64 protein-coding genes and 1 tRNA gene (1 of these 65 running past the window's edge) are annotated in these 53,168 nt (G+C 67.5%); 30 read left to right on the top strand and 35 right to left on the bottom strand.

Annotated elements, in window-relative coordinates:
- From galU to IEZ08_RS33865, 8 genes are all read left to right on the top strand, one after another.
- Positions 1-841: the 3' portion of a UTP--glucose-1-phosphate uridylyltransferase GalU gene (gene galU, locus IEZ08_RS33900; RefSeq protein ID WP_068927392.1), read on the top strand. The gene continues 59 nt to the left of window position 1, outside the view; 841 of the gene's 900 nt are visible here — the last part of the coding sequence; its start codon lies off the left edge, out of view; it ends in the stop codon at positions 839-841.
- A gap of 50 nt (positions 842-891) precedes the next feature.
- On the top strand, positions 892-2,079 hold the full coding sequence (gene glp, locus IEZ08_RS33895) for a molybdotransferase-like divisome protein Glp (RefSeq protein ID WP_189243818.1): 1,188 nt from the start codon (positions 892-894) through the stop codon (positions 2,077-2,079).
- 169 nt (positions 2,080-2,248) lie between these two features.
- On the top strand, positions 2,249-2,719 hold the full coding sequence (gene moaC / locus IEZ08_RS33890; RefSeq protein WP_068929208.1) for a cyclic pyranopterin monophosphate synthase MoaC: 471 nt from the start codon (positions 2,249-2,251) through the stop codon (positions 2,717-2,719).
- 69 nt (positions 2,720-2,788) lie between these two features.
- Positions 2,789-3,262, top strand: coding sequence for a MogA/MoaB family molybdenum cofactor biosynthesis protein (locus tag IEZ08_RS33885; protein ID WP_141704258.1), 474 nt, complete (start codon positions 2,789-2,791; stop codon positions 3,260-3,262).
- Between the two features lie 45 nt (positions 3,263-3,307).
- Positions 3,308-3,952 (top strand): GNAT family N-acetyltransferase, encoded by a 645-nt coding sequence (locus tag IEZ08_RS33880; RefSeq protein WP_229803816.1) that lies wholly within the window; start codon positions 3,308-3,310, stop codon positions 3,950-3,952.
- Between the two features lie 124 nt (positions 3,953-4,076).
- Positions 4,077-4,718 carry a divisome protein SepX/GlpR gene (gene sepX, locus IEZ08_RS33875; protein ID WP_141704257.1) on the top strand — a complete coding sequence of 214 codons (642 nt, stop codon included), beginning with the start codon at positions 4,077-4,079 and terminating at the stop codon, positions 4,716-4,718.
- A gap of 75 nt (positions 4,719-4,793) precedes the next feature.
- Positions 4,794-4,867, top strand: a tRNA-Ala gene (locus tag IEZ08_RS33870).
- 221 nt (positions 4,868-5,088) lie between these two features.
- Entirely contained in the window at positions 5,089-5,916 is an 828-nt protein-coding gene (locus IEZ08_RS33865) for a hypothetical protein (RefSeq protein WP_189243811.1), read from the top strand.
- 60 nt (positions 5,917-5,976) lie between these two features.
- On the opposite strand, the gene IEZ08_RS33860 is transcribed toward IEZ08_RS33865, so the two are convergent.
- The 9 genes from IEZ08_RS33860 to IEZ08_RS33825 all read right to left on the bottom strand — a co-directional run bounded on the left by IEZ08_RS33860 (position 5,977) and on the right by IEZ08_RS33825 (position 12,115).
- On the bottom strand, positions 5,977-7,110 hold the full coding sequence (locus IEZ08_RS33860; protein ID WP_189243810.1) for a site-specific integrase: 1,134 nt from the start codon (positions 7,108-7,110) through the stop codon (positions 5,977-5,979).
- Positions 7,110-7,313 (bottom strand): helix-turn-helix domain-containing protein, encoded by a 204-nt coding sequence (locus IEZ08_RS33855; protein WP_189243809.1) that lies wholly within the window; start codon positions 7,311-7,313, stop codon positions 7,110-7,112. The genes IEZ08_RS33860 and IEZ08_RS33855 overlap by 1 nt, the downstream gene beginning before the upstream one ends.
- Complete coding sequence (locus tag IEZ08_RS33850) at positions 7,303-8,682, bottom strand: replication initiator (protein WP_189243808.1); 1,380 nt, start codon at positions 8,680-8,682, stop codon at positions 7,303-7,305. The genes IEZ08_RS33855 and IEZ08_RS33850 overlap by 11 nt, the downstream gene beginning before the upstream one ends.
- A 199-nt stretch (positions 8,683-8,881) precedes the next feature.
- Positions 8,882-9,007 carry a hypothetical protein gene (locus IEZ08_RS40415; RefSeq protein WP_268249393.1) on the bottom strand — a complete coding sequence of 42 codons (126 nt, stop codon included), beginning with the start codon at positions 9,005-9,007 and terminating at the stop codon, positions 8,882-8,884.
- Positions 9,004-9,153 (bottom strand): hypothetical protein, encoded by a 150-nt coding sequence (locus IEZ08_RS33845; protein ID WP_189243807.1) that lies wholly within the window; start codon positions 9,151-9,153, stop codon positions 9,004-9,006. The genes IEZ08_RS40415 and IEZ08_RS33845 overlap by 4 nt, the downstream gene beginning before the upstream one ends.
- On the bottom strand, positions 9,150-9,560 hold the full coding sequence (locus IEZ08_RS33840) for a hypothetical protein (RefSeq protein ID WP_189243806.1): 411 nt from the start codon (positions 9,558-9,560) through the stop codon (positions 9,150-9,152). The genes IEZ08_RS33845 and IEZ08_RS33840 overlap by 4 nt, the downstream gene beginning before the upstream one ends.
- A 19-nt stretch (positions 9,561-9,579) precedes the next feature.
- On the bottom strand, positions 9,580-10,266 hold the full coding sequence (locus IEZ08_RS33835; RefSeq protein ID WP_189243805.1) for a DUF2637 domain-containing protein: 687 nt from the start codon (positions 10,264-10,266) through the stop codon (positions 9,580-9,582).
- Positions 10,267-10,353: 87 nt separating this feature from the next.
- Positions 10,354-11,691: an FtsK/SpoIIIE domain-containing protein gene (locus IEZ08_RS33830; protein WP_189243804.1), complete on the bottom strand. Its 1,338-nt coding sequence runs from the start codon at positions 11,689-11,691 to the stop codon at positions 10,354-10,356.
- 94 nt (positions 11,692-11,785) lie between these two features.
- Entirely contained in the window at positions 11,786-12,115 is a 330-nt protein-coding gene (locus tag IEZ08_RS33825; RefSeq protein WP_189243803.1) for an SCO3933 family regulatory protein, read from the bottom strand.
- A 137-nt stretch (positions 12,116-12,252) separates the two neighbouring features.
- On the opposite strand from IEZ08_RS33825, the gene IEZ08_RS33820 reads away from it, so the two are divergent.
- From IEZ08_RS33820 to IEZ08_RS33795, 6 genes are all read left to right on the top strand, one after another.
- On the top strand, positions 12,253-13,095 hold the full coding sequence (locus IEZ08_RS33820) for a GntR family transcriptional regulator (RefSeq protein WP_189243802.1): 843 nt from the start codon (positions 12,253-12,255) through the stop codon (positions 13,093-13,095).
- Positions 13,092-13,778, top strand: coding sequence for an HAD family hydrolase (locus tag IEZ08_RS33815; RefSeq protein WP_189243801.1), 687 nt, complete (start codon positions 13,092-13,094; stop codon positions 13,776-13,778). The genes IEZ08_RS33820 and IEZ08_RS33815 overlap by 4 nt, the downstream gene beginning before the upstream one ends.
- A gap of 659 nt (positions 13,779-14,437) precedes the next feature.
- Entirely contained in the window at positions 14,438-15,475 is a 1,038-nt protein-coding gene (locus tag IEZ08_RS33810; protein ID WP_189243800.1) for a ParA family protein, read from the top strand.
- 8 nt (positions 15,476-15,483) lie between these two features.
- Positions 15,484-16,080, top strand: a complete 597-nt coding sequence (locus IEZ08_RS33805; RefSeq protein WP_268249392.1) for a HEPN domain-containing protein — start codon at positions 15,484-15,486, stop codon at positions 16,078-16,080.
- A 370-nt stretch (positions 16,081-16,450) separates the two neighbouring features.
- Positions 16,451-16,741 carry a GntR family transcriptional regulator gene (locus IEZ08_RS33800; RefSeq protein ID WP_229803814.1) on the top strand — a complete coding sequence of 97 codons (291 nt, stop codon included), beginning with the start codon at positions 16,451-16,453 and terminating at the stop codon, positions 16,739-16,741.
- 4 nt (positions 16,742-16,745) lie between these two features.
- Positions 16,746-17,171: a DUF6228 family protein gene (locus tag IEZ08_RS33795; RefSeq protein WP_189243798.1), complete on the top strand. Its 426-nt coding sequence runs from the start codon at positions 16,746-16,748 to the stop codon at positions 17,169-17,171.
- A gap of 416 nt (positions 17,172-17,587) precedes the next feature.
- On the opposite strand, the gene IEZ08_RS33790 is transcribed toward IEZ08_RS33795, so the two are convergent.
- The 9 genes from IEZ08_RS33790 to IEZ08_RS33750 all read right to left on the bottom strand — a co-directional run bounded on the left by IEZ08_RS33790 (position 17,588) and on the right by IEZ08_RS33750 (position 23,097).
- Positions 17,588-18,784: a site-specific integrase gene (locus IEZ08_RS33790; protein WP_189243797.1), complete on the bottom strand. Its 1,197-nt coding sequence runs from the start codon at positions 18,782-18,784 to the stop codon at positions 17,588-17,590.
- Positions 18,785-18,788: 4 nt separating this feature from the next.
- Entirely contained in the window at positions 18,789-18,941 is a 153-nt protein-coding gene (locus IEZ08_RS33785) for a CopG family ribbon-helix-helix protein (RefSeq protein WP_189243796.1), read from the bottom strand.
- 100 nt (positions 18,942-19,041) lie between these two features.
- On the bottom strand, positions 19,042-19,218 hold the full coding sequence (locus IEZ08_RS33780) for a helix-turn-helix domain-containing protein (protein WP_189243795.1): 177 nt from the start codon (positions 19,216-19,218) through the stop codon (positions 19,042-19,044).
- Between the two features lie 167 nt (positions 19,219-19,385).
- On the bottom strand, positions 19,386-21,161 hold the full coding sequence (locus tag IEZ08_RS33775) for a cell division protein FtsK (RefSeq protein WP_229803813.1): 1,776 nt from the start codon (positions 21,159-21,161) through the stop codon (positions 19,386-19,388).
- Positions 21,162-21,208: 47 nt separating this feature from the next.
- A complete protein-coding gene (locus tag IEZ08_RS33770; RefSeq protein ID WP_189243793.1) occupies positions 21,209-21,553 on the bottom strand; it encodes a hypothetical protein in 345 nt (114 codons plus the stop codon).
- A gap of 32 nt (positions 21,554-21,585) precedes the next feature.
- Complete coding sequence (locus IEZ08_RS33765; RefSeq protein WP_189243792.1) at positions 21,586-21,774, bottom strand: hypothetical protein; 189 nt, start codon at positions 21,772-21,774, stop codon at positions 21,586-21,588.
- Positions 21,775-21,968: 194 nt separating this feature from the next.
- A complete protein-coding gene (locus IEZ08_RS33760) occupies positions 21,969-22,160 on the bottom strand; it encodes a hypothetical protein (RefSeq protein ID WP_189243791.1) in 192 nt (63 codons plus the stop codon).
- A 3-nt stretch (positions 22,161-22,163) separates the two neighbouring features.
- The gene (locus tag IEZ08_RS33755) at positions 22,164-22,523 is read right to left on the bottom strand and encodes a hypothetical protein (RefSeq protein WP_189243790.1); all 360 of its coding nucleotides are present in this window, start codon (positions 22,521-22,523) and stop codon (positions 22,164-22,166) included.
- A 349-nt stretch (positions 22,524-22,872) separates the two neighbouring features.
- Complete coding sequence (locus IEZ08_RS33750) at positions 22,873-23,097, bottom strand: hypothetical protein (RefSeq protein ID WP_189243789.1); 225 nt, start codon at positions 23,095-23,097, stop codon at positions 22,873-22,875.
- Between the two features lie 557 nt (positions 23,098-23,654).
- Between IEZ08_RS33750 and IEZ08_RS33745 the strand changes: the two genes are divergently transcribed.
- Positions 23,655-25,091, top strand: a complete 1,437-nt coding sequence (locus IEZ08_RS33745; protein ID WP_189243788.1) for an NsdA family TPR-like regulatory protein — start codon at positions 23,655-23,657, stop codon at positions 25,089-25,091.
- On the opposite strand, the gene cutA is transcribed toward IEZ08_RS33745, so the two are convergent.
- The 5 genes from cutA to IEZ08_RS33720 form a co-directional block, all read right to left on the bottom strand.
- Complete coding sequence (gene cutA, locus IEZ08_RS33740) at positions 25,054-25,386, bottom strand: divalent-cation tolerance protein CutA (protein WP_189243787.1); 333 nt, start codon at positions 25,384-25,386, stop codon at positions 25,054-25,056. The two genes, IEZ08_RS33745 and cutA, sit on opposite strands and share 38 nt — an antisense overlap.
- 1,524 nt (positions 25,387-26,910) lie before the next feature.
- A complete protein-coding gene (locus IEZ08_RS33735) occupies positions 26,911-27,996 on the bottom strand; it encodes a DUF6461 domain-containing protein (RefSeq protein WP_189243786.1) in 1,086 nt (361 codons plus the stop codon).
- Positions 27,997-28,007: 11 nt separating this feature from the next.
- Complete coding sequence (locus IEZ08_RS33730; RefSeq protein WP_189243785.1) at positions 28,008-28,973, bottom strand: ankyrin repeat domain-containing protein; 966 nt, start codon at positions 28,971-28,973, stop codon at positions 28,008-28,010.
- Between the two features lie 186 nt (positions 28,974-29,159).
- Positions 29,160-30,182: a hypothetical protein gene (locus tag IEZ08_RS33725; RefSeq protein ID WP_189243784.1), complete on the bottom strand. Its 1,023-nt coding sequence runs from the start codon at positions 30,180-30,182 to the stop codon at positions 29,160-29,162.
- Between the two features lie 95 nt (positions 30,183-30,277).
- Positions 30,278-30,907, bottom strand: a complete 630-nt coding sequence (locus tag IEZ08_RS33720) for a hypothetical protein (protein ID WP_189243783.1) — start codon at positions 30,905-30,907, stop codon at positions 30,278-30,280.
- A gap of 369 nt (positions 30,908-31,276) precedes the next feature.
- Here IEZ08_RS33720 and IEZ08_RS33715 point away from each other — a divergent pair, with 369 nt between their 5' ends.
- Positions 31,277-31,669, top strand: coding sequence for a hypothetical protein (locus IEZ08_RS33715; RefSeq protein WP_189243782.1), 393 nt, complete (start codon positions 31,277-31,279; stop codon positions 31,667-31,669).
- Here IEZ08_RS33715 and IEZ08_RS33710 read toward each other — a convergent pair.
- Both IEZ08_RS33710 and IEZ08_RS33705 read right to left on the bottom strand, forming a co-directional pair.
- Positions 31,596-32,498, bottom strand: coding sequence for a pentapeptide repeat-containing protein (locus tag IEZ08_RS33710; RefSeq protein ID WP_141704256.1), 903 nt, complete (start codon positions 32,496-32,498; stop codon positions 31,596-31,598). The two genes, IEZ08_RS33715 and IEZ08_RS33710, sit on opposite strands and share 74 nt — an antisense overlap.
- Entirely contained in the window at positions 32,495-32,977 is a 483-nt protein-coding gene (locus tag IEZ08_RS33705; RefSeq protein WP_068927382.1) for a hypothetical protein, read from the bottom strand. The genes IEZ08_RS33710 and IEZ08_RS33705 overlap by 4 nt, the downstream gene beginning before the upstream one ends.
- A 440-nt stretch (positions 32,978-33,417) precedes the next feature.
- Between IEZ08_RS33705 and IEZ08_RS33700 the strand changes: the two genes are divergently transcribed.
- Positions 33,418-33,708 (top strand): hypothetical protein, encoded by a 291-nt coding sequence (locus tag IEZ08_RS33700; RefSeq protein ID WP_189243781.1) that lies wholly within the window; start codon positions 33,418-33,420, stop codon positions 33,706-33,708.
- 69 nt (positions 33,709-33,777) lie between these two features.
- On the opposite strand, the gene IEZ08_RS33695 is transcribed toward IEZ08_RS33700, so the two are convergent.
- Positions 33,778-34,404, bottom strand: a complete 627-nt coding sequence (locus IEZ08_RS33695; RefSeq protein WP_068927378.1) for a DsbA family oxidoreductase — start codon at positions 34,402-34,404, stop codon at positions 33,778-33,780.
- A 118-nt stretch (positions 34,405-34,522) separates the two neighbouring features.
- Entirely contained in the window at positions 34,523-34,885 is a 363-nt protein-coding gene (locus IEZ08_RS33690; RefSeq protein ID WP_189243780.1) for an antibiotic biosynthesis monooxygenase, read from the bottom strand.
- A 149-nt stretch (positions 34,886-35,034) separates the two neighbouring features.
- Here IEZ08_RS33690 and IEZ08_RS40800 point away from each other — a divergent pair, with 149 nt between their 5' ends.
- The 3 genes from IEZ08_RS40800 (at position 35,035) to IEZ08_RS33680 (ending at position 37,137) form a co-directional block, all read left to right on the top strand.
- Positions 35,035-35,406, top strand: a complete 372-nt coding sequence (locus IEZ08_RS40800) for a DUF7710 domain-containing protein (protein ID WP_444544060.1) — start codon at positions 35,035-35,037, stop codon at positions 35,404-35,406.
- Positions 35,361-35,771 carry a VOC family protein gene (locus IEZ08_RS33685; protein ID WP_068927376.1) on the top strand — a complete coding sequence of 137 codons (411 nt, stop codon included), beginning with the start codon at positions 35,361-35,363 and terminating at the stop codon, positions 35,769-35,771. The genes IEZ08_RS40800 and IEZ08_RS33685 overlap by 46 nt, the downstream gene beginning before the upstream one ends.
- 403 nt (positions 35,772-36,174) lie before the next feature.
- A complete protein-coding gene (locus IEZ08_RS33680) occupies positions 36,175-37,137 on the top strand; it encodes a zinc-binding dehydrogenase (RefSeq protein WP_307815610.1) in 963 nt (320 codons plus the stop codon).
- A 102-nt stretch (positions 37,138-37,239) separates the two neighbouring features.
- On the opposite strand, the gene IEZ08_RS33675 is transcribed toward IEZ08_RS33680, so the two are convergent.
- A complete protein-coding gene (locus tag IEZ08_RS33675) occupies positions 37,240-38,064 on the bottom strand; it encodes a hypothetical protein (protein ID WP_189243778.1) in 825 nt (274 codons plus the stop codon).
- A gap of 96 nt (positions 38,065-38,160) precedes the next feature.
- Between IEZ08_RS33675 and IEZ08_RS33670 the strand changes: the two genes are divergently transcribed.
- On the top strand, positions 38,161-39,189 hold the full coding sequence (locus tag IEZ08_RS33670) for a Rossmann-fold NAD(P)-binding domain-containing protein (RefSeq protein ID WP_189243777.1): 1,029 nt from the start codon (positions 38,161-38,163) through the stop codon (positions 39,187-39,189).
- A 178-nt stretch (positions 39,190-39,367) separates the two neighbouring features.
- Here the strand turns inward: IEZ08_RS33670 and IEZ08_RS33665 are convergent, their stop codons facing one another.
- Positions 39,368-39,997, bottom strand: a complete 630-nt coding sequence (locus tag IEZ08_RS33665) for a TetR/AcrR family transcriptional regulator (RefSeq protein WP_189243776.1) — start codon at positions 39,995-39,997, stop codon at positions 39,368-39,370.
- A gap of 119 nt (positions 39,998-40,116) precedes the next feature.
- Between IEZ08_RS33665 and IEZ08_RS33660 the strand changes: the two genes are divergently transcribed.
- Positions 40,117-40,500, top strand: a complete 384-nt coding sequence (locus IEZ08_RS33660; protein WP_068927366.1) for an ester cyclase — start codon at positions 40,117-40,119, stop codon at positions 40,498-40,500.
- A gap of 63 nt (positions 40,501-40,563) precedes the next feature.
- Here the strand turns inward: IEZ08_RS33660 and IEZ08_RS33655 are convergent, their stop codons facing one another.
- Positions 40,564-41,736, bottom strand: a complete 1,173-nt coding sequence (locus tag IEZ08_RS33655; RefSeq protein ID WP_189243775.1) for a DUF418 domain-containing protein — start codon at positions 41,734-41,736, stop codon at positions 40,564-40,566.
- Between the two features lie 82 nt (positions 41,737-41,818).
- Here IEZ08_RS33655 and IEZ08_RS33650 point away from each other — a divergent pair, with 82 nt between their 5' ends.
- A complete protein-coding gene (locus IEZ08_RS33650) occupies positions 41,819-42,412 on the top strand; it encodes a TetR-like C-terminal domain-containing protein (RefSeq protein WP_068927362.1) in 594 nt (197 codons plus the stop codon).
- Between the two features lie 230 nt (positions 42,413-42,642).
- Positions 42,643-43,164, top strand: a complete 522-nt coding sequence (locus IEZ08_RS33645) for a DoxX family protein (RefSeq protein WP_229803811.1) — start codon at positions 42,643-42,645, stop codon at positions 43,162-43,164.
- On the opposite strand, the gene IEZ08_RS33640 is transcribed toward IEZ08_RS33645, so the two are convergent.
- Entirely contained in the window at positions 43,131-44,117 is a 987-nt protein-coding gene (locus tag IEZ08_RS33640) for a helix-turn-helix transcriptional regulator (RefSeq protein ID WP_068927359.1), read from the bottom strand. The two genes, IEZ08_RS33645 and IEZ08_RS33640, sit on opposite strands and share 34 nt — an antisense overlap.
- Before the next feature lie 62 nt (positions 44,118-44,179).
- On the opposite strand from IEZ08_RS33640, the gene IEZ08_RS33635 reads away from it, so the two are divergent.
- The 3 genes from IEZ08_RS33635 (at position 44,180) to IEZ08_RS33625 (ending at position 47,382) form a co-directional block, all read left to right on the top strand.
- Positions 44,180-46,474, top strand: coding sequence for an ATP-binding cassette domain-containing protein (locus IEZ08_RS33635; RefSeq protein ID WP_189243774.1), 2,295 nt, complete (start codon positions 44,180-44,182; stop codon positions 46,472-46,474).
- A gap of 99 nt (positions 46,475-46,573) precedes the next feature.
- Positions 46,574-47,005 carry an SgcJ/EcaC family oxidoreductase gene (locus IEZ08_RS33630; RefSeq protein ID WP_068929206.1) on the top strand — a complete coding sequence of 144 codons (432 nt, stop codon included), beginning with the start codon at positions 46,574-46,576 and terminating at the stop codon, positions 47,003-47,005.
- A 38-nt stretch (positions 47,006-47,043) separates the two neighbouring features.
- A complete protein-coding gene (locus tag IEZ08_RS33625) occupies positions 47,044-47,382 on the top strand; it encodes a cupin domain-containing protein (RefSeq protein WP_068927355.1) in 339 nt (112 codons plus the stop codon).
- A 101-nt stretch (positions 47,383-47,483) separates the two neighbouring features.
- Here the strand turns inward: IEZ08_RS33625 and IEZ08_RS33620 are convergent, their stop codons facing one another.
- Positions 47,484-48,653, bottom strand: a complete 1,170-nt coding sequence (locus tag IEZ08_RS33620) for a cellulose binding domain-containing protein (RefSeq protein WP_229803809.1) — start codon at positions 48,651-48,653, stop codon at positions 47,484-47,486.
- Between the two features lie 249 nt (positions 48,654-48,902).
- Between IEZ08_RS33620 and IEZ08_RS33615 the strand changes: the two genes are divergently transcribed.
- On the top strand, positions 48,903-50,132 hold the full coding sequence (locus IEZ08_RS33615; RefSeq protein ID WP_229803807.1) for an alpha/beta hydrolase: 1,230 nt from the start codon (positions 48,903-48,905) through the stop codon (positions 50,130-50,132).
- A 45-nt stretch (positions 50,133-50,177) separates the two neighbouring features.
- Here the strand turns inward: IEZ08_RS33615 and IEZ08_RS33610 are convergent, their stop codons facing one another.
- The gene (locus IEZ08_RS33610; RefSeq protein ID WP_141704255.1) at positions 50,178-50,459 is read right to left on the bottom strand and encodes a hypothetical protein; all 282 of its coding nucleotides are present in this window, start codon (positions 50,457-50,459) and stop codon (positions 50,178-50,180) included.
- Between the two features lie 71 nt (positions 50,460-50,530).
- Between IEZ08_RS33610 and IEZ08_RS33605 the strand changes: the two genes are divergently transcribed.
- A complete protein-coding gene (locus IEZ08_RS33605; protein WP_068927353.1) occupies positions 50,531-50,743 on the top strand; it encodes a helix-turn-helix domain-containing protein in 213 nt (70 codons plus the stop codon).
- Positions 50,744-50,775: 32 nt separating this feature from the next.
- On the opposite strand, the gene IEZ08_RS33600 is transcribed toward IEZ08_RS33605, so the two are convergent.
- The gene (locus IEZ08_RS33600; RefSeq protein WP_068927351.1) at positions 50,776-51,114 is read right to left on the bottom strand and encodes an aromatic-ring hydroxylase C-terminal domain-containing protein; all 339 of its coding nucleotides are present in this window, start codon (positions 51,112-51,114) and stop codon (positions 50,776-50,778) included.
- An 84-nt stretch (positions 51,115-51,198) separates the two neighbouring features.
- Complete coding sequence (locus IEZ08_RS33595) at positions 51,199-52,056, bottom strand: SDR family oxidoreductase (protein ID WP_068927349.1); 858 nt, start codon at positions 52,054-52,056, stop codon at positions 51,199-51,201.
- A 165-nt stretch (positions 52,057-52,221) separates the two neighbouring features.
- On the opposite strand from IEZ08_RS33595, the gene IEZ08_RS33590 reads away from it, so the two are divergent.
- Entirely contained in the window at positions 52,222-53,112 is an 891-nt protein-coding gene (locus IEZ08_RS33590; protein ID WP_189243773.1) for a LysR family transcriptional regulator, read from the top strand.
- The last annotated feature ends 56 nt before the right edge of the window (positions 53,113-53,168 follow it).

Genomic DNA, 53,168 nt, shown 5'->3' with positions numbered 1-53,168 from the left:
CTTCCTGCCGGCGACCAAGGCGACGCCCAAGGAGATGCTCCCGATCGTCGACAAACCCGCGATCCAGTATGTCGTCGAGGAGGCCGTCTCCGCCGGACTGCTCGACGTGCTCATGGTGACCGGGAAGAACAAGCGTTCCATCGAGGACCACTTCGACCGGGCGATCGAGCTCGAGGACGTACTGGAGGCCAAGGGCGACGACGAGCGCCTGTCCCAGGTGCGCGAGCCCGCCGACCTGGCGACCCTCCACTACGTACGGCAGGGCGAGCCGCGCGGTCTCGGCCACGCGGTCCTGTGCGCCAAACAGCACGTGGGCGGCCACCCGTTCGCCTGCCTGCTCGGTGACGACCTGATCGATCCCCGGGACGAGCTGCTCAAGCGGATGATCGAGGTCCGCTCGACGCACGGCGGCAGCGTCATCGCGCTCATGGAGGTGCCGAGGGAGCAGGCCTCCCTGTACGGCTGCGCCGCCATCGAGCCCACCGCCGAGGACGACGTGGTCCGGGTGACCGACCTGGTGGAGAAGCCTCCGGCCGACGAAGCGCCGTCCAACTGGGCGATCATCGGCCGCTACGTGATCGATCCGGCCGTCTTCGAGGTCCTGGAGAACACCCCGCCGGGACGGGGCGGCGAGATCCAGCTCACCGATGCCCTGCGCACCCTGGCCGCCCGCGACGTCTCCGGCGGCGGGCCGGTCCACGGCGTGCTGTTCCGCGGCCGCCGCTACGACACCGGCAACAAGCTCGACTACCTGCGCACGGTCGTGCAGTTCGCCGCCGACCGTCCCGACCTCGCGCCGGAGTTCCTGCCCTGGCTGAAGGAGTTCCTGGCCTCGCGATGAACCAGGTGAACCAGGCGAATCAGGCGAATCAGGTGAACCAGGTGGTCCCGATGAGGCCGGTCGAGGACCACCTCGCCGACATCCTGCGCACCGTCCGGGTGCTCGCCCCGCTCGAACTGGACCTGGACCAGGCGCTGGGCACCACCCTGGCCGAGGACGTGACCTCCCCGGTCCCCCTGCCGCCGTTCGACAACTCGGCCATGGACGGCTACGCCGTACGGGCCGAGGACGTCGGCACCGCCCCGGTGACGCTCCCGGTGATCGACGACGTCGCGGCCGGTGACGGCCGTCTGCACGCGCTCGGCCCGGGCATGGCCGTACGGATCATGACCGGGGCGCCGATGCCCGCGGGAGCCGACGCGGTGGTCCCGGTCGAGTGGACCGACGGCGGCACCGCCCGGGTCACCATCGGGCGGCCCGTGACCAAGGGGAACGCGATCCGCTCGGCGGGCGAGGACGTGCACTCGGGTGACGTGGTCCTCCCGGCGGGCACCGCGATCGGTCCCGCGCAGCTCGGCATCCTGGCGGGGGTCGGGCGCAGGAGGGTCCTGGTACGGCCCCGCCCGCGGGTCGTGGTGATCTCCACCGGCGCCGAGCTGGCCGAGCCGGGCAGCCGGCTGGCCCCCGGCCAGATCTGGGAGTCCAACAGCTACACCCTGATCGGCGCGGTCCGTGAGGCGGGTGGGGAGGGATACCGGGCCGGGATCGTCGCCGACGACGCCAGGAGCTTCATCGACCAGCTCGACGCCCAGCTGGTGAGGGCCGACGCGATCATCACCAGTGGCGGGGTGTCCATGGGCGCGTACGAACCGGTGAAGGAGGCCCTCGCCCCGCTCGGAACGGTCCGCTTCGAACGGGTGGCCATGCAGCCGGGCATGCCGCAGGGCTTCGGCGTCGTGGGCGAGGACCAGGTTCCGATCTTCACACTCCCGGGCAACCCGGTGTCGTCCTTCGTGTCGTTCATGCTGTTCGTCCGGCCGGCGCTGCGGAAGATGCAGGGCCGGCCGGCGGAGCCGACGCCCACCGTGCCCGCCGTGACCGGCGCCCCGCTCCGCTCGCCTGCGGGAAAGCGGTCATACCTGCGCGGCGTCCTCGGTCCCGGCGGCGTGGTGACCCCCGTGCTCCGGCAGGGATCCCACCAGCTCGCCGCCCTGGCCGCGGCCAACGCCCTGATCGTGGTCCCCGAGGACGTCACCGAACTGCCCGAGGGCGCGGCCGTGGAGGTCATCCCCCTGTGAACCCTGTGAGCCCTATGAGCCCTATGAGCCCTATGACTCCTGTGACCGGGCGGATCACCGAGTGCGGCGGCCTCGCGCGCCCGGAAAGCTCGGCTGGTCCGGTGAGTTCGGCTGGTGCGGTGAGTTCGGCTGGTGCGGTGCGTTCGGTTCGTTCGGCGAAGGAGACGTCGTGAGCAACTTCACACACATCGACGAGACCGGTGCGGCGCGCATGGTGGACGTCTCGGCCAAGGACGTCTCGGTCCGTACGGCCACCGCCACGGGCAAGGTACTGCTCTCGGCCGAGGCCGTGGCCCTGCTCCGCTCGGGTGACGTGCCCAAGGGGGACGCGATCGGGACCGCGCGGATCGCCGGGATCATGGGCGCCAAGCGCACTCCCGACCTGATCCCGCTGTGCCACCCGATCGCGCTGCACGGAGTGAAGGTCGAACTGACCGTGGCCGACGACGGCGTGGAGATCACGGCCAGGGTGAAGACCGCGGACCGGACCGGTGTGGAGATGGAGGCCCTGACCTCGGTCACGGTCGCCGCGCTCGCGCTGATCGACATGGTGAAGGCGGTGGATCCCGCGGCTGTGATCACGGATGTCCGGGTCGAGGAGAAGACCGGCGGCAAGACCGGCGTGTGGACCCGGTCGTAGAGGGCAGGGCCGTGGCGGTGCGGGAGCCGTACGGCCGTGACATCCGTGGAAGTCGCGGAGGGAGAGCGTGTGAGAGCTCTGGTGATCACGGCGTCGAACCGGGCGTCCGCCGGAATATATGAAGACAAGTCAGGAAAGCTCCTGGCGGAGCTGCTCGCGGAGGCCGGATGCGACGTCGACGGCCCGCGCGTGGTCCCCGACGGCGAACCCGTCGAGGAGGAACTCAGGTCCGGTGTGGCCGAGGGGTACGACGTGATCGTCACCACCGGCGGCACCGGGCTCACCCCGGCCGACCTGACCCCGGAGATGACCCGCAGGGTGCTCGACCGGGAGATTCCCGGCATCGCCGAGGCCATCCGCCAGGCCAACCGCGACGCGGTGCCGACCTCAATCCTCTCCCGGGGACTGGCCGGCCAGGCGGGAAACACGTTGGTCGTCAATCTGCCCGGTTCCTCCGGAGGAGTCCGTGACGGCATGGCCGTACTGGCCCCCGTCCTCAGCCATGCCGTGGACCAGATCCGGGGCGGGGACCATCGGCGTTGACGGTCCCGTGGCACGTCGGTCCGGCTTCGGGGGATGATTGAGGACGTGGATCGACTTCGTGGCTGGCCGGTGACCTTGGCGGAAGGCCCGGTGGGACTCCGGCCGCTGCGCCTGCGGGACGTGCGAGTCTGGCGGGAGACGCGGCTGCGCAACGCCGCATGGCTCCGTCCCTGGGAGCCGAGCAACCCCGAGACGCCCCTGTCCCGCAGCGGCCTGGGTCCCTACATCTCGATGGTGGGCTCCCTGCGCCGGGAGGCCAGGCAGGGGCTCGCCCTGCCCTGGGTCGTGACCTACGGCGGCGCCTTCGCGGGCCAGCTCACCGTGGGGGCCATCGTGTGGGGCTCGGCCCGGTCCGCGCAGATCGGCTACTGGGTGGACGGGGCGCTGGCGGGCCGGGGGATCATCCCGACCGCCGTGGCGCTGGCGGTCGACCACTGCTTCTTCGTCACCGGTCTGCACCGGGTCGAAGCCAACATCCGGCCGGAGAACCACGCCAGCCGCCGGGTGGTCGAGAAACTCGGATTCCGTGAGGAGGGCGTCCGGCGAAGGCACCTGCACATCGACGGCGCGTGGCGCGACCACATCTGCTACGCGCTCACCATCGAAGACGCGCCGCGAGGACTGCTCCCCCGATGGCGCCTCGACCGCGAGGCCGCCGCTTCCGGCGGCACCTCCCGCGAAGAGGTTTGAAGATCTCACGACACACCGCATCGAATGCTCGTCAAATAGTGACACGCGGTCTTACGGTGCGTGACGTGAGCACATCGAGGGCGCCGGAGGACCACGCGCGCCTTCGTGCTGCCCGGAGGTGGCCGTGAGCAGCAGCGTTTTCCTGTATCTGGCCATCGTCATCATGTGGTTGTGCGTCCTCGTTCCCATGTGGCTGAGACGGGACCGTGCCACTTTCCCGGAGCCTCACGACCTCGCCGAGCCGTACGCCCAGCCGGACCAGTCGGACCAGCCCGTCGAGGGTGACACCCTCACCGGGGAGTTCGACGTCACCGCCGAGTCCTCCGTGCCCGAGGCGGGGCCGGAGACCGGCCCCCAGTTCACGGCCGCGGCCAGGCGTGCGGAACGCCGCCGCGCCGAGCTGCGCCGCCGCGCGAGGATCGTGGCCAAGCGGAGGCGGCTGACGTTCTGGTGCACACTGCTGGTCCTGGCCTCGACCGTGACCGCCGCCGTCCAGGTGATCCCCTGGTGGGGCGTGGTCCCGTCGGTGGTCCTCCTGGGCGCCTACCTGGCCGTGCTGCGCGTCTCCGTACGGATCGACGCCGAACGCCGCAGAGCCGCCGCCAAGGCCCGTGCGGAACGTGCCAGGCGGGCCCGCCTGGCAGCGCGGCGCAGGGCCGAGCTGGAGGCCCAGCGCCCGGCGGCCGAGATCATCGATCTGACCGCGGCCCGCGACGAGATCTTCGACCAGTACGCCGACCCTCCGGTCCGCGCGGTCGGCGACTGATCAACCGCCGGACCAGGGAGACGACCCCGGATGGCGCGAGTGCCCCGAGAAGTTTGCTAACCTAGTTCACGCCTTGGGGATGTAGCGCAGTCCGGTAGCGCACTTCGTTCGCATCGAAGGGGTCAGGGGTTCGAATCCCCTCATCTCCACCCAGGTCAGAGGCCGCTTCCGAGAGATCGGGAGCGGCCTTCTGCGTTGCTGAGTGACCAACTGAGTGACTACCCCTCAAGCGGAGGGCGCCTCGTGACAGGCCGGGTGGCTCAAGCTGTTCGAACTGGCCAGTGTGGAGGATGCCTGCGAGCTGACCGTGAACTGTCTCACACAACCGGTATCGTCTTGCTAGATCACGTGCGAGCTGGAGGGGCGACGCATGCGGGACAGCGCCGGACGGGCAGGGCAGGCAAACAAGTCTTACGACGAGCTTCTCGGCGCACCGAACCTGAGCGATGAGGAACGGAAGTACCTCCGGGCCGAAGCTACTTTGGGGCATGCCGCCGCGTTGCTGGTCTTGCGGGGCGAAAAAGAGCTAGCAGGAATCCTGCTAGAAGTTAAGAGTGCAACTATTGAGTGGGACGACCAAGCCAGAGAAGAGGATCTCTGGTTGGAAGTCGCGCCCGAGCATCAAAGCCTCTTCACAGAAGAGAAGCTGACTCGTATCCGTGAGACCTGCCAAGAGGTATCTCGTCGTCGTGATTATGGCATCGCATGGGTAGGTCTCCGAGAGACGCTTCCTTCGGTCGGCCCTCAGTGGCGAGACCATGTCCGGCAATACATATCCGGTAAACAGCAGTCCAATCAGGGGCGCTTGGTCCGAGTGGAGGAGCCTCGATTCGTTGAAGACCACTTAGCGTTCACTAATGAGGGCGAGCTGATCGTGTATCGAGCTCTCAAGAAGATCCAGGAGAAGGACTTCCCGCGTGACGATACGATCGGGATCTTTCCGCTTGCCGGAGGGAGAGTGCTAGGACGTACATGGGAGCCGGACGTCCTGGTGACCTACAGGAATCGTGCCGGGGTGCTGGAGATCGACGGTCCTCACCACACTGGGCGACGAGCTCTAGACACGAGTCGAGAGCATCTTCTCCGTGATGTTGGGATCGCTTTTGTTGACCGTATTACGGTAGAGGCGATTAGTAATCCCGTCGAACTTAATGGCAGTTTGCATCGTTTCATAAAGCGACTCGGTGATACTAAGTGATATTCCTTCCTCGGGAGAGTGAAGCTAAGGGCCACCCGTGACTTGTGGGTGGCCCTTTTTCTAGTCTTCTCGGAATATTTTATCCATCGCCTCGGCTCCTTCAAGAAGCATCGGCCGGAGCTGCTTGCGGTAGACGGTTTCGGTCACTGAAGTGTTTCGGTGACCGACTAGGCGAGAGATGTTCTCCAGGGGGACGCCGGAGTCGGATAGCAGCGAGACGAAGCTGTGCCGCATCTCCCGAGGTGTCCACTCCTTCTCATTCAGGCCGGCCCTCTTGAGCACGGACCGGAACGAGCGGCGGACGTTGTGGGAGTCGAGCTCGGTGCCGACCTTGGAGGCGAAGACGAGGTCGTTGTCCTGCCAGCTCTTGCCCGCTGCCTTACGGGCCACGTCCTGGCGCTCGCGGTGGAGCTTGAGCGCTTCCACGCACCGTCTCGGCATGGCCAGCGTGCGCCGGGACTTGCGGGTCTTGGTGTCGCCGCTCTCCCGGACCGAGCGCCAGACCATGATGGACGGCGGGGTGCCGCCGAGGTCGACGTGTGACCAGGTGAGCGGCCTCAGCTCCTCCGTACGGGCTCCCAGCAGCAGCGACAGCACGATGTAGGCGTGCAGCGCCGTACCCTCCGACGCCTTGAGCACGGCTTCCGCCTGTTCCAGGGTGAGTGACTTGGATGGACGGCCCGCCTTGCCTTTGGGGATCTCGCACAGCAGCACCACGTTCCGCTTCACCTTGTCGCGAGCCTGCGCGCGGTTGACGGTCCGGACGAGGATCGAACGCAGCTCACGGAGCGTCCGCGTGCTCAGCTCCTTCGCCTTGGCGGCCAACCAGCGGTCAACGTCGTCGGCGGTGAGATCGACCAGCTTCCGGGCACCCAGGGCCGAGATGATGTGCTTGCTGGCGAGGATCGTGCACTTCTCCACCGTCGCGGGGTCCCGGCCGCTGAGCCCGAACTCCAGCCAGTTCCGTACGGCGTCGGCCACGGTGTAGCCCGTCGAGGAGACCAGGAGCCCGTCTTCGTAATCGCGGATGATCTCCTTGAGCTTCTTCAGGGCAGCGGTCTTGGTCCTGCCGCTGGCCCTCTTCACGATCCGCTTGCCCGCCGGGGTGTAGCCGACCGTGACCGAGGCGATCCAGCGCTGTCGGGCCTCGTCCCAGTGCAGACCGCCGTCCCCACGGCTTCGACGCTCGGTCATCAGGCTGCCTCCCGTTCCAGGAGCGCGATGTACTCGCGGATCGCGGACTCGGGGATGAGCCGGGTACGGCCCTCCTTGACCGAGCGCAGCCGCCCCACGCGGATCAGCTCGTAGATCACGGTGCGGCTCAGGCCGAGCCGCCGCATGGCGTCGGGGACCCGGTAGAGCCGGGCATCGATGATCGAGGTCAGGTCAGTGCTCAACGGATCCTCCCTTAGGTGAGATCGTCGAGACGAGGGCGGATTCCCCAGCGGTGTAGCCCTGGCCCGCGTACTTCCAGTTCGCGAGGACGAGCGTGGTGGCCGGGTCGTAGGGCAAGCGGGCGAGGTCGCGGGCCTGGCGGTACTCCAGGCGGACGTGGCGTAGCGCGGTCAGGGTGGTGGAGTAGGCCCGGCTCTTGGTCGAGAAGTGACCTCGGAAGCCGAGCATGTGCGCCCACTGCCGGAGCCGCAGCGGCGCGAGGTCGGGATAGGCCGTGGGGTTGCCGAGTTCCCAGGCGGTACGGATCAGCCGGGCGGCGTGTTCGGTGACGCCGTACTGTTCGAGCCGGGCGAGGTCGGAGTGTCTGATCCGCCGGTCCAGGGTGCCGGAGGTCTCGGCGGCCTTGGTGGCGTACTTGGCGACGTAGCCGGCCACCGCCGCCTCGGAGAGCGCGACTCCGTCCGGGCCGGCCGTCTCGATGTGCCGTACGTCGACTGCGCCCCAGCACAGATCCCGCATGGCCCCGCCGTACGGGTCGGGGACGTCGAGATGCACGGCCCCGGCCGATGACGCGATGGCTTCACTGAGCAGCTCCACGCTCGCCCAGGCCGGTGGCGTGCTGACCTTGCCTTCCGAGGTACGGCCGTCGAGGCGGATGACGGCGTGGAAGTGGACGCTCCCGCGTGCTTGGTACTCGGCGACCTTGGCGAAGGAGAGCCGGACCCGTCGACTGAACTCGCTGCGGGTGAGTCCGGCCGATGCGCCCAGGTGACGCCGCAGGTAGATCCCGAAGCGGTGCCAGAGCATGCCCGCGTGGGCGTTCCACAGGACGTGGCCCGCGTAGTCGTAGCTGTCCGGGTCGAGGGCCTGTCCGATGCGCCGGTCACCGGAGCCGTGCCGTTCGAAGCAGGCCGGATCCTTGCGCCGGGGATGGCAGACGTCGGCCTGGCCGTGCTTGTCCGGGCCACGGTGGACCGGGCCGAAGCTCGGGGCCGTGAAGGTGGCCAGCACGCGGGGGTGCGTGCTCACGGTGGCCGGGACGCCCTTGTCTCCGCCGAGCAGGCCCGCCCGGATCAGGTGGAAGGTGTCGGCCCGGTAGGTCTCGGCGCAGGCCGGACAGCGGGAGGCCCGCCGGTTGCCGCAGCGGACGAGCAACTGCCCGTGGGGTTCGCCGCTCGTGGAGTAGTGGTGCAGGACCTCCCCGGTTGCCGGGTCGACGGTGGAGACGTCGCCGACCAGACGGACAGGGGCGGAGCAGCCATGAAGCCGGTCGACCTGCTGGAACCAGCGGTTCAGATCCTTGCCGGAGCGGCGGGCCAGGTCCCGGATGACCGGGCCGACCAGGTCGCCGATGGGTGCGGGTTCGCTCATCTCTCCTCCTTTCCGGTGCGCTCGTCGGTGGGTCGGTCGTCGTCTCGATGGATGGAGCGGACGCGGACGGAGCCGTATCCGTCGCGGTCCGTATGTGGCCGGTGGCGCATACTGGTGGTTCCTTTGCGAGTGAGCGGAGGAGACGCCCCGCGGAGCGGCGGGCTGCCAGGCTTTGGCCGCCCCGTGGTGGCGTCACTGATCAGTTGTCGATTCCGGTGCCGTCGCAGTCGGGGCAGGTGGCCGAGAGCTGGTACGGGCTGCTGTCGCTGTCGTCGTTGACGAGGCCGGTTCCGGCGCAGGTGGCGCAGGTGTAGGCGTGGATCACGGGGTGTCTCCTCCTTCCTCGGAGCGGGGACACGGGCACGGGGTGTCGTCGGTGTCGTCGAGGCGGTCGCAGTCGGCCGGGTCGCCGTCGAGTTCGCAGCCGTAGCGGGCGCAGCAGCCACAGAAGGGGCAGACCAGCCGGATCATGGCGTGTCCCCCACGGAGGCCCAGGCGTGGCGGTCGCCCCCGGCGTGCCGGATGGCGGCCAGGACGTACGCGAGGTTGGTCCGGTCCAGGCGGGTGATGGCCGGGCCGAGGTCGACGGGGTGACCCTCGGCGAGGCTGAGCGCGATGCGCAGGACGGCGGCCTCGGAGTTGGAGCAGGGGAGCAGGCCGTTGAACAGCGCCGAGTGAAGGGTGTCCCAGGAGATGGAGGCGTACGGAGTCTGGCCGTAGGTGGCTGGGGCGTACTCCACGGCCATGCGGAGGAAGTCGCGACGGTGAAGCCACGTCCCGTGATGGGCCAGCAGTTCCACGGCGGCCTCCACGGCGTAGGAACCGCGCGCCCAGGCACGGGCGGCTTCCAGCAGGTGGGGGAGTTCGGGCAAGGTCATGACGGATCGGCTCCTTTCGTCAGGTGGGATCGGCGGCGATCTGCCGCAGCAGGTCGGCGGCGAGGTCGCCGGAGATGCCCATACGGGTGCGGAGAAGGTCCGCCGTAACGGGACGGCCGTGCTTGGCGCTGTGCTCGTCGGCCAGTCGCCGGGCGAAGGTGAGCAGGGCAGGGGACGGGCCGGGCTGGTTGCCCGGAGGCTCCTCGGACACGTCGGCCGTGGGGAGCTGGACAGTCGGTAGGGGAGCGGCGTCGACCTCGGGAACGGCTTCTGCGACCGGGACGACGACGGGGACCGGGGTCGGAGGCCGGTGCGAGGCACGGCGCTCCAGCATGGAGATCGCCACGAGGAAGGCCACAGCGGGCATCGCGGCGCAGATCCATCCCCACACCGATGTCTCGGCGCGAGCCAGGTTGGCCGCGAGCGTGAGCACGATCCCGCCGGCCAGCACGAGGGAGGGCCAGGAGACCGGTCCCCGCCGGGGACGGCCGGTGCGCTTGTCCCGCTGGAGTTCCCGGGTGGCCATGACGCACATCAGGTCGATGCACACCGCGACCGCCCAGGACTGCCAGCCGCGCTGACCGTGCTCGGCGGCCAGCTCGGAGATGTGGGTGAAGGACCCCACAGCCGCGATGACGGCCAGGATCACGACCGGCGCGGAGTCCAGTACCATGGAGTGGACGCGACCGGGGCTGTGACGGGTCATCGTGGTCTACCTCCTTCCGGGTTCAGGCATGGGTCGGGTAGGGACCTGGCGTGATCAGGGCTCACGCCGAGCCGCAGGGAGATGAAGTCAGGCCGCGTGCATGTCCGGCACGTCGCCGTCGACCCGAGAGGCCATGACATCGGCCCAGGACGGGGCCAGATGGGCATAGGCGTGGGCGGCGTGCTCTGCGGTGGCCTCGGAGACGTAGAAGGAACGGGCTCGGTACCACTGGCCGTCCTGGCTGGCCACGATGGCGACGCCGGGTGTCTCGGCGGCGATCGCGCGGGCGGAGACCAGAGCAGCCGGGTCGAGATCGCCGAGGGTCATGGTGGCGGTCTCGGGGTCGTTGACCCGATGGCAGATGCGCCCGGAGCACTGGGCACGTAGGGCGGTGACGCCGGGTCCGAGGTCGGAGCCGATGCGCTGGCCGCAGCAGAACAGGTAGATCCCGAACGCGCGCCCGAGCTGAGCCACGCGAAGGAGGGCGGTCGAGGTCTTGGCGATCTCGTCTTTCTCGGACTTGTCAGCCATCAGATACAGCTCAGCCAGTTCATCGACCAGGACGACGACTGGGATCGGCCGGAGGGCCGGCGGGAGCTGCCAGATATTGCGTGCACCCGCCTGACGGCACAGGCCCATGCGGTCGGTCATCAGCGCCACCAGGTCATCGAGCAGGCCCACCGACTCGGCGCGGCAGGTGGCCAGGGCCGACAACCGCGGGCCGTACGGAGTGAACTCCACCCCGCCCTTGAGGTCGAAGCCGACCAGGGCGACCGGTTGCGGCGCCAGCCCGACGATGAGCGCGTTGGCGAGGTTGGACTTGCCGGACTGCGTGGCCCCGGCGTTCATCCAGTGCGGGACCGTACGGAAGTCGATGATCCACGGCTTGCCGGTCTCCAGCCGTCCCACGGTGACCTTCAGCAGGCCGGGCGAGGGAAGCAGCTTGTCCACGTGCACGAGAGGATCGCGCATGATCGCGGACAGAACGACCCGTCCCGGCCGAGGCGAGGAGACCCGTACGGCATGCACGCGCCAGGAGTGCGCGAGCCGTTCAGCCGCTCCGCTGTAGTCCTCGGGAACCTGTCCTTCCAGAGTGCGGATGGTGACCCGCCAACCGTGCCGGGTGGGCATGGGCATCCACATCCACGGCTTGGTGTCGACCGTCACCCGCTGGAACTTGCGCTTGACCCGTACCGTGCCGCTGGAGGAGATCAGACCGGGAACGGTGGTGAACCAGAAGCGCTGCCGCTTCTTGGTGAGACCGCACCCGAGGGCGACCTTGCGCCAGGTGGCGCGGACGGTGATCGCGGTGAGCGGGTACCCCACCACGTACCAGAACGATTGCCGGTGCCACCTACGCCAGCACAGGAGCAGAGTGACGACCGCGAGCAGGGCCAGCAACCACCAGGCCAGATGCTCGAACATAATGAGAGCCATCCTTTCGTCGAAGGCGAGAGGGAGGCCCCGGAGCGGGCGGAGCTGCCAGGCGAGCCCGCTCCAGGGGCGTCACGTCGGCCGGTCAGGCGGCCTTGAGGTTGGCCGGGCGGATCGCCTCGGCGCGGAAGCCGAGACCCGAGCGGCCGTTCATCGACCAGAAGAACGCGGCGAGTCCGACCGGGGTGACCTGCACGCCCTCGGGGATCTGCGGGAACGTCTCGCTGGGGAACGTCACCACGATCACCGGGTTGCGCCGGTCGTCGTTCGGCTTGGGGAGCAGCGGGATCGTGTACAGGTCCCGCCCCTCCGCGTCTCGCTTCACCTCGCCCGTGGCGCGGTCCACGATCTTGGGCTCGGGCTCGCCCGCGACGATGAACGCCAGGGCCGAGATGTCGACGGGGATGTTGCGCATTTCGATCACTCCTTGAGGTTGTCTAACCTGCCTAGCCATGTTGGCCGTGACTTCATGTTGGCCAGGTTGCCTAGCCATGTCAAGTGTCTCGGAAGAACTGGCCTAGGCGACCTAGGAGAACTAGACTGATTTGCGTGATGAGTCTCGACCCCGACGACCCCCGGCCGCCCTACCAGCAGGTGGCGAACGCCCTGCGTGCGGCGATCCTGACGAAGAAGTTCGAGCCGGGGGACAAGCTGCCCTCAGGAACCGAACTCGCCAAGCAGTACGGCGTGGCGCGCATGACCGTCCAGCAGGCGATCCGTCTGCTCCGGGACGAGGGACTGATCGTGTCTCGTCAGGGGAGCGGCGTGTTCGTCCGGGAGCGCACCGAGCGCCCGGTGGAGCTGCGACCGCACATCGAGCACGCTTTCGAGGCGAGCAACGTCTCCATCGACTTCGCGGGCTTCTCCGGGGAGACCCTTCAGGGCATGCTTCAGGAGCCCTTGGACAAGATCCGGCTTGGACGGCTCACACCCGAGACCATCGGCATCCGCATCCTGATCCCGGACATGGACCATCCGATGTCCCTGCCGTGCCGGGCGGAAGATCTCAGCGACGACCCCGTGATCCGGGAACGCGCCCGCCGCATCCAGCAGCGCAGCACCCAGGCCATCGCGGACGCCGTCCACGAGCTGGCAGACCTCGGACTGGTGAAGTCCGCCTCCGTAGAGGTCCGCGTCCACCAGACGACTCCGGCGTTCAAGTTCTACGTGATCAACCGGGAGCAGGTGTTCTTCGGCTTCTACCCGGTGGTCAAGCACACGGTCCGGATCAAGGGCGAGCCGCACGAGATGTACGACGTCATGGGCAAGGACGCGGTCCTGTTCCACTACCAGGTGACTGAGGACGCATCCTCGATGCAGTCGCAGTACGTCGCCCAGGTCCGGACGTGGTTCGAGAGCATGTGGACCACGATCAGCCGAGAGGTCGAGTTGTGACCGAGACACTGGTGGAGATCTTCCGCCAGTCGCGCGCCGTTCTCCTCGACTTCGACGGACCGGTGTGCAGCGTCTTCGCCGGGTTGCCGGCCCCCGTGGTCGCGGCCCGGCTCAAGCAGCTGCTCCAGGATCAGGGCGTGGAACTCCCGCGGGACGTCGTGGAGCTGGACGACCCGCTCAAGGTGCTGCGCCGTACGGCGGTCTTCGCGCCGGAGATGGTCGACAAGGTGGAGACCTCGTTCATGACCTACGAGATCGAAGCCGCAGGCAGCGCCAGGATCACGCCGGGGGTCCGGGAACTACTCGACGCCTGCGCTGAGACAGGCCGACCAGTAGTGATCGTGAGCAACAACTCCGAGCCCGCGATCAAGACGTTTCTCGGTCTGGCCGATCTGAGAGAGCGCGTGGCCGGGGTCGTCGGCCGCCCGATCAGCAATCCGATCGAGATGAAGCCGCATCCCCGATCCCTGTTCCGAGCCTGCGAGATGGTCGACGTCCCACCGGGTGAAGCTGTGCTGATCGGAGACTCCGACTTCGACATGCAGGCCGCGGCCAACGCCGGAAGCCGCAGCATCGCTTACGCCGACGCCCCGGGGAAGGACGAGAGCCTCACCCAGGCCGGAGCGGATGCGGTGACCAAGAGTATGCAGGAACTCACCGAGGCGATCAGAGCGAGCCGGTAGTGACGCCGGAGGGAGGTGGTTCAAACCTTCCCTACGTCATCAAGCCGCCGCCCGCTGGGCGGCGGGCGGTCGGGCCGGAACCGGGCGGGCGTGCGGCCTCTCCGGGCCGGTCCCGCCCGACCGGCCCACCGCACATCGAACGCCGGGCAGAGTGACGCGGGCAGGCGACCACCAGGCCGGACGGAGCACGGCGCGCAGAAGCCGTACGGCGATGCAGACAGCAGAGGTCAAAGCATGCCTCCGGTGGGGGATCTCCGGCCCCGAGGTGATCGCCGAGCACGAGCCGGGGTTGTGGGGTGGCCGGGGCTGATCACCACGCACGCCATCGACCCAGGCAAGCCCAGCAGACCGGCTCCTACGGCTCAAGCCCGGCCGTGCGGGATGGCGTCCAATGATCGAGGAACGGCGGCCGGCTGATGTACACGCGAGGCCGAGCTTGCTCCTCCGTCCCCGGCCCGCTGCCGCTCCGCGGTGGGTCGACGGCGTACGAGGTGATCAGAGAGTAGAAAGGGGCGAGCGTCCCCGAGTACTGTGGAAAGTCGCAGCTCTGCTGATACGAAAACTGATCACAAAGACTGCTCCCTGACGGGCGTACCGGCTCCCGTCAGAGTCGCAGACCGGATATGGTCATGAAGAAAGATCTCCACGGTGGAGGGTAAATGTCTTCGTATGCTTTTTGGAATAACAAGGGTGGCGTTGGTAAGAGCTATCTCTGCTTCATTGCCTCCGCCGAGTATGCGCGCAGACATTCGGAGGCTGACGTCTATGTGATAGACCTCTGCCCTCAAGGGAACGTGAGTGAAACCCTGCTTGGCGGATATGAGACTAGCCCTAAGGCGATAAAGCAGCTCATTCAGAGTGCTCCGAGATCGACGATTGGCGGATATCTCGAAGCGAGGCTTAACTCTCCCTTCCGGCAACTGGATGATGTCGAGCCGTACGTATCTCGTCCGATCGACTTCAACTCGTCCATTCCTAGCAATCTATATCTTGTGTGTGGAGATAACCTTCTGGAGATTCTTTCGGAAGCGATTCGCCAGACCTCTCAGCTTGTCATTCCTACGAATGCATGGAAGCAGGTTATTGAGTGGGTTAAAGATCTAACATCTGCTTTGTCGGTGAGGAGTGGGGATCGCCCCGCGATATTCATGATCGACTGTAACCCTAGCTTTGCTATCTATACCCAACTCGGACTGGCGGCTTCTCGAAACATCATTATTCCCTTCACGGCTGACGATAGTTCAAGGCGGGCAATCGAGAACGTTGCTGCTCTCACCTATGGAATTGGCGACGAACATGTGGCCACCTACTCAAGGATAAATTTCTCTCGTAGGGCGAGAGAGGAGGGGGTTAATATCCCGCTCCTCCATACCTTCGTTAGTAATCGGGTAACGCGCTATGAGGGTCGCCCCAGTCGAGCATTCCAAGCAGTAGCTAATACGATCGAGAAGACAGTTAAGGACATCCACTCTGGACATAGAGAAGTATTTGCTAATCCTGGAATGGATCCCAGCAAGTCTTTTGTTACCGTCCCCGACTATCATGGTGCCTGCATTGTTTCCTCCATGACTGGCACGCCTCTGCACAAGCTCAAGGCTGGTCCTCGTACAATAGCTGGAGTGGAAAGGGTTCAGATTAACCCGGAGCCTCTGCAAAATTATCGTACCGCTCTTGAGCATTTCGTTGACACTCTTTGAGTGAATAAATGTCATCGCAGGCAAGGGTCCGTTTTGAAGGAGCCCTTTCGGATGCTGAGCTATTGTGCCTGAGAGGGAATGCTTCGAATCTCTCTCAGAAGCAGCGGAGGGTGCAGTATCACGCTGCACTAGCTGCAAGTGTTGCTGCTTGGGAAGCATATTTGGAGTCGGTTGTCCGAGAGTTCCTTAAAGAAATCGCAGATCCGCTGAATTTGACCTTTACGGCACTGAGGATGCTGCTAGAGCCAAAAGTTGAAGCAGAGCTAAAGCGATTCAACACGCCCAATTCATCTAATTCCCGCAAGCTGATTTATGAATCAACTGGATATGATCCCATCAATGACTGGAACTGGCCTGCCAAGAGTATGAGTGGTATCGCAGTGCGTGGGTTGGTTGACGAGATTATCCAAGTCCGCCATAGCTTTGCCCATGGATATAAAATGCCGGCTTACTCCTGGAACGTAGACTCTAGGGGAGATGCTCGTCTTACTTCAACTTCCCTGAAGATGGTCTCGGGCCTTTTTTTGAATCTGGTGGAAGCAACAGACAGAGGGCTTGATCTTTATATTAAAGGATCTTACGGCAAGCTTCGCGTATGGTATTAAATTGCAACTTAAGTCGTGCTCAATTGTTTTCTTTCCCTTTTAGTGTGCATGACCTGATAGCAAAAGTATCCATGTCTCCTCGGCGCGCTTGCTGAGCCAGCGTTCCGTCTCGTGAATGGTGGTTCTTCCCGACCGCCTTGTGGTTCGGCGGATGAACATCAGGCCGCCAGAAGCGCATAGTTCGTAGACCGCTTCCCTGCACATGCAAGTGTGCTGTCGGACACGTACACGGTCAGCACGGGGAAGCTGTGTCAGCCAAGTCAGCTTCTGGTGGTCGACCAGGGGTGGGCTGACGTGGATGCTGTGGTAAGTCCAGGTCACAAACTGACCTTACGTCTACCTTGTCTACCTCGTCTACGACGTTGCCCATATGAGCAGCGTCGCCTACATGCCTAACGTCGTCCTCGTGGAAGTGGACAAGTTCGACCCGACGCCGATCTACCAGCAGGTGGCGGCGATCATCCGAGAGCAGATCAAGGCTGGTGAGCTGCAGCCGCGCGACCAGATTCCGTCCGAGTCGCAGATGGTCAAGGATCATGGGATAGCTCGCGACACGGCCCGCCAGGCCGTGGCCATGCTCCGAGATGAGGGATGGGTCTTCACCTTGCCGCAGCGCGGGAGCTTCGTGGCCGACAAGGAGGACTGGCCGAAGGACGGGTGACTGTATGGGCCTTCCTGAGCCGGAAGTGGTGGTCCGCTGCCCGGGTGTGCATCTCCGGCTGAGTGGCATCAACGCGCAAGATCCATACGAAGCCGAGTTCTCCGTCGAGCTTCACGCCGCCGGACTCGACGCCCGTCTCGATCGCGTGATCCAGTCGGCCTGGGATCGGCCTCTTGTGGATTTCCTGGATGAGCTGGTGGCTGACTTCCGCGGCTGGGAGGGAGAACGCGTCTGGGGTGTCGCGAACTTCGCGGTTACGGCGACGTTCCACCCAGGCGGGCACGTTGATGTGACATGGAGGCTTCAACCTTGGGATACTGGGCTCGATGCCTGGGAGGCGTCAGTCACCACCCGCTTGGAGGCCGGTGAGCAGCTGCGCAACCTGGCTGCCGAGGTCCGGGAGTTCTTCAGCGCCTTTGATCAAGGATGAACCGCTGATCGGGTCCGCTCCCAAGCCGAATGTCCCCGTTTAACTACAAGGCTGGCTCCGGTCTACGGGGCCAGGCGTCCGCCATGCTTCAGAGCAGTGAATCGTCATCCTGCCGCAGGGCGGAGAGCTTCACGGCCGATAGGGGGAACTGGTCGGCGGAGAGTTGAGTGACCAACTGAGTGACAACGGCCACGGACGGGGTCGGACGATCACGGACGATGAGGGACCGTCCCCGCAGCTCAGTTAGCACATAGACCAGGCTCCAGACCTCGGCGAAATGGCTTCGCATCGAAGGGGTCAGGGGTTCGAATCCCCTCATCTCCACAAGGAAGATGCAGGTGGGAAAGGGTTTCGGAGTTGATCCGGAGCCCTTTTTCCATGTCTGGAGGTCGGTGGGAGCCAATCGGGGAGCCACCTCACGCGGACTTACGCTTCCTGGTCTTGCCGGTGCCGAAGACGGCGTTCATGGTCTCGGCACCCTTGGTGATCACTGGTTTGAGCTGCTTGCGGTACACCGCTTCGGTGACTCGGGTACCCGCGTGCCCGACGAGATCGGCGATGGTCTCCAGGGGCACGTCGTTCGCGCTCATGATCGAGACGAATGAGTGACGGAGTTCGCGGGGAGTCCAGCTCTCTCCGATCTCCGCCTGTCGTGTGATCGCCCGGAACGATCGCCGCACGTTGTGGGCGTCCAGCGGAGTCCCGACGCTCGTGCAGAAGACGAGACCGTGCTCCTTCCAGGCGTCGCCGGCCTTCAGCCGAGCGGCGGCCTGCTGCGTGTGATGCTGCCGGAGCGCCTGAGCGGCGAGCTTGGGGATCTCCAAGGTGCGTCGGGACTTCGGGGTCTTGGTGTCGCCGGTGACCCTGTCCGCTCGCCATACGTAGATGGCGAATCGTTCGTGCTTGAACCCGACGTCGGTGACGGCCCGCCACCCTTTGGCGGTCTTGTCCCAGGCGACCACGTGATCCCAGCGCAGCGCGCGGGCTTCCTCGGTGCGGATGCCCGTGGTGAGACTCAGCACCACGTAGGCGTGGAGCGGTGACGACTCCGCCGCTTTCAGGACCGCGTCGGCTTGATTCTGCGTCAGTGCCTTGCTCGGCCTTCCCTGCTTTCCCGTAGGCGTCTGAACCAGCTCGGCGACGTTCCTCATCACGAGGTCACGGGCCTGAGCCTGCCGGATGGCGCGCTTCAGGATCGCGTGGACCTCTCCGAGAGTCCTCGTGGACAGACAGCCGGTGAGACCGTCCAGCCACTCGTCCACCTGATCGGCGGTGAGCCGCTTGAGCTTCTCCTTGCCGATCAACGGAATGACGTGCTTCCGGGCGAGTGTGGTCAGCTTGCTGACCGTCCCCGTCGAGCGTCCCTTGAGCCCCTTGGACAACCAGTCCTCGACGGCGTCGCGGACGGTGTACTTGTCGGAGCTCTTGACGCCGGATTCCAGCTCTTTGGCGGCTTCGATGAGCTTGGTCTTCACCTCGGCCTTGGTCCGGCCCTTGCGCTTGACCCGTTGGCGCTTGCCGTCCGGGCCGAAGCCGAGAGAGATCGCTCCGGTGTAGCCGTTTCCCTCGGGGTAGATGGTCGCTTCGTACGTGCCGATCAGGATCTTGGCCAAGGGATCACCCCTTCTCGTGGCGGTTGAGATACTCCTCGATCGCCTTCCTGATCACCCACGACACGTCTCGTTCCTGCGACTCGGCGTACCTGCGGAGACGTTCCTTCAGCTCCGCATCCACCCGGACGGGCGGCAGGGTCGTTCGGTCGCGTGTCATAGACGGCTTCCTTCCTGTGTCGTGCAGGTATCAAGAGGCGCTTGCCGGTTGTGCGGCACCGCCGCACAACCGGCCCTGTAGAACGTTGTAGCACGCTGTTCTACGTCTCGTCCATGGACTCCAGTGAGGAGATGAAGGCGGCAAGGTGCTGGTCGGTGATCCGGCGAAGCTTGCCGATCTTGATGCTCTTGAGCTGTCCGGTGCGGAGCAGGTAGTAGACCTTGTCACGTCCGACGCTCAACATCTCCGCTACCTGTTCGACGGTGTATGCCTGCATGGGGCATCCCCCCTCTCGTTCGTCAGTGGCGGCTCGCTTTCTTCGCGGTGATCCCGCGCTGTCGCTGATTACGGGTTGTGATCGTCCGCCGGTCCGTCCGTCCGCGTCTGTCAGGCGCTTATCTACGCGCAGACGCGCGGACGGACGCGGACGGCGGACGTAGATGGTTACGGATCGTGTATCTCAGGCAGGGCTCGCCAGCGCCCCCGCGTGACCTGTTCGACCTGACGCGCACGGCCCAGGTCCTGAAGGCGTTGGTAGACCCAGGTACGGCGCATGCCGGTGGCGCGCATGAGATCGCCGATGCTGATCCCGTCACCGGGAGCCTGTCTCAGTGCGGCGGCCAGAGCCTCTTCAGCCTCCCGTACGGCGTTGTCGCGAGCATGCCGGGGGGAAGGCTTGACGGTGGGCCTTGGCAGCGGAGCCGACGTATCAGCCGCGCGTTCCAGTGCTTGGGCCGACACCTCGTCGAGCACCGGGCGAGCGGTGGCGTGCCGTTCGGCGGTGGCCCGTACCCCCTCGTCATCGAGGAGGTAGGTGCGGGCGCGGCGGGGGATGTCGTGTTCCGGGGAGCTGATCAGGAACTTGCCGGGAGCGTCCAGCTTGTGCGGCTGCCATCCGGCTTTGACCATGCCCTGGCCCAGGATGAGGTCCCCGTCACGGGGTTCCCGGACGCGGAAGCACAGACGGACATCCATCTGGGAGCGGATCGCGCTCTTGCCCATCGCGTCCTTGGAAGGGCGTTGGGTGGCGGCGATCAGGTTGACCGCTGGGGCACGGCCACGTCGGGCGATCGAGTCGGCGTAGTCGACGGCCCGTGGTGCCTCGCTGGCCAGCTCGGCGTACTCGTCGACGATGATGATCAGCGCGGGTCGTTCCGGTGATGGCTCCCACACGCGCTCACCGCGCATGGTGAGGTCATCGGCCCGTGCGTCGAGGATGACCACGGCATCGGCCAGTAGGGCTTCCGCCTCCTGCGGTGTGGTGGCCAGCCGGTCGATGCACGATGCCCAGGGCTGAAGTTCCATGCCGCGCTTGAGGTCGATCGCCCACAGGATCACGTCCTGGCAGGCGGTCAGATCCCCGAGCAGGACGTTCACGCCACCGGACTTGCCTGCCCCGGACATGCCCGCGAACAGCGCGTGCCGCCGGAGCAGGGGAACACGGACGGGGTTGCCGTCCTCGAACAGCCCCAGCTTGGCCGGTTGTGTGATCGAGGTGATGGATGGACCTGGCCAGGCGATGGCGTCGGCGTGCGGGTCGGTTTCGATCACCCGTACGTCGGCGCGGTTGGCCTGCTTGCTGGCCACCGGCTGAACGCGCACCCCGCCGCGCGCGGTGCCGAGTGCCGATTCCAGACGGGGGACGGAGTTGACCGCGTCCTCAACGGTCTGCCCGAGTCCGAGCCCGAGCCGGAAGCGGTACCCCCACAGATCCACGATCGCGGACTGCACGCGGGATCCGGTCAGGCCGACCGCTTGGGCGATGTCCGGCCAGGCGGCCAGCGTGCGTTCCACCCGCACGCGGGCACGCCTGCGCCGATGCGCCCACCAGGGCACGGCCAGCAGGAATGTGCCGATGCCGAGTACGGCGGGCAGGGGAGCGGTGAACGGTCCGTGGTAGGCGGCCAGGGTGAGCCACGTTCCGGCGAACGCCGTGGTGAAGGAGGCATAGCCGCGTTCGATCGGACGCGGCAGGTTGACCCAGCGACCCCAGACGGCCAGCGCACCGACCAGAATGATCATGATGATCAGGACGGTGGGCCACCACTCGGGGAACCAGTGCCGCAGGATCATGCCACCCAGCAGGATCGAGATGGCCAGGGTGAACGGGGCGAGTTCGGAGCGGTACCGCCAGGCCAGGCGAGCGATACCGGCGATGAGCAGGGGCGCGAACTCCAGATCGTCGATCATGCCGACGGGCTGGACACCGTAGCGGCGCATCCGGCGTGCGTTGCGGCGTATCTGACGGCGTGAGATGCGATGTCTGCTCATCGGCCCTCACCCACCGCTTGCTCAGCGCTGCTTTGGGCGTGCAGCTCGTCACGGATGTAGTACAGGGGATCGTCGTCGCCGTCGTGGTCGGCCGCCAGGGTGGCGCGGATGGCGGCTCGCAGGTTGGCGCGCTGGTAGCGGACGCTGGCCAGTTCGGCGCGTAGGCCGGTGATCTCGTCGATCAGGGCTTCGATGTCGTCGAGGGCGGCGATCACGTGCGCCCAGACGGGGAGCAGGGGCAGGGGTTCTTGGGTGAGGGCCGCCAGGAGCTGAGCGGCGGTGGTGTTGCGAGAGGCAACCTCCTGAAGATCTGTGTGCGGGTAGGGGTGGCGGTGGGGCATCAAGCATCACATCCTTCGGTCGGGGACAGGGGTCAGTGGCCGGTGATCCAGCTCAGGACCGCGCGGATGGCGTTGCGGATACCGGGCGCGAGCGCAGTCGCGGCCAGCAGGAAGCCGAACAGCAGGGTGATCAGCGCGTGCCACCAGCGCAGGCCCAGGTAACGCCAGGCGATGAACACCAGTGCGCCGAACACGAGCACCAGCGGGACGGTTACGGTCATGGGACCTCACCTCCTCTCACAAGGGGGGTCTCCGAGGTCTGGGGACGGTGGGCGGGTCAGAGGCCGTCGTGGCGGGACTTGCGGCGGTGCCAGCGCCAGCGGGCACGGCACTTGGCGCATCGCCGGGTTCCGGGCTTGGCGTCGGCACCGCATAAGCACCGGCCAGGCGTGGGCGGGAGTGTGCGCATCAGGGCTCACCTCCTTCCGGTGCAGGCGGCCGGGGGGCAACGGTGGGCGTAGGTGCCCAACAGCCGGTGGCTCAGGGCTCCGGTGGGGGCGTGGCGGCGGTCCTCGGCGCGGATCACGGCGACCAGCACCACGAACAGCGCGAGAGCGGCGATCGACAGGATCAGGCCCAGGACCACGGCGACCAGTGCGATGTCCATCGCTCACGCCTCCTCAATCTCGTCGAGGGCGATCGCGTCGCTGTAGGAGTCCAGAGCGGCGCGGCGCGTCATTGCCGCCCGCGTGACCAGGACGGCTTCGTAACGGACGCCGCCGAACTCCATACCGGCGACGTGGTGTCCGCCCTCAACGACGGGCGTGGTCCCCAACAGGGCCGCGATCCGCTCGACTTCGGCGATCGCCTCTGCCTCGGTGGTGGCGTCGGTGTCGTAGTTGGTGTGGACCGACACCCGGACGGTTCCGTACCGGGGGACGGGCACCTGCGGGTGGCTGTCCAGGAAGGTGGCCAGGGCGCGCAAACCGGTGATCAGTTCGCGGCGGCGGTGGTGCTGAGCTGTGTTCATCTAGATCACATCCCTTCCGTTTCCGGTGACCTACGAGGCGAAGGTAGGTTCCGGGGAAGGGGGCAACCCATCGCGTGGTGTGATCATGCGGTGAGATCGAAAACATCCGGCGATGAGATCGCTTAGATCCTGCGGTGAGATAAGTCCCAGCTCACGGCCGTGCCCGTACGAGAGGACCCCCGACAGAGCCCTTGGGAACTGGCGCTCTCACGAGCGCGGAGGGCTCTGCCGGGGGCGTTGACGCGATGGTGCGGGACAGGGACGGCGGGAGGGGTGAGTCGGTCAACCGCACCATCGCGAGCGGGTGGCAGGGGAGCCTTCAGTCATGAGCCTTGCGTGCTCACCAGCTCTACGGTTCGCCACGGCTGTCCTGCATCCGTGCGTGTGTACGAGAGCGCAGATATACGTGATACAGCGCGCTGGCGCTGTATCCGCCGCGCACGTCGCTGATATTCAGACTGAAAAAGTCGAGGAATTCGATTCTCGAAAGCGCCACGTGTTCCGCATGACGCTCTCCCAGTAGGACCACTTCGTGAACCTGTGGATGGGTCAGGCGCTTCGCATTCTGCGCCATGGCCGTTCACGACCTGTCCGGCGCGGAACGCTCTGTGGCGCGAAGATCCTTGTACCGGACGGCGATGCGTCGTGCTGCCCGCTTCGGATCTGCCGCTGGATGGCAGGCATAGACGGGTCGGCCACGCTGAGCGTTCCAGCCAGCGCACCACCAGAAAAGATCACCGTTTGTCCACACGACCAGACCACGCCAGGCCGACACCACGGCCAGCCCGTAGCCGTCGTTCACATCCGCCGTGATCCCATGCTCGGCCAGCTCCCGTTGTAGCTGGTCGGCAACGGCGACTGAGGTTGTGGAGGTGACGCGAGGTGCCCTTTGCTCCCCAACCATGAACTGACCTCCGCAACTGCGCTTCACAGGCAATGAACGGACGGAAGTCAGATAAATACGATCTTCGACTCTTGCCTCATGTCAGCTCTGACCTGCGTCACGGACTGATGTGAGGTTTCCAAGCAAAGATGTTCTGGCGAATCTCACCGCGATATCTCACGATGTGATGGACTGATAGATCTGAGGCGTCCTTGCAGGCGAGCAACCACGGGAACGGATCGCGCGCCATGGTGATGGATCAGCGGAAAGTCAGAGAGACCCTTGATGCTGTTTTCGCACGTCAGGACATGACTGAGGTGTGCAAACGGCGGGATCTCGGAGGGATCATCCGCATCCTCGGCAAGTACGGGGTCACGCAAGGACAGATCGCCAGTCTCACCGGGATCGCCCAAGGGCGCATAAGCGAGTACAAGACGGGCAAGCGAATTCCGACTGCAAAGTCTACATTTGAGGCGATCGCCGATGGTTTGGGCATGCCTGCACACTCACGTCGCGCTCTGGGGCTTTCACCGTCGGGTGGGACTGATGGTGCGGATGGTGCGCGATCCAACGGCGGCGAGTTCCAGATCTCCACGGACACGTTTGACTTGCAGCTTCTAGCCGAAGCAGTTGGGAAACGGGGCGACGCCTTGAAACGCCGCGAATTGCTCAGCATGATCGCCAGGGTCGGTGCTACCACCAGCCTTGCTCAGAACGAGGTGTGGGAGCGACTCTCCTACGCCCTGACCAAACCAAGTGCCATCGATGAAGCAATCGTCCGAGAAATGGAAGCCCGGTCGGCCGGCTTCCATCGCCTCGAAGAGATCATGTCCGCCAGTTCTATCTTCAAAGGGCTCGCCGCTCACCTCAGAGAGGTAGCGACGATCCTCAACGGGACAACCCCCGACCCGAAGGACGAACTGAGAAGGCGTCTGATTGTGGTCGCGGGGGAAAGTAGCGTCTTGGCTGGGTGGATAGCCAGCGACCTGGGCAGTGCCACAACTGCTCGCAACTTCTACGCCACTGCGGAGAGAGGCGCAAAAGAGGTAGACGATTCAAGCATCATCGCCTGTACCTACGCCTATCGCAGCTACATCCCTAGCGCCAAAGGCTCCCACGGACGCGCTAGAGCCCTTCTGGGCAGCGCTTTGGAACTGCTTCCCCCATCCATGTCACCCGGTACAGCATCATGGCTTGCTGCGCGGCATGCCGAAGAGAGCGCAGCCCTCGGTGACAGGGAAACCGCCCTACGCTCCTGGGCGCAGGCTGAAGAAGCCTTCAGCATCACCGACCCCGAAGAAGACCGTGTATGGACCAGATTTCTCGACCAAGACCGGTTCGACTCCTTCCGTATTGCTACCTACTCAAAGGTGGGAAAACTCACCGAAGCTGAGGAATTGGCACATGCTGTCATCGCCCGCCTGCCGGAAGTAGATAGGAAACGTGCCGCGATCATTCTCGGTGACATCGCCACAGCACACATCGTCCAAGGTTCCGTCGATGAAGCGGCCAAACTCGCCCGAGAAGGACTCAGAGCAGTCAGAGAGACTGAATCTGCTATCTGGCTCCCCCGGTTTGAGGTGATAGCGGAACCACTGAGGCGCTGGCGAACCCAGCCGGCAGTGCGGGCCTTCTTGGAAGAGCTGGCTATGACGAAGCGTCAGTTCGCTTCGTCTCCGCGCTGATCCAGCTCAAGTATTCAGGGCTTCCCGCCACAATCGAGGTGGCGATGATCTCGGGGGTGTCGTAGGAGTGATTTTCCTTGATGTGTTTCTCTAGCGCGGGGAACATCTCGGCCGTCGTCTTGATCAGAAGCTGCCACTCCTCAGCTGTCTCCACCTTTCCGTCCCACCAGTAAACGGAACGAATCGGCCCTACGATCTGCACACACGCGGCAAATCGCGCCTCTGTGATGCTTCGCGCCAGGCTTTCCCCAGATTCCGGGCTGTCAACAGTTGTTAGGGCCTGTATGTACTCCATCTCTTCCCCTCTCATCGTCCCCGTGTGCACAAGGGGCACTCTCCCACAATAGAAAGTCAACTGACACTTGGAATCATCCCCGCGTGCGCGGGGAACACCAGGTCTCCGATCAGCTCAGCGGGGCGACGAGGGGATCATCCCCGCGTGCGCGGGGAGCACCCCCACTTCGCCCGCAGCTTCTCCGCCGCCGCGGGATCATCCCCGCGTGCGCGGGGAGCACGCCGCCGCAGGCGACCCCATCGGCTGCTATGAGGGATCATCCCCGCGTGCGCGGGGAGCACTAGCGGCCGGCGCGGACGTCGGCTTCCTGGTCGGGATCATCCCCGCGCGGGGATGGTCCCTCGGCCGTACCGGCGGGGTCCCAGCGGCCGATGTGCTCCCCGCGCACGCGGGGATGGTCCCGACCGCGAGGCCAAGGCCGGGATGGAGCAGCGGTGCTCCCCGCGCACGCGGGGATGGTCCGGTCAAGGCCGCGCTCGACGTGATGGAGACCGGTGCTCCCCGCGCACGCGGGGATGGTCCCGACTGGGACCTGTCAATCAGCTCCGTCGGCAAGTGCTCCCCGCGCACGCGGGGATGGTCCCCTCGTCGTCAACATCGGCGCCGGGTACGGTCAGTGCTCCCCGCGCACGCGGTGATGGTCCCGGGTGCCCGCTGATCTCGGAAGGGTGGCAGTGGTGCTCCCCGCGCACGCGGGGATGGTCCCGGCCCTCCCGCCCCTCGTCCCGGGATGAGGTGGTGCTCCCCGCGCACGCGGGGATGGTCCGGAAACCGAGGTCCTCAGCCTGGTACACGGCTGGTGCTCCCCGCGCACGCGGGGATAGTCCCGCGCCCAAGCACTGATCAAGAAGCACGGGTCGGTGCTCCCCGCGCACGCAGGGATGGGTCACTCACAGCCTAATCATCCACATGCAGGCTGAGAGCTCCTCGCGCACGTAAGGATGTGCGTGGTTGCGTCATCCACCCCTTTCCTAAGCGACTCCGCTGCACACCGTCCTGAGTCCGATCCCCGATTCGAAGCGGATTCCGACTTGAACATACGCCGACGAGATCGGCTCGGAAGACCTCCGTGAGTACTTCGTATGCTGTTACTGCATGGATGTAGTTCTCGGCAGGCACACGGTTGTGATTCAGTAGCGTGATCTCGGCCGAGATGTGGACTGCGGACGCCTTCGAACCCTTCCAGTCGTGCGGCGTCGAGGCGGCCGGGAGTGGTTGAATACTTGTTGCTCATAGGATCCTCTCAACTCCGGGAGGCCACGGGAGCCAATTGTGGGAGCCACCGCCTTGCGGCTCCCCCAGACTTCCCGTGTCCTCCCCGGAGTGTTCTGTAAGGTGAGAGGCACCCGATCGACTCAGATCGACATGGTCAGACTTGCCTGTTTACCTTCGCATCGAAGGGGTCAGGGGTTCGAATCCCCTCATCTCCACCAGGACGAGAAGGTCCGGTTCCAGAACATGGAGCCGGGCCTTCTCGCTGTTCGGTGACCGTAGGACTGGTTCCTCTCCAAAGTGCTTCCGGCGTCAGGGGTGAGGCATCTCCTCCGAGAGGATGCGGTCGGCGACGTTGCGCAATACGTGCAGGCGCATGACGTCCGTCCTGGACAGCCGAGGTATCCGGAAGGCCTCGTCCGCCACGGCGTACGCCGCGTGCACGGGAGGCGGTGACAGCGCCTTGCCGAGGGTGTAGAGGGCATGGCTCGTCTGTTCCAGCAGTTCGGCTTCCGCCGTATCAGGCGTGGACCCGAGCTGCCGCGACAGGGTCTGTCCGGTCTCCTCGGCGGCCCGGTGCAGCCGTGCCCGCAGCGCCTCCCGCTCGGCTGGACTCGCCTCGCCGAGCTCCAGAATCCGCAGAGTCTCCTCCGCCAGTGGATGCTCCTCCAGTCCGACTGCGGTGGTGACGATGGAGACGGCCAGCCGGGTGATGGCAGGGGCCAGCGCGGGAGACGGGTCGGCCAGGAGTCGCGCGAACTCCGGTTCATCCAGGAACGGCTCCCGTGGATGCAGGTAGGCGCGGGGGACGAGCGCTCGCGGGACCGGGGTGGTGATCAAGGCGGCGAACTGGGGGGAACGCACCCACTCGGGGGTGAGTGTCCACCCGCTGACCTCCTCGGCCAACGCCATGATCCGCACCTTGCGCTCCCATGCCGACAGCCCGTCGTACAGGCCCACCCGCTCCAGCAGCCCGTCCAGCGCCGCCGGGTCGCTGCCCGATCGTTCCGAGAGGTCCATCAGCCGGAAGGAGGTGACGATGTCGCCGTCGACGGCATAGGTGACCCAGCTGTCCCTCTCTCCGCGCCAGAGGACGTTCAGCGCGCACCCACCGGCGGAGAGCGCCTCCATGACCTCCGTCCGGTTCCCTTGAAAGCCATGGGGCTCGGAGGCGAGCGTCCACTCACCCGCCGGGGTCAGCTGGAGCAGGTCCTCCCAGTGTTCACATTCCAGTTCCTCCAGCTCTTCGAGGTCGGCCCACACACCTGTTCCAGGGGCCGCGCCGAACCGGCGGGCCACCTCCTCCAGGTCGCCGTTCCGGCACCAGGTGAAGCAGAACCCCTCCTTCTGCAGACCCGCCTGGATCGCCTTGGTGAACCTCATCTCGATGGGATCCATGATCATTTCCGTCAGTCTCGCTCGGGTAGCCTGAGCCACATGTCGGGCTGTTCGGTGATCGATCGGGCGTCGGTCGGCCGCAGGCCCGCACCGGCGAAGCAGTAGGCCACAGCCTGGTAGTGGTAGAGGTAGGTGGCGAGGATCTCCTCGGCGGGCTCGTCGGGGGAGACGCTGCCGCCGCCGGGGTGGGTGTCCCATTCTTCGATGACGCCGTCGCGGGCTACGGCTCCCTGGTTGCCGCTCTTGGGGTTGGCGTACATCGCGTAGCAGACGGTTCCCGCCGACAGGCGCTTCGCGACGCCGGAGCCGGAGGTGTATGCGATGTATCCCCATGGTTGAAAGACGACGCATCCGCCGGGCACGTCCGTGACCCCGATAACGCTCAGGCTGTCATCGAAGTCCGAGAATGGGTCATCCATGATCTCTTCGATCTCGTCATCATCAGCTGGTACGGCCTCCAGTCGCCGTGCCGCCTCGGCCGCGGTGATATCGGCCACGCAGGCGAGGCTGAAGCCGTCGTGCTCCAGGCGTCCCAATGCGGTGATTAGGTGCCTGGCCTCGGCCACGGCGGCGGCCTCGGTGGCGGACAGGACGACCTCGCCGTCGGGGAGAGGGAACAGGTCAGGGGTAGGGGAGGCCAGACTGAGCCGTCCGGGGGACCAGCCGTTCATCATCGGCCGCCACGGGTCGGCTCCGGCGGTGACCAGGGCGAGGGCATTGCCGGGACGGTTGTTGAAGACGGCCTCCCAGAGTGCGGTACGACCCTCATGCTCCGCGTCGACGTCGTCAACGCGCCGGGCCAGTTCCGCGACCACCTCGGGTGAGCCACGTTCGGCCGCCACGTGCAGCGGCCGTCCGAGGAAGAACACCTCTGAATTCGGGTCGGCACCCGCGTCGAGCCGGGCGCGGATCAGACTGAGATTTGTCCAGCCGTCCCAGCCGATACCAGACCATCCGGTTTCATTGTTGGCGACCATGACACTCCTTGGGGACGTATGGGATATATGGCTGCTGATCATGGCGTACGGGGCTGACAGATCCGGGCTGGGGCCGCAGGCGTCATAGCACGAAGGCGGCATCCTGCGATGGCCGTACCGGTTTGCGGACGGCGGTCACGTCCATGGACGCAACCCATCCGTGAGGTCATCCCCCTGCTCGCGCGTCTACGCGAACGGGTCCATGTGGGGGCGGTCTTTCACCCGGTCGTAGATGCGGCGCAACCACGGCTGCCGAACCGCCGCCAGCCGCTCTAACGTGCTGAGGAACACTCGCCCGTCAGGACGGAAGGGGCTGGACGGCAGCAGCGGGGGCGGATCATCACGGCGAACGACGGCAGGCATCCCGTACGCCGCCGGCACGAGCCGCCGGTCATCGTTGAACGCCATGTATGTCCACACTCCCGCGGACAGGGGCACCACCGCTCCCGCGTCGCAGGGCCATACCTCGCCGGTCTGTGGATGTCGCGGCACCAGGGCGATATCCGTGGTCGCGGCAGACAGGCCAGGCCCGGCCAGGACGAGGTGGCGTTCCGGTGGCTCCGGAGGGAGCAGCCTGTCGATCACCCGGCGGAACACCTGTGCGACAGGTCCCTTGGGGACGGACACCCGCTCACCGCCCGATGCCGCCAGCAGGTGGGCCAGTGCCACCGCTGCCGCGGCCTCCCACAGAGGGCTCCAGAAACCACGCGGATCAACGGGCGGCGTGGTCGGCAACTCCGCCCAGTCGATCACCCGCTGGGCGGGACCATCGACGGCGACAGGACGCACGGCTTCCGGCTCCAGCCACACCACCTGCCAGAACCCGCAGTCGTCGACGCGAGTCGCCACTGGACAGCCGCACCTCGCGCACGCCAGGTTGGGGCCGTACTGGCCGTCCCAGCCGCAACAGCAGCCACCTAACCGCTCCGGGATGAAGACGGTTCCACGGACGTCGCCCGGCGCGATTCCGATCCTGTTCGGGGCGCCCGAGACGCAGTACGTCAGCAGCCGGACGCCATGTGATTCCGGCTCGGGCTTCAACGGTTCCCAGGGTCGGCCGTCTCCAGGGTCCACCACGTATGTTCCCGGCTCCAGCAGGCTGGGGAGCAGACCATGACCGTACTTCTGGCCAGAGTGGTCGGGAAGCGCCACCCGAGCCACCTTCGTGGTCATCGCGGCGCCGCACTCCGCACAGACGAAAACGACCAACCAGCCTCCTCTGTCGGAACGACGCATCATGGTGGCACAACGTCCCGCCTTGTGCGGAAGTATTCAGAATCACCGTGTCGCACGGCCGTCCAGAATCACCGTGTCGCACGGCCGTCCAGGGACGAAGAGACTTCATTGATGATGAAGTGTTGGTCGAGGGCTGAGGTGAGCCGGTCGGCCAGCCCTGGCGTAGTGGCCGCCGCCCATTGCCGGGCGAGATCGAGAAATCCGGAGAAGTGCCGTTGAGCTGTGGTGAGCAGACTGGAGAGCTCGCCGCGAGTGATCTCGATGGACGGAGCGTCCTCATTGTGTTGTCGGAGCTGGATGGTGTGACCCACATGGGTGATGTGCGGCGTGGGGTCGTGGCCGAGCCAAGATTCTCGCCCGCAGGCCACATCCCACCAGTCCCGCCAGTTCTCCAAGCCGAAGCAGCAACCGGGCGGGACGCTGACGTCGGTGGTGGTGTCGTGGAAGCGCAGCCCGCCCGGAGCGATCAGGCATTCCGCTTCGGCGAGATGCTGCTCCAGATGCGCCTCGGTCAGGTCGGCGGCGTGAGTGACGGGAATGCCGTTGTAGCTGAAGATGACGGCCATGGCCGTCCCGACCTCGGCGGGAGACATCTGGCCGGAGAGGGCGAGAAGACGGTCGCGCGACGGCTCCGCGATCGGCCAGGCCGTGAAGTCCACCGCATCGGAAGTCTCCAGGACGACTTCGACGATGACCACGGCCGCAAGTATCCAGGCACTGTGCGTGTGTGCGGTTGCTGAGGGTGCGAGGAGGGTTCACCGGCGAGTCGGAAGGTCGGGGAGTCAGCGAAAAGTCAGCAGACCCGCTGACACGGGAGCGCAGCCGAGATCGACGGACGTCACCGCCGCGGCACCTGACGGCACCAGATGGCACCCAGTGATCGAGAGCGGCACTCCCCACCGGGGTTCGCATCGAAGGGGTCAGGGGTTCGAATCCCCTCATCTCCACCCAGGTCAGAGGCCGCTTCCGAGAGATCGGGAGCGGCCTTCTGCGTTGCTGAGTGACCGGCTGCGAGAAGCTCGTGGGCTTGAGGGGCCCGTTTGATCCACTCGGTAGAGTGACCCTCCATGGGCGTTCTCGTCGACTACTTCACAGCAGGCTCCGACCGGTCCGCCCGGCTGGTCCTGCCCGGGGGGCCGGAGGCCGCGCACCTGCCGTACGTCGACTGCAAGGGGTGGCTCGACGAGCTCGACACGTTGGGCGCAGAGCTCAGCGGCCGTGACCTCAGTGAGTTCGGTGACAGCGAGGTCATCGCCGACGACGGCGAGTCGGCGGGTGTGGAGCGGATGGCGCCCGAGACCGTCGCCGCGCTCGCCGTCGTGGACGATGCGTGGTTGCGGGAGTACGCCGAGGAGGAACTGCTCGACGAGTTCGAGTTCGAGCGCCTCATGGCGCTGCGGGACCTGGCCCGTGAGGCGGTACGGCTCGGCCAGGGGATGTATCGCTGGGTGTGTTCCTGAACGCCTCGAACAGTTCCTCGCGGAGTGCGGGTGGAAGCTTTCGGCCCATGTCCGCCGGGCTCACCAGCGCTTGATCGTCGTTCTGCTCCAGGGCTCTGTCGGCGAGGAACTCCAGGCTGAATCCGGCTTCTTCGCGGTGGCGTGCGTCCGGCCAGCGTTCCATCAGGGGTAGAACCTTCTCCACCCGTTCGCTGATCCGGTCGAGGAGTGCGTAGCCGGGCAGACCGGGAAAGCGCTGTGCCCGCAGGTCGATGTGGTGGAAGGCGACGTAGTCGAGTTCCGCGCCGGTGAAGTCGTTGCCGGTGAAGTCGTTGCGGTCCCGACCCAGCGAAGTCTGGTGCTCGGTGGGACGGCCCCAGAAGTTGACCTCCCGCACCCGGCCGAGGAAGACGCAGTCGACGAACTCGGCCTCGGACGTTGACGTCTGGTTGCGCAGCCGTGAGCGGTCGAACACGCACCTTTCAAACCGGACGTTGCCGAAGAAGGTGAGGGGCGGGAAACGGGTACGCCGGAAGGTGCAGCCGCGGAAGATCGTCTGGGGCCAGTCGACGCCGTCCCACGGTCCTTGGACGCAGGTGGCGCCCATCGACAGCCGGTCGAAGGCGGTGCCGGAGAGGTCGCAGCCTTCGAACGTGCTGTTGTGGACGCTGAAGCCGGCGAGTCGCATGCCGGAGAAGTCGACGTCCACCAGCCGTGCCCGGTCAAAGATCACCTCGGACACTCCAGCGGGCAGGTTGAACCGTCGGCTACAGAGCTCTCCCCGGGCGATCCATGCACTCTGCCATTCTTCTGAGCTCGGATGGAGGCTGAACTGCTCGGACGCGGTCATGCGGTCGGCTCCTTCTCGGAGGAGGACCGTACGGCATCCGCAGGCGACCAGAACTGCAGCTTGAACAGGACGAGGCTGATGATGTCGGTCGTGAAGTCCTCGTGGCTGAGGAACATGCGATGGGCTCTGAACCGCCACTCGTGGTCCCGGCGGCCGAGATCGAACTCCTCACCGTAGGTCATCTCTCCTGAGTGGCAACTGATCGCGTAGATCTTCCCGGAGACCAAATGGACGCTTCCCGACCGGCGCTCATCCCAATCGGAGGCGGGCGGTTCGCCCTGCCAGAGCTCGTACTTGATGAGAGCTTCATCGCAGTAACCGGTGTTGAGGGCGATGGCGCTGGGGCCGATATCTGCCCAGATCTCCCTCGTGGCGTTTAGGCGGCGGATATGCCACTCGTCGTCTTCGACGTCCACGACTCCTTCCAGGTATCGCTCTATCTTGTATGGAGGGATCAGCGCCTTGATGATCTCCGCCATGGCACTCCTTGAGGGCATGTACTGGGTGTGCGCTGATCATGGCGGATGAGCCTGACATATTCGGAGGGCTGCAAGGGAGACGGGACGTTCCTTGCTGCGATGACCTTACCGGTGGGCGTTTCGTGGAGTCAGCGAAAAGTCAGCGGACCCGCTGACACGGGAGCGCAGCCGAGGCCGTCAAGCATCACCGTCGCGGCATCTGACGGCACCGGTTGGCATCCGGCAATCGAGAGCGGCACGCCCCACCGGGTTCGCATCGGAGGGGTCGGGGGTCGGGGGTCGGGGGGCAGGGGTTCGAATCCCCTCGTCTCCACCCAGGTCAGAGGCCGCTTCCGAGAGATCGGGAGCGGCCTTCTGCGTTGCTGAGTGACCAACTGAGTGACTACCCCGTACGGGGATCGGCAATCTGGGGGCGGGGTGGACGAGGCAGCGGTGGCACGATGCAGGCGTTTCCCTCGGAGCTGGGGACCGAGGTCGAGGAGGCCGTTCGGCTGCTGATGTCGGCCCGCTCCGCGTTGGTGGGCGGGTTCGACGTGTCGGTGCGGGGGCAGCGATTGCGGATCCCGTACCGGATCTACGGGGAGCCGCCACCACCTGAGATGCTGGACGATCTCGGTGAGGTGGCTCGGACAGTCCTGGGCTGCCTGCTCACCCGCCATCACAACGGTCACGTACGGCAGCGGCACGCGGAGAAAGCAATCTCCATCGATGCCGACTGGGTCATGCCGTGAGATCGGCTGGCGACGTCGTTGACGGGGACGTCGCTGGAGACGAGCCAGGTCCGGCAGCGGCGTTCGCAGTCAGGGAAGAGCTCGGCCGGGCTCCAGCAGCTCACGCAGCGCTGCGGGGGACTGGACACCGGGGACCGGCCGGGCACCGTCGATCACCAGGGAGGGGACTCCGGTGACACCGCACTCGATCGCGCGGCGCCGGTCTGCCCGTACGGCGTCGGCGTAGCCGTCACCGGTGAGGACGGCGCGCACCTCGTCATCCGCCAGACCGGTCTCACCGCCCAGGCGCCGCAGAACCTGCGGGTCGGCCACATTGAGCCCTTCGGTGTGATAGGCACGCAGCAGACGCTCCATCATCTGGTCTCCCCGACCGTGATCGGCCGCCAGATGGCACAACCGGTGCGCGTCGAAGGTGTTCACCGGGCGGGCCAGGTGCAGGTTGAGCTCCAGTCCTTCGGCGGCGCCCAACGATCGGATCCGCTCGACACGGGCTGCAGCCTGATCACCCCACCACCCGGCCATGGCTTCGGCGGCCGTCGGTCCGGGAGTCCGGCCTTCGCCGGGCGCGAGCTCGTAGCTGCGCCACACGAGCTCCACTCTGTCACGGTCGGCGATCGTCTCCAGCGCCGCCGCCAAGCGTCTTTTGCCGATGTAGCACCATGGGCACAGCACGTCGGCGTAGATCTCGACCTTCATGAACGTCCTTTCCTCGGTCGGCCGCCGCCGAGGGTGGCACTTCACCTCGACGGCGTGGATGAGCGGGGTCTCCGCCTGGCCCGCCGGGTACGACCCGCCGGGTGAGACGTAGGTGCGGTCAGGAGCTGAGGCGTTGCGGTCCGGGACCGGCCTCGCGAACGACGGTGTAGGCGGGCGCACCGCTCATACGCGCTTCGGCCCTCCCTGACAGACCCTCCAGGGCCGCACGGATGGCGGCCATCCGCCCCTCGGTGTCCGAGGTCTCCACGAAGTCGCGGTAGTCCCTTTCGCCGGCCCAGTGCACGATGTCGTACACGCGGGTGCCGTCGGTGCTCACATGGAAGCGGGCCGAGCGGTAGCCGGGGTGGGAACGCGCCCACCGCTCCTGGATCTCCGTGAAGGCCTCCACGAACTCATGCTGCGTGTCGAAGCCGTCGACGGTGTAGTCGATGATCGAATAGAACCCGGGATCAGGACTCACATGATGCTCCTCATGATCGGTTGCTGGGCGCACGGCCTGGTGACCCATCCTGCAACCTCGACCATGGTTGAGATCAAAACCTGACGGCACCGGACGGCATTCAGTGATCAGAGGCAGAGCTCTCCGTCCAGTGGCGAAGTGTCCCGGCGGTGAGCGATTGCAGTCCCGTGACCGTGTGGGGCTTCCTGGGCGAGGGTGCGCGGTGGCCGTCGGGCGTGTGCCGGACGCGGGAACGCGCAGAGCCATGGATCAAGGCCGGCAAGCTGGCGGGGATGCTCACGGAGTCCCCCGACACGGGTGTCTGCGACTGGGCGATCGAGCATGGGCACTTCCAGCCCCGCGCCGCCCATCAGCAGACCCCTCGTTCGTCGACCGCTTCACGACCGCGCGGCAGGAGGACTTCCACTGCACGATGGGAACCCGGGCTGAGGCGTCTGTATCAGATGTATCAGAGATCTTGTGGCAAGATCGCGAAATGCTGCGACTCACCGATTTCATCATCGACTGCCCGGACACGATGAAGCTGGCGGCCTTCTACTCGGAGGTGACGGGCCGTCCGATCAAGGAAGGCAGCCACGAGGACTGGGCCGGCATCCAGTTCGGCGAGGTCGAGCTGGCGTTCATCCGGGTGGACGACTACCGCGCTCCGCAGTGGCCCGACAGTGAGCATCCCAAGCAGTTCCACCTCGACTTCGAAGTCGACGACATCGAGTCCGAGCAGCGCCGCGTCCTCGACCTCGGCGCGACGCTGCAGCAGGACTTCATCGGCCCCGACGGCTACGGCTGGCGGATCTACACCGACCCGATCGGCCACCCCTTCTGCCTGTGCCGCAACAAGGGTGTCACCTGGACCGACCAGGGCCCGATCTGGCCCGAACGCGCCTAGGCACGCATCCAGAAGTCCTACGCGCGACACGGCGTGAGATCACTGGGGCAGACGGGCATTGCCACGAGCCTCGCCGGGGGTTGGGGGGTTGGACCGAGGTTGCTCAGACCGTCTCTCCGCCCCGGTGAGGTCGTGGTCGGTATGCGCCCTGCTGTCGTCTTCGCCGGTGCTCCGGATGCCTCGATGGAGCAGCTGCCCCGCGGGGTGGTGGTGCGGGCTGCCGACGAGACCCACGCTCACTGGCTGCCGCCCTTGGGATGGGTGTACCGGCTTTCCGGTGCGGGCGGTCTGAGGCCGTACGTCGTAGTGCACGATCAATTGACCTCGACCCAGGTTGAGGGTGAAGAGTGCTCTGCGTCGGTGTCGGACAAGCTGAGTGCAGGGGGCGGCTGGCGTGCGAGTGGTGCGGGCGACGCGTTTCGGAGGTCCCGAGGTGCTGGTTCCGGGTGAGGCACCGGACCCGGCCGCCGGACCGGGACAGGTGGTGGTCGACGTATCCGTCGCGGGCATCACGTTCGTCGAGACGCAGATCCGGCGCGGTACCGACGAGTGGCATGACAGACCCGCACTGCCGTACGTGCCGGGCGGTACGGTGGCCGGCCGGGTGGACTCGGTCGGGGAAGGCGTGGACCCGAACTGGTCCGGACGGCGTGTCATCGCGGATGTCGGGGAGACCGGCGGCTTCGCCGAGCGCGCGGTGGCCGCGGTGGAGAACCTGATCCCGGTGCCGGACGGGTTGGGGCTGCCCGAGGCCACCGCTCTGCACACCGACGGCAGCACCGCGCTGGGGCTGGTCGAGGGAGCTCGCATTCTTCCCGGGGAGTGGGTGCTGGTCGAGGCGGCAGGCGGAGGTGTCGGCACGCTGCTGGTGCAGTTGGCTCGGGCGGCGGGCGCCAAGGTCGTGGGAGCCGCGCGCGGTGCGCGGAAGCTGGACATGGTCCGTGATCTGGGCGCGGACGCCGCGGTCGACTACTCGGACCCGGAGTGGGCGGAGCGGGTACGCGAGGCGACCGGTGGCGCGGGCCCTGACGTGGTGTTCGACGGGGTCGGTGGAGCGATCGGCCGAGCCGCGTTCGAGGTGACGGCGACCGGTGGCCGCTTCTCCGTCCACGGCGCCTCCAGCGGCCGGGTCACGCGCATCGATCTTTCCCAGGCGCGACGGCGCGGAGTCGAGGTGATCGGGATCGAGCAGCTCTTCGGCTTCGGGCCGAAGACGCGCGGCTGGGCCGAGCGGGTGATGTCGGAGGCGGCGGCGGGCCGGATCCGGCCGGTCATCGGGCAGACTTTCCCCTTGGAGCGCGCTGCGGACGCGCACGCCGCGATCGAGTCGCGAACCGCCCTGGGAAAGACTCTTCTGCTGATCTGATTCTGCTGATCCGACGGCTCGGCTGATCCGCCGACGCTGCAAGGCGGCGTTCCCTGCGGTCATGACCGGATCACGCCGGCCGACCTCGGCTCAGTCCACGGCTCAGTCCTCGGCATGTGCCTCGGCGAACACCGAGAGCGCGATGTCTGGCTGGTAGGCGGCCACGATCCTGGTGGCCGGCTCTCCGAGGGCCTCGACGGCGTGTCCGCGACAGGACGGCACGGGCCGCTGGCCGAGATCGGGACGCCACAGTTCCACGACCGGCTCCGAGAGGCAGCCGTCCGCCGCGCAGGCGGAGTCCTCACGGCTCAGCAGGGCCGAACGGCTGTTCGCGGCGGCATACGCGTCGGCGGTCAGTGCGGAGAGGAGCCCGCTCGCGTGCGCCGCGGCGGCCTCGGCAGGCGTGGGAGCGCCCAGCGCCACCGTGTGCGCGTCGATCAGCGCCATGTCGAACGCGTCGATTCGCTCCGCTGGGGATGCATGCTCGATGTCGTCGAGCCGTTCGCGCAGGAGAGCCAGGCGTGGCCATTCCTCCGACGTCGCGAGTACGGCACGGGCACACTGCACGAACTGGTCCCTGCGACGGTTCCACCACGCCAGCTTGCGCTGTCGTTCGTCACTCAGCCCGGCGAGACCCGGCCACTTGCGCCGGGCGCCCTGCCTGGTCATTCCGGCCGCGTCACCGATCGCGGGATAGTCGGCGCCGCGCTGCGCCGCGGACAGCGCGGCGGACGCCGCCAGCTGCTCCGCGCTGTCCCGGATCGCCAGCAACGAGGTCAGCGCGGCCAGCCACATCTGCCGCAGATCCGCGTCCGGCAGGTCCGGGCGCGGCCCGGCGTCCGGTTCGAGTTCCAGCATCTCCCGCACCATCGTCCATGCCAGTCGCTCGACGGCGTTGGCCACATTGACGCGTTGTGCGTCGGACATGTCTCGCACGACGACTCCATTGACAACATCTGTTTACGACACCACCATGATGCGGGCGACAACACATGTTGTCAAAGGCAATCAATAGGTGGGAACATGAGACTGTTAGTCATCGGCGGGACCTCGTTCGTCGGGCGCACGCTCGTGAGTGACGCCCTCGGCCGAGGCCATGAGGTCACGACCTTCAACCGCGGGCTGACCGGCAAGGACGTCGACGGCGTCGAGGCGCTCCGCGGCGACCGGTCCACCGACGAGGGCATCCGGCCGCTTGCCGGGCGTCGCTTCGACGCGGTCATCGACCCGGGCGGCCTGGTGCCGGCGCACGTCCTGCGCACCGCGCGGGCAACGGCCGGGTCGGCGCCCTTCTACGCGTTCGTCTCGACCACAGCCGTCTACCGGACCTGGGATACCGCTCCGGTGGACGAGTCGGCCGCGACCTGGCCCGGCGCGGCGGACCAGGAGGGTGACCCGGCCGACCTGGGGAAGTTGCGGGTTCACAAACGCGGCTGCGAACTGGCGGTCGAACAGGTCTTCGGGCTCGGCGCCTCCCTGATCGCGCGTGCGGGATCGATCGTCGGACCGTACGACAACCTGGGTCAGTTGCCGTGGTGGCTCACCAGGATCGCCGAGGGCGGCCGGGTTATCGCTCCAGGCGACCCGGCCCGCGGCCTGCAGCTGATCGACGTGCGCGACATCTCGGTGTTCGTGCTGGACCAGGTCGAGGCGGCGGCGGGCGGCGTCCACAATGTCGTCCCGGACGGGACGAACACCACGATGGGCCGGCTGGTCGACACCTGTGTGCGGGTAACGGGCTCGGACGCCACCCCCGTGTGGATGGACGAGGGGTTCCTGCTCTCCCAAGGGGTGCAGCCGTGGACGGAGCTTCCGCTCTGGATTCCGGACCTGCCGGACGTGGGTGGTTTCTGGGCCGTGTCCGGCGCTTCGGCGAAGGCGGCAGGACTGCGTACCCGTCCGTTCGCCGACTCCGTCCGGGACACCTGGGAGTGGTTGCGGTCAGGTGGTGAGGTCCAGGCCGCACCCGGCACCCCGCCATTCGGCCTCGCCATGGAGAAGGAGCAGCAGGTGCTGGCCGCCTGGGACTCCCGGCAGGCCGGAGACAATTGATCTTCTCGGGTCGCGGTGCTCGGGGCGGGCGGGCTGTGATGTCCGAGCCGGGTGAGAGAAAGCCCTGACCTCCTGTGTCCCGGGGTGATCCTTGGGTTGGTCCTGCTCGTGGACACTCCGCCCGGGCCGGAGGTCGCTCCCGGGCGACCGGGAGCGGTCCTTCTGCGGGCCGGTCCGCTCAACGGGGCTGGGGCTGGGGCCGTAGCCCGTCGAGGATGAGCTGGGCGATGTGCGCGGCGCGCGTGGGGCTGGTCTCCGCATCGGCGTGACGGATCGCGGCGAAGGCGCCGGCGACCAGTGCCATCACTTCCTCGACGGCGAGGTCGGGACGTACGGCGCCGGCTGCGTTCGCGCGACCCAGCAGGTCCGTGACATGGCGCGTGAGATCCGCCGCGACATCCGGGGCGGCGGTGCGCATGTCGAACTCGGCGGCCACCAGCGCGCTCTTCACCGCCACGTTCTCGGCGCCGCTGGCCATCATCGCGGACAGCAGCGTGAACAGGGCCGCGGGATCGCTGGTTGCGGCGAGTGCTTCCGCCTTCGCCACCAGTTGCCTGAGCTGGTCGATCGCGACGGCCAGATACAGCGCTTCCTTGGTGGGGAAGTGGCGGTGGACGGTGCCGGGGCCGACGCCGGCGCGGCGGGCGATCTCGTCGAGTGAGATGCCGAGACCCTCGGTCGCGAACAGCTGCTGCGCGGTGCGCAGGACCCGCTCACGGTTGCGGCGCGCGTCGGCCCGCGGTTCCCGGTCGCTTCCGTGGGCCGTCGTCGGCTTCGCCGGGGCTGACTGAGGCGATTGGTCAGACATATCGGTATCAGCATAACCGGGGCGCCGCACCGTATACTCTGGTCTTAACCGGGGCGGCGCACCGGTTAAGACGCTGTCACTTCCCGGTCCGACCCGTCAACTGCGAGGAGACCACGCTGATGACCACCCGCGACGATGTCAGGGCCCTGGTGCGGCGGATGCAGGAGTGCTTCAACAGCCGGCGGTTCGACCAGGCCGCCGACCTGCACACCCCCGGCTTCTTCAGCCATCCGCTCGGCACCACCGGGTTCGAGGAGGGCAAGAACGCCTGGCGTGCGCTCGTCGCCCGGTTTCCCGACATCCGCGTCATCGCCCAGGACATCGTGGTTGACGACGACAGGGCCGCCGTCCGCTCGACCGTCGAGGGGATCGGGGTCGCGGACGGTGAGGCGCAGCCCATGCTGTTCGAGATCTTCCGCATCGATGACGGCCGTTTCGCGGAGATGTGGGGGGCCAGCGCGGGGTTCCCGCCCGCGGCCAGCCCCGAGGACGTGCTCACCTAGCCCGGGCCCGCCGCCGAACCGTCAACCGTGGTCGGTCTCGGCTGCGGCTGTCCGTACGGCGGGTCACCGGCGCCCGTAGGTGAGGCGCCGCAGCACGGTCTCGGCGGGCCCTCTCCGTCCACCGGGTGCCAGCAGCGCGGCGAGCACCACGGTGGCCAGCCAGGTCAGCACGGCGATTCCGGAGGCGGCGGCGTCACCGACACGGGTGCCGAGCCCTCCGGCGTACGGCGCGAACACCGCGACGAAGACCACTGACTGGAGGAGATAACAGGTCAGCGACCACTGGCCGCACGCGACGAGGGCCTTGACGGCCACACCGGGGGAGCCGCGTCGCATCCGGCCGGCGACGAGTCCGATGATCGCCGCATACGCCAGTCCGCCGGCGATGCCCGTCACGCTGTGCAGCGTGTATGCCGACACGGCCGTCATGTCCGACGGCGCCCAGATCCGGGTGTCGATCAGCATCAGCGGCACTCCGCCGGTGACGGCCAGTGCGGTGCCCGTGACGGAGACCCGGGAGAGCAGGCGTCGGTGTGGCGCGGGGTCCTCCAGCACACGGCGCCGGGCCGCCCAGACGCCGAACAGGAAGGCCGGCACCACGCTGGCGGCGAAGTACGTGGGCGTCATCCCGGACCATCCGATGAGCCGCATCACGGTCGCCTCGATCGGGTCCGCCATGGCGGCGGGCGTGTCGCCCTTGGGAGCGGAGACGGTGAGCAGCCCGAAGCCGAACAGCACCACGACGTGCAGCACGAGCCCGATGACGGCGGCCCGCAGCACGGCCCTGTCCTCGCGCCGGATGAACCCGACGAGCACGAGCCCGATCAGTCCGTACGCTCCGAGGATGTCACCGAAGAACAGCAGCAGCGCGTGGCAGAACCCGAACGTCAGCAGCCACAGGCTCCGGCGGCGCAGTACCTTGCGTACCTGCGGCCAGCTCCCGCCCCCGGCGAGCTGCCGGTCGGCGAGCTGCACCAGGCCGTAGCCGAACAGGGCGGCGAACATGGGCAGCGCGCGCCCGTCCACCAGCAGGATCTGCACCCCGGCGACCAGCCGGTCCAGGCCGCCGCCGTCGAGTGTGTAGCCGCGGAAGCCCGTCGCGTGGCCTGACAGGTACATGTGCGCGTGCGCCACCGCGATGAGCAGCAGCATCAGCCCGCGCGCGAGGTCGGGCGCGAGAGCGCGCCGGTTGACGGGGGTGGCTCCGCGTGCGGGAGCCGGTGGGGCGATGGACATGGCCGTCCTCTCGGAATTAGATACAGGAATGTATCTAATTCCGAGAGTAAGATACGTTCATGTATCTAATCAAGGGGGTGTGATGAGCGATCAGGGCGCCCGGACGCGGCGGCGCGGTGAAGAGCTGATCAGGGCCATCCACGACGCCGTACTGGAAGAGGTGGTGGAGGTCGGCGTGGGGCGACTGACCATGGACGGCATCGGCCGGCGCGCGGCGACGCCCCGTACCACCCTGTACCGCCGCTGGCCGGGCCCGATCGAGGTGCTCCTCGACGCGCTCTACCACCAGCACCCGGTCGAGGAGCCGGCCCCGGGAGCCGATGATCTGCGGGGGGACCTCATCCGGGCCCTGCGCCTCATGGTCGAGTGGGCCCTCAGTCCGGCGGGTCGTGCCGTCGCGGCCATCCTCACCGACCCGAAGGGTGCCGCACTGATGTCCGAGGCCCTGTTCGAGCGGGTCTTCGCCAACCGAGGCGGCACGTTCACCCGTACCGTGCTGCGGCACTACGCCGACCGGGGTCGCTTCCCGGCCGAACTGCTCACCCCGGTCGTGGCCGACATCGGCGAGGCTCTCGTCACCAAACGCCTGATCGACACCGGAGCGCCGCCCACCGACGAGGATCTTGCGGCGATCGTCGACCAGGCGATCCTGCCCGCGATCGGGCTCGGTCCATGAGCGCCATGAGCGCCATGAGCACCGCGAGCACCGCGAGCACTGCGAGTACTGCGAGCGCCGCGAGTACTGCGAGTACTGCGAGCGCCGCGAGTGTGAATCCGAGGGTGGCACTCTTCCGCAGAGGTCGGGCCCTGTAGGGCTTTTCCCGGGAAGTCCGGCCCGGCCGCCGAATTGGATAGCACTATTATCCAATATTGGATAGTATAACTATCCGAAGGAGGGCGAGTTCTATGACCGTGATCGTTCTTGTCGTGGCCACGCTGGGTCTCCGTCTGCTGGGTGCGGTGTTCGGCCTGGCCCGTTTCGCCACCTGGCGGGGGAGCGCCGCGCACGGTCTGGCCGTCATGCTCCTGATGACGGCCAGTGCCCACTTCGTCCCGCCGGGCGTGACCTTCATGCCGAACCACGCCGACATGGTGGCCATGGTGCCGCCGTTCGTCCCGTTCCCCGTCCTCGTGGTCTATCTGACCGGTGTCCTGGAGCTGGCCGGGGCGGTGGGCCTCGTGCTTCCGGCCACCCGGCGTGCGGCCGGGATCTGCCTGGCGCTGCTGTTCGCGCTCATGCTCCCGGCCAACATCCACGCCGCGCTGGCCGGGGTGACCCTGGCGGGGGAGGCCGCGACGCCGCTGTGGCAGCGCGTCCCCGAGCAGATCCTCTACATCGGCGTGGCGCTCTGGGCGGCCGGCGTCGTGGGAGGGCGCGACCGTGCGGCCTCCGCCTACGGCGGATCGGCGGTTTCGGAACCGTCCTGACCGCTGGCGGCGAGCAGGCGGCGGGCGAAGGCGGCGCAGGCGGTACGGAAGTCCGCGGGCTCGACGATGGAGAAGTCCGCGTCCAGGAAGGCGATGTTGATGACGAGCCACTCCCAGGAGTCGAGCCAGACGTCGACGCGGGTCTCCTGATCGCCGACGCGCTGGATCCGGGCGTCCTGGTACTTCAACGCGTCGGCGACCTCGTGCGGCTCCGCCCGTACGGCGAGCCGGACGCGACGGCGGTCCGCGTTCAGGCCCTGGCGGAGGTACGACAGGGCCGTATCGGCCGGCAGCTCACGGGAGGAGTGGCGCGCACCGGTGCGTACGAGGCCGCCGACGCGATCGGTGCGGAACACCCGCCAGTCGCTCCGGTCCAGGTCCCAGCCCAGCAGGTACCAGCGCAGATGCAGGTGGACCTGCCGGTGCGGCTCCACCCGCCGCCGGCTCGCCTTCCCGCGCTTGTCCAAATAGTCGAACGACACGACCTCCCGGCCGGTGATCGCCTCGGCGAGGCCGGCCAGGACCTCCGCGTTCACGCTGGGCGCACGGTGCTGGCCGGTCTCCAGACTGGCGCGCAGCGCGGCCGCGCGGGGACGGAGCCGGGCCGGGAGGAACTGGTCGAGTTTGCCGTAGGCGCGGGTGGCCGCGTCGTCGAGAGCCCCGTCCTCGTCGGAGCGCGCGGCGGCGAGAGTGGCGAGACCGAGCAACGCCGCGACCGCCTCGTCGTCGTCGAGGACGAGCGGAGGCATCGTCCGGCCCGCCACGAGCCGGTAGTAGCCGCCGGGACCCGGCTGCGTCTCGACGGGATACCCGTACCCCCGGAGCCGTTCGACGTCACGGCGCACGGTCCGCGGGCTCACGGCCAGCCGGGAGGCCAGCTCCTCCCCGCTGAACGGCCGGCCCGTCTGCAGGGTCGACAGCAGGGCCAGCATGCGTTCGGTCACATCCGCCATGACCCCATCATGGACGGAATCGCGGTCAGAATCCGGCCACATCTGGTCCTATCGTCGGAAGCATGGTGAAGCGCAGCATCTCGATCAAGGGCGCCCGCACGAACAACCTCCGCTCCCTGGACGCGGAGATCCCACGCAACCGCCTCGTCGTCTTCGCCGGCCTGTCGGGGTCGGGCAAGTCGTCGCTGGTCTTCGACACGATCGCGGCGGAGGCCGGCTACCAGCTCAACGACACCTTCCCGCCGTTCGCCAGGAACCGGCTCCCGAAGTGGACGCGTCCCGACGTGGAGCACATCGACGGGCTCTCGCCGGTGGTGGTGATCGACCAGCGGCGCATCGGCGGCAACGCGCGCTCCACGGTCGGCACGATCACCGATGCCTGGACCTACCTGCGGCTGCTGTACTCGCGGCTCAGCGAACCCCATGTGGGCGAGTCGAACCACTTCTCGTTCAACGACCCGGCCGGGATGTGCCCGACGTGCTCGGGGCTCGGCGAGGTCGTCGCCTCCGCCGTGGACCGGTTCCTCGACCTGGACAAGTCACTCCAGCAAGGAGCGATCCGCCTGCCGGGCTTCGGCAACGGGGGCTACTGGTACTCCCAGTACGCCGACATCGGCGCCTTCAGCCCGGACACGCCGTTGCGGGACTGGAGCCAGGACGAGCGGGACGCGCTGCTCTACGGCGGCGAGGCGGCGGCGCGGCTGGGGCGGAGACCGCCCAAGGACTACGAGGGGGTCGTCGAGCGGTTCGAGCGGATCTATCTGCACACCGCGGACAACGTGTCCGAGCGCAAGCAGGAGACGATCCGCCGGTTCACCCGCTCCGAGGTCTGCCCGGACTGCGACGGGGACCGGCTCAACGAGCGGTCCCGCTCCGCCACCGTGCTGGGGCACACGATCGGTGAGATGTCCCGCCTGGAGATCACCGAACTCGCCGGGCTCATCCGGGGCGTCGACGGGCCGCACGTCGCCCCCGCCGCGGCCGCGCTGGTCTCCAGGCTCGACGCCATGGACGCCATCGGGCTGGGCTACCTCACCCTGTCCCGGGCGACCACGACGCTGTCGGGCGGCGAGTCCCAGCGCGTCAAAATCGTGAAGCACCTCGGCTCCAGCCTCACCGAGATGATCTACGTGTTCGACGAGCCCACGGTCGGGCTCCATCCCACCGACGTCGAGTCCGTGACGAGACTGCTCGGGCGGCTGCGCGACAGCGGCAACAGCGTCCTCGCCGTCGAGCACGATCCCGCCGTGATGGCGGTCGCCGACCAGATCGTCGAGGTCGGCCCCGGCGCCGGAGCCGACGGAGGCCGGCTCGTCTTCCAGGGCACTTTCGAGGAGCTCCGGCGCGCCGACACGCACACCGGCCGCGCGCTCTCCCGGCGCCGGTCCGGCGGCCGGACTCCGCGCGCGGCCGAGGGGGCGATCAGGATCACCGGGGCGACCCGCAACAACCTGCGGCGCGTCACCGTCGACATCCCGGCCGGTGTGATGACCGTCCTCACCGGCGTCGCGGGCTCCGGGAAGTCCAGCCTCGCCGCCGAACTGGTCGAGCAGCACGACGTCACCGTCGTCGACCAGAGACCGGTCAGCACCAACCGCCGGTCCACCCCCGTCACCTACACCGGCATCGCGCCGGTCATCCGCAAGCTGTTCGCCCGGCACAACGGCGTCTCCGCCGCCCTGTTCAGCGCGAACTCGGAAGGAGCCTGCCCGGGGTGCGACGGCCTCGGGATCATCTACACCGACCTGGCCTTCATGGACGGCCAGGAGGTCGTCTGCGAAGCGTGCCAGGGACGGCGCTTCACTCCCGAGGTGCTCGCCTACACCGTCGACGGCCTGTCCATCGCCGACGTCGACGCCCTCTCCATCGACCAGGCCGTGCACCGGCTGCCCGACAAGGGCATCGCCGGGGCTCTCCGGCACCTGTCGGAGGTCGGCCTCGGCTACCTCCGGCTGGGCCAGTCGCTCACCACGCTCTCGGGCGGCGAGTGCCAGCGATTGAAGATCGCCAAGGAGCTGCGCGACACCGACCGGCCCACCGTGTACCTGCTCGACGAACCCACGACGGGCCTGCACCCGCGCGACATCGACACCCTCCTCCACGTGCTGGACACGCTCGTCGGGCAGGGGCACACCGTCGTGGTGATCGAGCACAACCTGGATGTCGTACGGCACGCCGACTGGCTGATCGACCTGGGGCCGGGCCCCGGCAAGCACGGCGGGACGATCCTCTACGAGGGCCCCGTCGCGGGCTACACGCCGGACAATGGCACGCCGACAGCGCGGGCCCTCGCGGCCGGTCCGGACGGGTTCTCCCCGGTTCCCGTCCCGGCACGTTCCCCCGCCTCCCCCGGCTGAGCTCCCGGGTTGACCTCAACCAAAGTTGAGGCTGTTGGGTGGTGCATGACGGCGATCACCGTCGCCCTGGATGGGCTCAGTACTTCGAAAGGCACGGTCATGACGGACGGCATCCTCGTGGTGGGAGACATTTCGGCGGAGACGCAGGCGGCGGTGACCGGCGTGGTGAAGGCGCTGGAGAAGGCGTTCAACGCCAAGGACCCCGTCGGGCTGAGCGAGCAGTTCGCCCGCCGGACGTCCTGGTCGAACGCCATGGGCACGCGCCTGGACAGCCGTACGGCGATCGCCGAGTCCAGCGCTCCGGCGCTGAAGGGGTTCCTGCGCGACTCCTACGCCCGTTACGACGTCGTCAAGCTGCTGGAGATCGCACCCGACACGGTCGCGGTGAACGTGGCGCAGACCCCCACCGACAGCTCGGGCGACCCCGTCGAGGGGGTCCACGGCGCGGCGCTCTATGTGATCGCCAGGCGGGAGGACGGCTGGAAGATCGTGGCCGGTCAGAACACCGCCGTCGAGCCTCCGCCCGCCTGACGGTGAGCCCCGGGCGGACTGTCAGTAGGGTAGCCGCCATGGAGATCGTCAAGGGTGCGGGAGAGTGGGCGCAGCCGGCCGCCGGAGCCGCCAACGACTGGGTCGAGCACCTCAGGGTGCCGGACCTGTCCGTCGGGACGTACTGCATCCCGGTGGGAGGTGTCGACGACCAGAGCCCGCACACCGAGGACGAGATCTACGTGGTGACCGCGGGCCGGGCCCGGATCGTGACGCCGGGCGGCGAGGCCGAGGTCGGCCCCGGCGCGGTGATCTTCGTCCCGGCGGGTGAGGAGCACCGCTTCGTGGACGTCACCGAGGATCTGGCGCTGCTGGTCGTGTTCGGCCCGGCCTACGGCTCGCGCGGGACGGGCTCCTGAGATCCGGCCCGCGCTCGCGGCGGTCACCCCTCCGCATGACGGACGTGCGCGGGACGACGGCCGTCATGTCCGCGACGCGGGTGAAGCCGTCGTCGTGTCCGCTAGGCGGGTGAACAGGTGGGAACGGGCGGGCTGTTGACGCCGTTCCAGGAGGCCAGGAAGCCGAAGGCGGCCGACGCGCCGGGGGCCAGGGCGCCGTTCCAGCCGACGTTGCGCACGTTCACGGCCGCGCCGCTCGCGCTGAGCGTGCCGTTCCACATCTGGCTGATCTTCTGGCCGTCGGCGAAGGTCCACCGGACCGTCCAGGCGCTCGTCGCGGTGGTCCCGGTGTTCTTGACCGTGACCTCGCCCTGGAAGCCGCCCTGCCACTGGCCGATGTTCCTGAACGTCGCCGCGCAGCCGTCGGACGGCGTGACCGTGGGGGTCACCGTGGGAGTCACGGTGGGGGTGACCGTGGGGGTGACCGTGGGGGTCACCGTGGGGGTCGGGGTGCCGCCGGACAGGAGGTCCGCCAGCGCCGGGTACCAGCGGTCGGAGATCTTCTGGTTGCCCGCGTCGTTCGGGTGCACCCCGTCGTAGGTGTCGGTGGCGGTGGTGAAGCCCGTCCACTGGTCGACGACGACGACCGGTGACTGCCGGGTGGAGACGGCCGAGGCCCAGGCCGGGATCGCGTTGTTGAGGTTCACCGCCCGCTGCCCGCACTCGGCGCAGGTGGGCGGGTTCAATGGGATGATCTTGGCGACCAGGATCTTCATGGCGGGGTTGCTCGCCCGCATCTGGTTCACCAGCGTGGTGTACGCCCCCAGGATCGTCGCGGGCGGGATGTTGCTCCACACGTCGTTGGTGCCGAAGTGCATCATCACGACGTCGGGCCTGCCGGCCGCCAGCCAGGCGGGCAGCAGGTTCTGGTTGGCCACGTTGGTGACCAGGAAGCCGCCGTGGCCCTCGTTGTCGCCGTCGTGGGCCACCCCGCAGCCCTGTGCGGGCAGGGTGCCGACGAAGTCGATGTCGGTGTGGCCGGCGTTCCGCAGCTTGTTCCACAGCAGGGCGCGCCAGCAGCCCGGGGATCCGGTGATCGAATCACCCAGAGGCATGATCCTGACGGTGGCGGCGCTGGCCGGCGCGGCGGTCAGGACCACCGCTCCCGCGACCAACGCCAGCATCACCGCGAGAAAAGCGCTGATCCGCTGCATCGTCTGCTCCCGTCGTCGGCTGCGCAGATCGTAGGGGCGGGTGGTGCGGCCGGGAAGGCGGACGGTCGCCTCGATCACGTCACCTGCGGCGTTATCGGGAAAGGTGTGTAACTTTCAGGCTCGGAGCGCGGGCCGGCGCCGGTCGCCGGGCGGGCTCCGCGGAACTCCGGCGCCTCGGGACGGGGTCGCCGGTGCGGGCGGCTCCCGGACCGGCGTCACGCTCGTGCCGGTGCGATTCCAGGTGGACGCGGGCCATCCGGGAGTCGCAGGTGAAGCTGGACGTTCGACCGAAGAGGAGTGCCCGGCGGAGTCGGGAGCATGGGCGGCATGGAAATCAAGATCATGCGCGGTGCCGGGATCGCCGGCGCCGTCACGGCGGGAATGCTCGCCCTCCTCGCCGTCGTGCCTGTCCAGGCGGCGGGCGCCTCCCCGCAGGCGGCTCGCGCCGTGAGCCCTTCCCCGCACGCGGCCCAGGTCACGGATCCGACAGCGGCCCGGGCCACGGGCCCGGCTCGGGCCGAGACCGTCCCGGGCGAGAGCCTGGTGCTGCCCGCGCCGACCGGATCCCGGCCGGTGGGGACGGTCAGCCTGCACCTGGTCGACCGCAGCCGCCCCGACCCCTGGGTACCCGCCCAGAAGGCCAGGGAGCTCATGGTCTCGCTGTGGTACCCCGCCGAGAAGGGGTCCGGCCGGCGCGCGCCGTACATGACGAGGAAGGAGGCCGCGGCCCTGCTGGAGGGGCAGAAGGTCACCGGCGTCCCGGCCGAGGCGGTCAGCGGCGCCAGGACCAACGCCGTCACCGGGGTCCGCCCGGCCGGGCGCAGGGGCACGCTGCCGCTGGTGGTGCTCTCGCCCGGGTTCACGATGTCGCGCTCGTCGCTGACCGGCCTGGCGGAGGAACTGGCCAGCCGGGGCTACGTGGTCGTCGGCATCGACCACGTGCACGAGTCGTACGGCACGAGCCTGCCCGGCGACCGGCTGGCCGGTTGCGCGGCCTGCGCGGAGCAGGAGGCCGACCCCTGGGCGTTCGGCGACAAGGCGGTCAGGTCGCGGCAGGCGGATGTGTCGTTCGTGCTCGACCGGCTGCTCGGGCGGCGCTCGGTGTGGAAGGGCGCCAGGCTCGTCGACCGTTCGCGTATCGGCATGGCCGGGCACTCGCTGGGTGGTTCGAGCACGCCGTGGACGATGCTGGAGGACGCGCGCGTGCGCGCCGGGATCAACATGGACGGCACCTTCTTCGTGCCGGTCCCCGGCGAAGGGTTGGGGCGGCCGTTCATGCTGATGGGCGCGGGCAGACTGCACGAGCCGGGTGGTGAGGACTTCACCTGGGGCCGCGACTGGGCGGGCATGACGGGCTGGAAGCGCTGGCTCACGGTGGAGGGCGGCGACCACGCCTCCTTCACCGACTACCCGCTGCTGACCAAGCGGTCGGCCCGGGAACTGGAGGTCACCCGGGCCTACGTGGTCGCCTTCATGGACCGGCACCTGCGTGAGCGTGAGCAGCCGCTGCTGGACGGGCCCTCCACGACCTTCCCGGAGATCAGATTCTGGAAGTGAGGTCCGCCCGGGTGATCGCGTAGTTCCCGCGCGAGCGCGACGCGCTCATCCGGGCGGAGCCCGTCCGATGCCATGATTCCTCTCCGTTGTCCGTCCGGTGATGACGGTTCGGGAGGTAGGGCGCAGCAGGCCGTGCGGCTTGCCGGTCCTGTCGGCGTCGGTCTCGTTCCAGGCGTCGATGTAGCGGGCGATGAGCTCGTTGACGTTCTCCATGAACAGGGAAAGGTAGACAGAGCGCTCATAATGGGCATTCGCTGCGATTGGGCCACCCCGAACAGGGCCCTGCTCGCTTTCCTGGCCGCCGTCGAGGGAGACGAGGAGCGCCACCGCCGGCTCACCGCCGAGGTGCCGCGGACCCCGGCCGCGCCCAGGCCGAGCTGCACGCCGCGGGCACGCCGGTGTCCGGCGCGCCCACGCCCGGCAGGCCGACCGGCCTGACCCCGCAGGAGCGGCAGATCGTCCAGCTGGCGTCACGAGGACTGTCCAACGAGGACATCGCCGTCCAGCTCTTCCTCAGCCCCCGCACCGTCGGCTACCACCTCTACAAGGCCTGTCCCAAGCTGGGCGTCGTCTCCCGCGGCGAGCTCGCCGCGCTCGCCGGGCTCGGCTGAGCCGTCCTCCAGACATCTCTCAGATGTCTCTGTCAGATGTTCGGCGTTCCGAACCACACGGAGAGTGCTTCACGCAGCGGGGGTGTGGCGCTGCCCGCGGACTCGTCGAGGCCAGCGGCCCAGACGACGTGGCCGTCCGGGCGGATCAGCAGCGCGTCGGCGGGCCGGAGGTCGGTCTTGGCGGTCAGGATGTCGACGCGATGGTGCCAGTTCCGGACGGTCTCCCGGAGGTCCGGGCGGTCGGCCAGGTCGAGCGGGACGGGCCGGGCGGTGTGCATGAGCTCGGCGACGCTGGTGATGCCCTGGCCGGTGTGCAGGATGAGGTCGGGGGCGAAGGCGCCGGCCAACGGGCGCCCGTGGGAGCCGGGCATCGGGTAGCGGATGTCGCCGCCGGAGAGCAGCGCTCCTATCCGGCGTAGCGGCTGCTCGTCGGTGAGCAGTTCCGGGCCGGTTCGTCAACCGGCGCTCCCGGGGGCGGGTACGGCCTTTTCGGCGGCACGGCTGACCTGCTCCCAGGCGGCCCAGGTCTCCATCCGCCGGCGGGAGATGTCGAAGGCCAGGTCGTAGACCATGCTGCCGAGCAGCAGCCGCAGCGGCGGGTCGTCGCTGTCGACCAGCTTGAGCAGCGCCTCGGCGGCCAGGCGAGGCTCGCTGTCGATCGAGCCCTCGGCCCACTGCTTCTCCAGTTCGGTGCGCAAGGGGGCGTACTCCTCCTTGGGAGTGGTCCTGGTCATGCTGGTGTAGAGGTCGGTCCAGTAGCCGCCGGGCTGGACGATGCTGAGCTTGACGCCGAAGCTCGCGGCCTCCATCGCCAGGGCCTCGCTCATGCCCTCCAGTGCGAACTTGCTCGCGCTGTACATGCCGGTGCTGGGGAAGCCGCCGAGCGCGGCGATGCTGGAGATCTGCACGATGTGGCCGGACCGCTGGGCGCGCAGGTGCGGCAGGACGGCCTGGCAGACCCACATCGCCCCGAAGAGATTGACCTCCAGCTGAGCGCGTGCCTCGGCTTCACCGAACTCCTCGACCATGCCCGAGGACATGGTCCCGGCGTTGTTCACCACGATGTCGAGTCGGCCGAAGTGCTCGATGGCGGTGTCCACGGCGGCGAAGACGCCGTCGCGGGCAGTCACGTCCAGGGGCAGGGCGAGCAGCCGATCACCGTACCGGTCGTCGAAGTCCTGCCGCGTGATGGTACGGGCAGCGGCGGCCACCCGGTCTCCGCGCTCCAGCGCGGCGAGGGCGAACGCACGGCCAAGACCGCGGCTGGCCCCGGTGATGAACCAGGTGCGGCGGGCGGTGGCGGGGATGGACATATGTGGAAACTCCTACAGTCGATGAGCGAATGGCCCGGCGTCGGCATGGGCGCATGGATCCGGCCGGGGCGGACGGATCCAGGCTGCCCTGCCCCGCCACCTGGATCAACGCCGGCTTCGTGGGCCGATCGATAACATGCGGGTTATCGGAGGAAAGGGACGCAAATGGAGTTGCGGGACATCGAGATCTTTCTGGTGCTCGCCGAGGAACTCCACTTCGGCCGGACCGCTGCCCGGCTGCACGTCTCCCAGGCCCGGGTCAGCCAGGCGATCAAAGCGCAGGAGCGCCGCATCGGTGCTCCACTGTTCGACCGCACCAGCCGCCGGGTGCGGCTCACCCCGCTCGGCCACCAGCTCCGCGACGACCTGCGGCCCGTCTACGCCGGTCTGCGCGACAGCCTCGAACGCGCCCGCCTGGCCGCCCGGGGCGTCACCGCCGTGCTCCACATCGGCATGCTGCCGATCAACGTCCACGACCTGCGCCCCTACTGGGACACCTTCCGCTCCCGCCACCCCGCCTGGGACCTGCGCATCAGCCATCCCGCCTTCGCCGACCTGTTCGGCGATCTGCGCCGCGGTGAGATCGACGTCCTGGTCGCGTGGCTGCCCGTCGAGGAGCCCGACTTCACCGTCGGCCCGATTCTCTTCGCCGAGTCGCGGGTGCTGGCCGTCGCCGCCGGGCACGAGCTGGCCGAGCGCACGTCCGTCTCGCTGGAAACGGTGGGCGACTTTCAGCATGTCGACATCGAAACCAGACCGGACTACTGGTTCGAAAGCTATGTACCGTCGCACACCCGTAAGGGCCGCGTCATCGAGCGCGGCCCGCTTGTGCGCAACACCGCCGAGATCCTCACCCGGACCGGCATGGGCGAGGCCGTGGCGCTCTTCCCCAGCCACATGACGCGGTACTGGGCACGGCAGGACATCGTCTACCTGCCGGTCCGCGACGTGGCGCCCCTGCCGTACGCGCTGGTATGGCGGTCAGACACCGAGAACGACCTCATCCGCGCGCTTGCCCGGACCGTCCGCGATCTCGGCTCCGGTCTCACCCGCTAGTGCTGTGACCGGAAACGATCACCGGGTTGGCGTGTAGGTCGTCCTGGCCGGTTGGA

Source organism: Planobispora rosea, from assembly GCF_014648175.1.
Classification (GTDB): Bacteria; Actinomycetota; Actinomycetes; order Streptosporangiales; family Streptosporangiaceae; genus Planobispora; species Planobispora rosea.
Note: the sequence above shows the minus strand (reverse complement) of the source record. Positions and strands in the feature narration are given on the sequence as shown.

Coding starts and splice junctions, on each gene's coding strand:
- IEZ08_RS33645 (WP_229803811.1), top strand. CDS start 42,643: ATGACCGTGATCGTTCTTGTCGTGGCCACGCTGGGTCTCCGTCTGCTG.
- IEZ08_RS33795 (WP_189243798.1), top strand. CDS start 16,746: ATGGGCCTTCCTGAGCCGGAAGTGGTGGTCCGCTGCCCGGGTGTGCAT.
- IEZ08_RS33700 (WP_189243781.1), top strand. CDS start 33,418: ATGCAGGCGTTTCCCTCGGAGCTGGGGACCGAGGTCGAGGAGGCCGTT.
- IEZ08_RS33635 (WP_189243774.1), top strand. CDS start 44,180: ATGGTGAAGCGCAGCATCTCGATCAAGGGCGCCCGCACGAACAACCTC.
- IEZ08_RS33780 (WP_189243795.1), bottom strand. CDS start 19,218: ATGCAGGCATACACCGTCGAACAGGTAGCGGAGATGTTGAGCGTCGGA.
- IEZ08_RS33800 (WP_229803814.1), top strand. CDS start 16,451: ATGAGCAGCGTCGCCTACATGCCTAACGTCGTCCTCGTGGAAGTGGAC.
- IEZ08_RS33710 (WP_141704256.1), bottom strand. CDS start 32,498: ATGACCGCGTCCGAGCAGTTCAGCCTCCATCCGAGCTCAGAAGAATGG.
- IEZ08_RS33640 (WP_068927359.1), bottom strand. CDS start 44,117: ATGGCGGATGTGACCGAACGCATGCTGGCCCTGCTGTCGACCCTGCAG.
- cutA (WP_189243787.1), bottom strand. CDS start 25,386: ATGGAGTACATACAGGCCCTAACAACTGTTGACAGCCCGGAATCTGGG.
- IEZ08_RS33770 (WP_189243793.1), bottom strand. CDS start 21,553: ATGCCCCACCGCCACCCCTACCCGCACACAGATCTTCAGGAGGTTGCC.
- IEZ08_RS33750 (WP_189243789.1), bottom strand. CDS start 23,097: ATGGCGCAGAATGCGAAGCGCCTGACCCATCCACAGGTTCACGAAGTG.
- IEZ08_RS33810 (WP_189243800.1), top strand. CDS start 14,438: ATGTCTTCGTATGCTTTTTGGAATAACAAGGGTGGCGTTGGTAAGAGC.
- IEZ08_RS33745 (WP_189243788.1), top strand. CDS start 23,655: ATGGTGATGGATCAGCGGAAAGTCAGAGAGACCCTTGATGCTGTTTTC.
- IEZ08_RS33835 (WP_189243805.1), bottom strand. CDS start 10,266: ATGACCCGTCACAGCCCCGGTCGCGTCCACTCCATGGTACTGGACTCC.
- IEZ08_RS33670 (WP_189243777.1), top strand. CDS start 38,161: ATGAGACTGTTAGTCATCGGCGGGACCTCGTTCGTCGGGCGCACGCTC.
- glp (WP_189243818.1), top strand. CDS start 892: ATGAGGCCGGTCGAGGACCACCTCGCCGACATCCTGCGCACCGTCCGG.
- IEZ08_RS33730 (WP_189243785.1), bottom strand. CDS start 28,973: ATGGTCGCCAACAATGAAACCGGATGGTCTGGTATCGGCTGGGACGGC.
- IEZ08_RS33630 (WP_068929206.1), top strand. CDS start 46,574: ATGACGGACGGCATCCTCGTGGTGGGAGACATTTCGGCGGAGACGCAG.
- IEZ08_RS33825 (WP_189243803.1), bottom strand. CDS start 12,115: ATGCGCAACATCCCCGTCGACATCTCGGCCCTGGCGTTCATCGTCGCG.
- IEZ08_RS33785 (WP_189243796.1), bottom strand. CDS start 18,941: ATGACACGCGACCGAACGACCCTGCCGCCCGTCCGGGTGGATGCGGAG.
- IEZ08_RS33760 (WP_189243791.1), bottom strand. CDS start 22,160: ATGGACATCGCACTGGTCGCCGTGGTCCTGGGCCTGATCCTGTCGATC.
- IEZ08_RS33625 (WP_068927355.1), top strand. CDS start 47,044: ATGGAGATCGTCAAGGGTGCGGGAGAGTGGGCGCAGCCGGCCGCCGGA.
- IEZ08_RS33595 (WP_068927349.1), bottom strand. CDS start 52,056: ATGTCCATCCCCGCCACCGCCCGCCGCACCTGGTTCATCACCGGGGCC.
- IEZ08_RS33850 (WP_189243808.1), bottom strand. CDS start 8,682: ATGAGCGAACCCGCACCCATCGGCGACCTGGTCGGCCCGGTCATCCGG.
- IEZ08_RS33660 (WP_068927366.1), top strand. CDS start 40,117: ATGACCACCCGCGACGATGTCAGGGCCCTGGTGCGGCGGATGCAGGAG.
- IEZ08_RS33685 (WP_068927376.1), top strand. CDS start 35,361: ATGCTGCGACTCACCGATTTCATCATCGACTGCCCGGACACGATGAAG.
- IEZ08_RS33845 (WP_189243807.1), bottom strand. CDS start 9,153: ATGATCCGGCTGGTCTGCCCCTTCTGTGGCTGCTGCGCCCGCTACGGC.
- IEZ08_RS33840 (WP_189243806.1), bottom strand. CDS start 9,560: ATGACCTTGCCCGAACTCCCCCACCTGCTGGAAGCCGCCCGTGCCTGG.
- IEZ08_RS33590 (WP_189243773.1), top strand. CDS start 52,222: ATGGAGTTGCGGGACATCGAGATCTTTCTGGTGCTCGCCGAGGAACTC.
- IEZ08_RS33775 (WP_229803813.1), bottom strand. CDS start 21,161: ATGCGCCGCTACGGTGTCCAGCCCGTCGGCATGATCGACGATCTGGAG.
- IEZ08_RS33820 (WP_189243802.1), top strand. CDS start 12,253: ATGAGTCTCGACCCCGACGACCCCCGGCCGCCCTACCAGCAGGTGGCG.
- IEZ08_RS33805 (WP_268249392.1), top strand. CDS start 15,484: ATGTCATCGCAGGCAAGGGTCCGTTTTGAAGGAGCCCTTTCGGATGCT.
- IEZ08_RS33695 (WP_068927378.1), bottom strand. CDS start 34,404: ATGAAGGTCGAGATCTACGCCGACGTGCTGTGCCCATGGTGCTACATC.
- IEZ08_RS33865 (WP_189243811.1), top strand. CDS start 5,089: ATGCGGGACAGCGCCGGACGGGCAGGGCAGGCAAACAAGTCTTACGAC.
- IEZ08_RS33765 (WP_189243792.1), bottom strand. CDS start 21,774: ATGACCGTAACCGTCCCGCTGGTGCTCGTGTTCGGCGCACTGGTGTTC.
- IEZ08_RS33705 (WP_068927382.1), bottom strand. CDS start 32,977: ATGGCGGAGATCATCAAGGCGCTGATCCCTCCATACAAGATAGAGCGA.
- IEZ08_RS33655 (WP_189243775.1), bottom strand. CDS start 41,736: ATGTCCATCGCCCCACCGGCTCCCGCACGCGGAGCCACCCCCGTCAAC.
- IEZ08_RS33735 (WP_189243786.1), bottom strand. CDS start 27,996: ATGGATCCCATCGAGATGAGGTTCACCAAGGCGATCCAGGCGGGTCTG.
- IEZ08_RS33650 (WP_068927362.1), top strand. CDS start 41,819: ATGAGCGATCAGGGCGCCCGGACGCGGCGGCGCGGTGAAGAGCTGATC.
- IEZ08_RS33600 (WP_068927351.1), bottom strand. CDS start 51,114: ATGCCCGGCTCCCACGGGCGCCCGTTGGCCGGCGCCTTCGCCCCCGAC.
- IEZ08_RS33615 (WP_229803807.1), top strand. CDS start 48,903: ATGGAAATCAAGATCATGCGCGGTGCCGGGATCGCCGGCGCCGTCACG.
- IEZ08_RS33755 (WP_189243790.1), bottom strand. CDS start 22,523: ATGAACACAGCTCAGCACCACCGCCGCCGCGAACTGATCACCGGTTTG.
- IEZ08_RS33675 (WP_189243778.1), bottom strand. CDS start 38,064: ATGTCCGACGCACAACGCGTCAATGTGGCCAACGCCGTCGAGCGACTG.
- IEZ08_RS33665 (WP_189243776.1), bottom strand. CDS start 39,997: ATGTCTGACCAATCGCCTCAGTCAGCCCCGGCGAAGCCGACGACGGCC.
- IEZ08_RS33715 (WP_189243782.1), top strand. CDS start 31,277: ATGGGCGTTCTCGTCGACTACTTCACAGCAGGCTCCGACCGGTCCGCC.
- IEZ08_RS33860 (WP_189243810.1), bottom strand. CDS start 7,110: ATGACCGAGCGTCGAAGCCGTGGGGACGGCGGTCTGCACTGGGACGAG.
- IEZ08_RS33830 (WP_189243804.1), bottom strand. CDS start 11,691: ATGTTCGAGCATCTGGCCTGGTGGTTGCTGGCCCTGCTCGCGGTCGTC.